This is a genomic window from Curtobacterium sp. MCBD17_008 (assembly GCF_003234475.1).
In the GTDB taxonomy this organism is placed as follows: domain Bacteria; phylum Actinomycetota; class Actinomycetes; order Actinomycetales; family Microbacteriaceae; genus Curtobacterium.
Window position 1 is genome coordinate 1 of record NZ_QKTK01000016.1, and the last position, 56505, is coordinate 56505.

Below are 56505 nucleotides of genomic sequence, written 5' to 3' on the forward strand. Positions count from 1 at the left end.
AGAGGCTGGCTCGTTGCCCGGGGAAGAACCGGAGCCAGACTGCATCTCCCGGAGTCGAACTCCGTCAGCGTCTCGGCCGATCCGTTCTCCGCCTCAGCGGCAACGAGTGATTACTCTACACAGCCTGCGAGGACCTGCCAACCGGGGTCCATCCCGGGCGTGTCGTCCGCGCCACCGCGGATCGCGGCCAGCGCGCACGAGGCCGACCCCGGGACGGACGGAGGCCCGACACCGTGACGGTGTCGGGCCTCCAGGTCGGCGACGTCGCCGGTCAGTGCCGCCGCCGGTCAGTGCCGAGCGATCACCGGGTTGCGGAGCGATCCGATGCCGGAGATCGTGACCTCCACCACCTCGCCGTCGCGGATCGCGCCGACGCCCGCCGGGGTGCCGGTCAGGATGACGTCGCCCGGGAGCAGGGTCCAGATCGACGAGATGAACTCGATGAGCGTCGGGATGTCGTGCACCATCTCGTTCGTGGACGCGGCCTGACGGAGGTCCCCGTCGACGCGCGTCTCGATGCGGATGTCCGACGGGTCGATCTCGGTCTCGATCACCGGACCGAGCGGGCAGAACGTGTCGAAGCCCTTGGCGCGGGCCCACTGGCCGTCGCGCGCCTGCAGGTCACGGGCGGTCACGTCGTTCGCGATCGTGTACCCGAGGATGACGCTCGCGAAGTCCTCCTTCGCGACGTTCTTGGCGAGGGACCCGATCACGATGGCGAGCTCGCCCTCGTGGTCGACGCGGCCGATGTCGGCGGGCAGCCGGATCGGGTCCTCGGGACCGATGACCGACGTGTTCGGCTTGAGGAACACCACCGGGTCGTCGGCGGTGTGCTCTTCCATCTCCGAGACGTGCTCGGCGTAGTTGAGCCCGACGCCGATGACCTTCGACCGCGGGATGACCGGGGCGAGCAGCTTCGCGTCCGCGAGGGGCACCCGCTCCCCCGTCGTCTCGAAGCCCTGGTACATCGGGTCGCCAGCGAGCACCACCAGTGCGCGCTCATCGAGGATGCCGTAACGGGGGTCCTCCCCCTCGGTGCTGAACCGTGCGATCTTCACGCGTCGACCCTACTCAGCACTCGTGGTGGTCGTCGGCTCCGTCAACCGGACCATCCACCCGTGCGGGTCGGGACGGCGTCCGTACTGGATGTCCGTCAGTTCCGTACGCAGCGACATCGTCAGTTCGCCGGCACCGGTGGTCGGCGAACCGATCGTGAAGCCGTCGCCACGGAGTTCCGCGATCGGCGTGACGACCGCCGCGGTGCCACACGCGAAGGCCTCGGTGATGGTGCCGTCCGCGACGCCGTCCCGCCACTCGCTGAGGCTGACCGGACGACGCTCGACCCGGAGGCCGCGGTCCACCGCGAGCTGCAGGATCGAGTCGCGCGTGATGCCCTCGAGGATGGAGTCCGAGTCGGGCGTGATCAGCGTGCCGTCGGCGCGGACGAGGACCACGTTCATGCCGCCGAGCTCCTCGAGGTACTCGCCCTTCTCGGAGTCGAGGAACATCACCTGCTGGCAGCCGTGCTCGTACGCCTCCTGCTGCGGGAGCAGGGACGCCGCGTAGTTGCCGCCGGTCTTGGCCGCACCGGTGCCGCCCCGGGCTGCGCGGGCGTACCGGGTCGACAGCCAGATCGACACCGGCTCCGGCCCCGAGGTGAAGTACGCCCCAGCTGGGCTCGCGATGCAGTGGTACTGGACCGCGTGGGCGGCGCGGACGCCGAGGAAGGCCTCGGTCGCGATCATGAACGGGCGGAGGTACAGGCTCGTCTCCGGGGCCGACGGCACCCAGGCCTCGTCCGCGCGGACCAGCTGCCGGACGGACTCGACGAAGACCGACTCGGGCAGTTCCGGGAGCGCGAGCCGTCGCGCCGAACGGGCGAACCGTCGCGCGTTCGCGTCCGGACGGAACGACCACACCGACCCGTCGGCGTGCCGGTACGCCTTCATGCCCTCGAAGATCTCCTGCGCGTAGTGCAGGACGCTCGCGCTCGGGTCGAGGGAGAGCGGTCCGTACGCGTGGACCGAGGCGCCGTGCCAGCCGTGGTCGATCGTCCACGAGACGGACGCCATGTGGTCGGTGAAGTGCTTGCCGAAGCCGGGGTCGGCGAGGATCTCCTCGCGTTCCGCCGCGGCACGACGCTCCGGGGACGGAGTGGTCGCGAAGTCCAGTGCGAAGTCGGCGCCGCTGCTGTCGCTGCCGTCGTTGGTGTCGTTGCTCATGGGATGGCTCCTGTCAGGCCGTGGTGGTGCGTGCGGTGACCGCGGCGACGATGGCGTCACCGATCTCGGCCGTCGACCGCTGTGTGGTGCCCCGGTCGGCGAGGTCGGCCTCGACCGCCTGCGTCACCGCCGCCGCGAGGTCCGGTCGGCCGATGTGGTCGAGCAGGAGGGCGACGGACAGGACGGCGGCGGTCGGGTCGGCCAGCTGCTGGCCGGCGATGTCGGGCGCCGATCCGTGGACCGGCTCGAACATGCTCGGGAAGGTGCCGTCCGGGTTGATGTTCCCGGAGGCGGCGAGACCGATGCCGCCGCTGATCGCCCCGGCGAGGTCGGTGATGATGTCGCCGAAGAGGTTGTCCGTCACGATGACGTCGAACCGCGACGGCTCCCGCACCATGTGGATCATGACGGCGTCGACGTGCTGGTAGTCGACCGTGACGTCCGGGTGTTCCTGCCCCACCGCGGCGACGGTCCGCTGCCAGAGCGACCCGGCGTGCACGAGGACGTTGCTCTTGTGCACGAGGGTGAGGTGCTGCCGGGGTCGCCGCGAGGCCAGGTCGAACGCGTACCGCACCACGCGCTCCACGCCGTGCGCCGTGTTGAGCGAGACCTCGGTGGCGATCTCGTGCGGCGTCCCCACGCGGATCGCGCCGCCGTTGCCGACGTACGGACCCTCGGTGCCTTCGCGGACGACGACGAAGTCCACGTCCCCGGGTGCGGCGAGCGGTGACGCGACGGCGTCGTGCACGGTCGTCGGCCGGAGGTTGACGTAGTGGTCGAACGCGAACCGCAGCTTCAGGAGCAGCCCGCGCTCGATGATCCCGCCGGCGAGCCGTGGGTCCCGCGGGTCACCGCCGACGGCTCCGAGGAGGATCGCGTCGTGCTCGGCGATCGCCGCCATGTCGTCCTCGGTGAGGACGTCCCCGGTCTCGAGGAAGCGACTCGCACCCAGCGAGAAGGCGGTCTCCTGCACGTCGAGCTCCGCACCGACCACCGCGTGCAGGACCTTGAGGGCCTCGTCGACGACCTCGGGGCCGATGCCGTCCCCGCGGATGACCGCCAGCTTGAGCGTCTGCGACATGGGTCTCCTAGAGCGTGATGTCGATCTCGCGGAGCGACGCCGCGTCGATCGTGGAACGGACGTGCTCGAGCACCTCGTCCGGGACCGGCGAGTCGACGGTCAGCACGCTGAGCGCTTCCCCACCGGCCGACTGGCGGGCGATCTGCATGGCGGCGATGTTGATGCCCGCGTCGCCGAACTCCTTGCCGTACACCGCTACGATGCCCGGCCGGTCCGTGTAGGCCATGACCACGTGGTGCTTGTCGAGCGCGACCTCGACGTCGTAGCCGTTGATCTCGACGAGCTTCTCGACCTGCTTCGAGCCGGTGAGCGTGCCGGAGACGCTGATCGCCGGACCGTCGGACTGCGCGCCGCGGATCGTGAGGAGGTTGCGGTACTCGGGGCTGTCGCCGTCGGTGATGAGCCGGACGGTGACGCCGCGCTGCTCCGCGATGAGCGGCGCGTTGACGTAGGAGACCTGGTCGCTGACGACGTCGGTGAACACGCCCTTGAGCGCGGCGAGCTTCAGCACACTGACGTCGTACTCGGCGAGCTCGCCGTGCACCTCGACGTCGATGCTCGTGACCGGCGAGGTCGCCATCGCGGTGAAGACCTGGCCGAGCTTCTCGACGAGCGGGATGCCGGGCCGCACGTACGGGTCGATGACCCCGCCGGCGACGTTGACCGCGTCGGGCACGAGCTCGCCCCCGAGTGCCAGGCGGACCGACTTGGCGACGGCGACACCGGCCTTCTCCTGCGCCTCGTCGGTCGAGGCACCGAGGTGCGGCGTCACGACGACGTTCGGCAGGGAGACGAGCGGCGAGTCCTTCGGCGGTTCGGACACGAAGACGTCGAGCCCGGCACCGGCGATCGTGTTCGACGTCAGGGCGCGGTACAGCGCGTCCTCGTCGATGAGGCCGCCGCGGGCGACGTTGACGACGAACGCGGTCGGCTTCATGAGCGCGAACTGGTCGTCGGAGATCATGCCGACCGTCTCCGGGGTCTTCGGCATGTGGATCGTGGTGAAGTCGGCACGGCGGAGCAGGTCCTCGAGGGACACGAGCTCCACCCCGAGCTGCTGTGCACGAGCCGTCGTGACGTAGGGGTCGTACGCGATGACCGAGACGCCGAAGGCCTGGAGGCGCTGCGTGATGAGCGCGCCGATCCGACCGAGGCCGATGATGCCGACGGTCTTCTCGTACAGCTCGACGCCCGTGTAGGACGACCGCTTCCACGCGCCGGCGGCCAGCGACGCGTGCGCCGCCGGGATGTGGCGCGCGAGCGACAGGATGTGCCCGACGGTCAGCTCGGCAGCCGAGATGATGTTCGACGTCGGCGCGTTCACCACCATGACGCCGGCGGTCGTGGCCGCCTTGATGTCCACGTTGTCGAGCCCGACGCCGGCGCGGGCGATGACCTGCAGCTGCGGTGCCGCGGCGATCGCCTCGGCGTCGACCTTCGTCGCGGACCGGACGAGGATCGCGTGCGCGTCGGACAGCGCGGAGAGCAGGGCCGGACGGTCGGTGCCGTCGACGTTCCTGATCTCGAAGTCGGGCCCGAGGGCGTCGACGGTGGCGGGCGAGAGTTCTTCGGCGATCAGGACGACCGGCTTCGACACGACTGCTGTTCCTCACACGAGACGGGTGGTGTACCACCACCCTACCGACGCGGCGGGGTCGTTACGACGCCGTCAGCGTCGCCGACCCGGACGGTCCGCCCGGCTCAGAAGTCGAGCAGGCGCGGGACGAAGAGCTGCAGGTCGAGCCAGAGCGCCCCGGCCGCCGCGAACGCGAGCAGGAACACCGCTGCCGTCACCGCGAGCGTCGACCGGCGGGTGACCCACAGCGCGACGACGAAGGCCAGCGGCGCGATCACGATGTCCAGGACGAGCCAGACCCACGGCACGGCGCGTCGGAGCGAGTCGCCTCCGGACGAGCTCGCGATGAACGCGTTGAACTCCTGCACCGAGCGCGACACGGTGACGAGGTTCCCGACGCTCTGCACGGTCATGTACGCCAGCAACACGGCGAACACGGCCCAGATCGCGATCCGGCCGAGGAGTCCGGTGCGGGACCGTGCCGCCCGGCCCGCACGGCCGTCGACCGCCGTCACCCGAAGCTCCGCGTCATGAGGAACGGCCAGGGGAAGAGGACGACCGCGCCGAGGAGCATCCACAGCAGGCGGGTGCGGGTGCTCCGACCGCGGGCCGCCCAGAGCACCACCGTGAACCACAGCGCCGGGGCGACGATCGACAGGAAGCGCAGGACCTCGACGTAGCCGCTCAGCACCCGGTCGACGCCGGACACGTAGGTCGTCGAGGCGGTGAGCAGCCACGCCACGGTGTACAGCAGGTACAGCCCGCCGAACACGCCGAACCCGATGAGCGCCCCGGAGGTCTCGGGCGCGTCGGGGTCACGCTCGTCGCGCTCCCGGACGGCGATCGGGTTGTGCGCGGCGTCCACGTGCGTGGCGTCGTCCGCGTCACCCCACGACAGGGCGTCGTCGTCGTCGGGTTCGCGTGCCTCCGTCATGCCGTCGAGTCTACGAGGGTCGCCGCTCATGCCTGGGCTGGCTGGGTCTCGAGCACACCGGCCACGACGTCGCGGACGGCGGGGAACAGCGGGTGGCCCTCCATCAGTCCGGTGAGGATCTCGGTGAGGGCGTGCGCCGTCGCACCGGAGCGGAGCAGCGCGTGGAGTTCGTACGACTCCGGGTCGTCCTGGTCGTCGAACTCGAGCGCGACGCGGACGGCGCCGAGGAGGTGGTCCACGGGGAGGCCCCGCTCCGCGAGCTGCGCGGCCGGGCCGATGAACCGCTCGCGGCGACCGAGCTTGCGCAGCGGGTTCCGGCCGACGCGCAGCGTCGTGTCCGGCAGGAGCGGGTTCGCGATGCGCGTCAGGTTCGCCGCGACGTACCGCGCGTGTTCCTCCGGGTCGAAGCCGTGCTTCGCGACGAGCAGTGCGGTCGTCTCCGCGAGCACCCCGTCGACCTCGGCGCGCACGGCGGGGTCCTGGAGGGCCTCCCGGATCAGCCGGATGCCGCGCACCCAGCCGTGGTAGGCGGCGGTCGCGTGCGCGGTGTTGACGGTGTAGAGCTTGCGCTCGACGAACGGCTGCAGGTCGTCCACCCAGGTCACGCCGTCGATGACGGGGTGCTCGGCGGCGGTCCCGGCGAAGGGCGTGCGCTCGATGACCCACTCGTAGAAGGGCTCGAGCACGACGTCGAGACCGCCGGACTGGCCGAGGACGCCGGACTGGTCCGGGACGATGCGGTCGATCGCACAGTTCGCGAAGACCGCGGCGATGTCGCGGTCCTCGAGGATCGGGGCACGGCGGATGCTCGCGTGCAGGGAGTCGGTGGCGTTGAACGCGTTCTCGCACGCGACGATCGTCACCTCGCCGCGGTCGAGCGGACGGGCCGCGAGGCCCTCCGCGATGAGCGGCGCCACGAGAGGCAGGGTGCGGGCCCCGACGGCGGTGGTGACGACGTCGGCCTCGGCGATCGCCCGGACCACGCGGTCGCGGTCCGTCTTGCTGTTCAGCGCGCGGAACCCGGCGACGGTGTGCTCGACCGGCATCTCGCCGACCTCGTGCACGACGAACCGGCCGGCCTCGTTCAGGGCGGCGACCACACGCTCGTCGACGTCGACGAAGGTCAGGTCGTAGCCGCTCGCCACGAGGAACTGGCCCACGAACCCGCGCCCGATCTTGCCGGCGCCGATGTGGACCGCTCGTCTCGTCACCGCCATCCGACGATCATCCCATGTCCGGCGGCGGGCCCGCGCCACGCCGTGGGCGCGACGACCGGCACGACGTCGGGCGTCGTCGCGCTGTGTCGACGTCCGGAGACGTCGGGGTTCTGGAGGAGCTGCTGCATCGTGTCCGGGTCACATCGAGAGGCGGCGGTGCACTGCACCGCCGCCTCGCGGGTCGAGCTTGTCTCAGGCAGACTACCGCGCGGCCGAACCGTCGACGTAGTCGGAGTCCGCCTGCTTCCACGCGAAGAGCTTGCGGAGCTCGCGGCCGGTCGCCTCGACCGGGTGCCCCTCGCCCTTCTCGCGGAGGGCCTGGAACTCCGGGGCACCGGCGTCCTGGTCCTCGATGAAGCGCTTCGCGAAGGTGCCGTCCTGGATGTCGGCGAGGACCGCCTTCATGTTCTCCTTGACCTCGGGGGAGATCACGCGCGGGCCGGAGACGTAGTCGCCGAACTCGGCGGTGTCGGAGATCGACCAGCGCTGCTTGGTGAGGCCGCCCTCCCAGATGAGGTCGACGATGAGCTTGAGCTCGTGCAGGACCTCGAAGTAGGCGATCTGCGGCTGGTAGCCCGCCTCGACCAGGGTCTCGAAGCCGTACTGGATGAGCTGCGACGTGCCACCGCAGAGGACGGCCTGCTCACCGAACAGGTCGGTCTCGGTCTCCTCGGTGAACGTGGTCTTGATGCCGCCGGAGCGCAGACCGCCGATGGCCTTGGAGTAGGACCAGGCGAGGTCCCAGGCGCTGCCGGACGCGTCGACCTCGACCGCGACGATGACCGGGACACCACGGCCGGCCTCGTACTCGCGGCGGACGGTGTGCCCCGGGCCCTTCGGCGCGACGAGCGAGACGTCCACGCCCTCCGGCGCCTCGATGTAGCCGTAGCGGATGTTGAAGCCGTGACCGAAGACGAGCGTCGCACCCTGCTTGAGGTTCGGGGCGATGTCGTCCTTGTAGACGATCCGCTGCACCTGGTCGGGGGTGAGGATGACGACGACGTCGGCCCACGCGGTGGCGTCGGCCGGGGTCAGCACCTCGAAGCCGGCCTCTTCGGCCTTCTGGCGGCTCTTCGAACCCTCCTTGAGGCCGATCTTGACCTCGACGCCGGAGTCGCGGAGGTTGAGGGCGTGGGCGTGGCCCTGCGACCCGTAGCCGATGACCGCGACCTTCTTGCCCTGGATGAGGCTGAGGTCGGCGTCGGCGTCGTACACGATGTCAGTCACGGTGCGTGATCTCCTTGGTTCGGTGGTCTCTGGCTGACCGGTGCTCAGCGCACCCGGTCGGTGATGCTCTTCGGTCCGCGGCCCATGCCGAGGAGGCCGGCGCGGGCCAGCTCCTTGATGCCGTAGGGCTCGAGGACGCGCAGGATCGCCTGGATCTTCCCGGGGTCACCGGTCACCTCGACGACGAGCGAGTCGGTGGCGACGTCGACGACCTGCGCCCGGAACAGCGTCACGGCGTCGAGCACCGCGGACCGGGTCTGGTTGTCGACACGCACCTTCACGAGCATGTGTTCGCGCTGCACCGACTGGGGGAAGTCGAGCTCCACGATCTTGATGACGTTGACGAGCTTGTTGAGCTGCTTCGTCACCTGCTCGAGCGGCAGGTCCTCGACGTCGACCACCACGGTGATGCGGCTCAGGCCGTCCACCTCGGTGCTGCCGACGGCGAGCGACTCGATGTTGAAGCCGCGTCGGGCGAACAGCCCGGCGACACGGGTCAGCAGACCCGGCTTGTCCTCCACGAGGAGGGACAGGACGTGGCTCATGCGGGCTCCCCCGTCATGTCGGCGTCCTCGTCGTCCCAGGTGGGCGCGAGTTCGCGGGCGTACTGGATGGAGGAGTTGCCGACACCCTGCGGGACCATCGGCCAGACCATCGAGTCGCGGCTGACCACGAAGTCGATGACGACCGGGCGGTCGTTGGTGTCGAGCGCGAGCTGGATCGCGGCGTCGATGTCCTCGGGACGCTCGACCCGGATGCCGAGGGCTCCGTAGGCGTCCGCGAGCTTGACGAAGTCCGGCACGCGGCGGGTGCCGTGCCCGGTCTGCAGATCGGTGAACGAGTGCCGGCCGTCGTAGAACAACGTCTGCCACTGCCGCACCATGCCGAGCGACGAGTTGTTGATCACCGCGACCTTGATCGGGATGTCGTTGATGACGCAGGTCGCGAGCTCCTGGTTGGTCATCTGGAAGCAGCCGTCACCGTCGATCGCCCAGACCACTCGGTCCGGCTGGGCGACCTTGGCACCCATCGCTGCCGGGACGGAGTAGCCCATCGTGCCGGCGCCGCCGGAGTTGAGCCACGCGTTCGGGCGCTCGTACTGGATGAACTGTGCCGACCACATCTGGTGCTGCCCGACACCGGAGGCGAACACGCCCTCCGGTCCGGTCATCTCGCCGATGCGGCGGATGACGTGCTGCGGTGCGATGAGGCCGTCCTGCGGCTCGACGTACCCGAGCGGGAAGTCGGCACGGATCTTGTCGAGGTGCGCCCACCAGTCGGCCGTGGAGGCGCGCTCGGACTGGTCGACGGCGGCCCACGCCTCGAGCAGGTCCGCCAGCACGACCTTCGCGTCCCCGACGATCGGCACGTCGGCGAAGCGGATCTTCGAGATCTCGGCCGGGTCGATGTCGACGTGCACGACCTTGGCGTCCGGGGCGAACTCGTCGGCCTTCCCGGTCACGCGGTCGTCGAAGCGGGCGCCGAGCGCGATGATGAGGTCGCTCTCCTGGAGCCCGAGGACCGCGGGCACGGTGCCGTGCATGCCCGGCATGCCGAGGTGCTGCGGGTGCGAGTCCGGGAACGCTCCGCGCGCCATGAGCGTCGTGACCACCGGCGCGCCCGTCGCCTCGGCGAAGCGCAGGAGTTCCGGGGAGGCACCGGCACGGATGACGCCGCCGCCGACGTACAGGACCGGGCGGCTCGACTCGGCGAGCAGCTGCGCGGCGGCGGTGATCTGCTTGCCGTGTGCCTTCGTGACCGGACGGTAGCCCGGCAGGTCGATCTTCGGCGGCCAGATGTACGGCGCCGACATCTGCTGCGCGTCCTTCGTGATGTCCACGAGCACCGGGCCGGGCCTGCCGGTCGTCGCGATCTGGTGCGCGGCGGCGATCGTGGCGGGGATGTCCTCGGGCTTCGTGACGAGGAACGAGTGCTTCGTGATCGGCATCGTGATCCCGACGATGTCGGCCTCCTGGAAGGCGTCCGTCCCCATCAGGGTCGAGAAGACCTGCCCGGTGATCGCGATGAACGGCACGGAGTCCATGTAGGCGTCGGCGATCGCGGTGACGAGGTTCGTCGCACCGGGGCCGGACGTCGCGATCGCGACGCCGACCTTGCCGGACGAGGACGCGTAGCCCTCGGCGGCGTGGCCGGCGCCCTGCTCGTGCCGGACCAGGATGTGGCGGATGGTCGTGGACGCCATGAGCTCGTCGTAGAACGGGATGATGGCGCCGCCGGGCAGGCCGAAGACGTCGGTGATCCCGAGGTGCTCGAGCGTCCGGAGGACGGCTCCCGAGCCGGTCAGGACCTCTGGTGAGCGACGTGCTCCGGCAGCGGACAGCGGTGTGGCTTCCGTGGGCATGAACGGTTCCTTGCCTGGAGGGATGGCGATGTGTCGGGTGTCGACGTCAGCCCGTGACCGCGCCGAGGGCGGCGGACTGGACGAGCTTGGCGTACTTCGCGAGGACTCCGCGGGTGTAGCGCGGGGGCAACGGTTCCCAGCCTGCTCGGCGGGATTCCAGCTCGGCGTCGTCGACCAGTAGGTCGAGCGAGCGAGCCGCGATGTCGACACGGATGCGGTCGCCATCGCGCACGAATGCCACTGGACCTGCGTCCACGGCTTCCGGTGCGATGTGGCCGATGCAGAGGCCGGTTGTGCCGCCTGAGAATCGACCGTCCGTCAACAGTAGTACATCCTTGCCGAGGCCTGCGCCCTTGATGGCCGCTGTGATGGCCAGCATCTCGCGCATGCCCGGTCCGCCCTTGGGTCCCTCGTAGCGGATGACCACGACGTCGCCCTTCTGGATGCGGCCCTCGGTGAGGGCGTCCATCGCGGCACGCTCGCGGTCGAACACCCGCGCGGGCCCCTCGAACACGGAGGCGTCGAAGCCGGCCGTCTTGACGACGGCACCCTCCGGCGCGAACGAGCCCTGCAGGATCGTCAGGCCACCGGTCGCGTGGATCGGGTTGTCGATCTTCCGGAAGACCTCGCCATCGAGCTCGGGCGGGTCGATCGCCGCCAGGTTCTCGGCGACCGTCTTGCCCGTGACGGTCATGCAGTCGCCGTGCAGCAGGCCGGCCTCGAGCAGGGCCTTCATGATCACCGGGATGCCGCCGTTGCGGTCGACGTCGACCATGACGTACTTGCCGAAGGGCTTCATGTCGGCGAGGTGCGGGACCTTCGAGCCGATGCGGTTGAAGTCGTCGAGGGTGAGCTCGACCTCGGCCTCGTGGGCGATCGCGAGGAGGTGCAGCACGGCGTTCGTCGACCCACCGAGGGCCATGAGCACGGTGATGGCGTTCTCGAAGGCCTCGCGCGTCAGGATCTGCCGGGCGGTCAGTCCCAGGCGGAGCATGTTCACGACGGCTTCGCCCGAGCGGTGCGCGTAGTAGTCGCGGCGGCGGTCGGCACTCGGCGGCGCGGCGGAGCCGGGGAGCGACATGCCGAGCGCCTCGGCCAGGCTCGCCATCGTGTTCGCGGTGTACATGCCACCGCAGGCGCCCTCACCGGGGACGATCGCGCACTCGATCTTCTTGAGCTCTTCCTCGGTCATGGTGCCGGCCTTGCACGCACCGACACCCTCGAAGGAGTCGATGATCGTGACTTCCTTCATCGACCCGTCGGCCTGCTTGACGTAGCCCGGCATGACCGACCCGGCGTAGAGGAACACGCTCGCCAGGTCGAGGCGCGCGGCGGCCATGAGCATGCCCGGCAGGGACTTGTCGCAGCCGGCGAGCAGGACGGTGCCGTCCAGGCGCTCCGCGCTGACGACCGTCTCGACGCTGTCGGCGATGACCTCACGCGACACGAGCGAGAAGTGCATGCCCTCGTGGCCCATCGAGATGCCGTCCGACACGGAGATGGTGCCGAACTGCAGCGGGTACCCACCGCCGCCGTGGACGCCTTCCTTGGCGCCCTGGGCGAGGCGGTCGAGGGAGAGGTTGCAGGGGGTGATCTCGTTCCAGGACGAGGCGATGCCGATCTGCGGCTTCTCCCAGTCCTCGTCGCCCATCCCGACGGCCCGCAGCATGCCACGCGAAGTGGTTGCTTCGATCCCGTCGGTGACGACCCTGCTGCGCGGCTTCACGTCGATGTCAGGCATGTCCAGAGTCTAGGACCGTTTGGGATACCAGTGGCGCAACACCATGCGTCTGCATCGTGTTGCGCCCTCGGTCAGCGCGTGGCCCGGAGTCGTCCGAGCTGCTTGAGCACGTCGGTCAGGGCTGCCGGATCGGCGACACGGTGGGCGGCCAGGGTGTCCCCCTCCCCCACTTTCACGCCGACGTCGCCGTCGCGGAGCACCCGGAAGCCGTCCTCGTCGGTCACGTCGTCGCCGGCGAAGAACACCGCGTCCGCTCCTCGGAGCTCCCGGAGGCGGTCGATCGCGTCGCCCTTCGTGACGTGGCGGACCGCGAACTCGAGGATGTCCTTGCCCCCGCGCTCGAGCACGCCGGGGTCGGCGTCGTGCGCGGCACGGCTCGCCTCGGCGTTCGTCGCGGCGGCCTCCTCCGCGCTCACCCGCCGGGTGTGCACACCGTGGCCCGCCGGCTTGTGCTCGATGACGACGCCGGGGTGGCGGGCACCGACCGCGTCGAGTGCAGCGCCGATCCGGGCGACCCTGGCGGTCTCTTCTTCGGTCAGCGCGGCTTCGTCGTGGCCGTCGACACGCCACTCGACGCCGTGCGAGCCGATCAGCGCCATGGTCTCCGGCGCGTGGGACACCGCTGCCAGGCTGCCGAGCGGCCGTCCGGACACGAGCACGACCTCCGTGTCCCGCGCGCGCTGCAGGGTGAGGACGGCGGCCCAACTGCCGGGCAGCGCACCCACCCGTGCGGGGTCGTCGGCGAAGGGCGCGAGCGTGCCGTCGAAGTCGAGCGCCACGAGCAGTCGCGGCGCAGCCGCGAGCGTCTCGAGCGCCTGGACGAGACCGGTCTCCGTCGTCCGGTCAGGCATCGCGGTCCTCCCGGGTGTCCTCGGCGGCGCGCGCGGTCTGGGCGTCCTGGTCGAAGATCGACGTGCCGTCGGTCGGTGCCTCGCGGTGCGGCTCCCCCTGGTCGGCTGCGTCCGGGTCGATCTGGGCACTCTTCGGCGCATGGCGGTCGAGCGCTTCGAGGAACGAGCGGGACCAGCGCGCCACGTCGTTGTCCCGCACGCGCTTGCGGAGGGCCCGCATGCGCGTCGAGCGCTCCCGTCGGGGCATCTCGATCGCGCGCTGGATGGAGTCCTTCAGCGCCCCGATGTCGTGCGGGTTGACGATGACGGCCTGCTTGAGCTCGTCGGCGGCACCGGCGAACTCGGAGAGGATGAGCACGCCGTCGTTGTCGAAGCGACTCGCGACGTACTCCTTCGCGACGAGGTTCATGCCGTCGCGGAGCGCCGTGACGAGCATGATGTCGGCGGCGAGGTAGAGCGCCACCATCTCCTCGCGGGGGTAGCCGTGGTGCAGGTACGAGATCGGCTGGTGGCCGATGACGCCGAGGTCGCCGTTGATGCGTCCCACGGTGAGCTCGATCTCGTCGCGGAGCATCCGGTAGGTGTCGACGCGTTCCCGGCTCGGGCTGGCGACCTGGATGAGCGCGGCGTCCTCCACCGCGAGGCGGCCGTCCTCGACGAGCTCGCCGAACGCCTTGATGCGGTGGCGGATGCCCTTCGTGTAGTCGAGCCGGTCGACGCCGAGCAGGACGGTCGTGGGGTTGCCGAGACCGTCGCGGATCTCCTTCGCGCGCTGCTGCACCTCGGGACGGCGGGCGATCTCCTCGAAGCTCTCGGCGTCGATCGAGATCGGGAAGTGCCGGGCCTCGACGTGCCGGACGGTGACGCCCTTGCGGCTCCGCGGTGCCTGCGGGTCGTCCACCGGGACGTCGACGATCGAGCCCTTCGTCGTGTAGCCCTTGATGTGCCGCACCGCACGGAGGAAGTCGCTCGCGTCGTCCTGCCGCTGGAACCCGATGACGTCCGCACCGAGCAGGCCGTCCAGGATCTGCGCGCGCCAGGGCAGCTGGGCGTAGATGCCGACCGGCGGGAACGGGATGTGGTTGAAGAACCCGATCGTCAGGTCGGGACGCAGGGTGCGCAGGAGCGCCGGCACGAGCTGCAGCTGGTAGTCCTGCACCCAGACGATGCCGTCCTGCTCGGCGATCTCGGCGACCTGCTCCGCGAAGCGCTGGTTCACACGCTTGTACGCGTTCCACCAGTCGCGGTGGTAGCTCGGGTGCTCGATGACGTCGTGGTACAGGGGCCACAGTGTGTCGTTGCTGAAGCCCTCGTAGTACTCCTGCACGTCGTCCGCGCTGAGCGGGACCGGGACGATGTGGATGCCCTCGTTGTCGAACGGCTCGACCGTGACGTCCGGCTGGCCGACCCACCCCACCCAGGCCCCGTCGTTCTGGCGCATCACCGGCTCGAGCGCCGTGACCAGGCCGCCGGGAGAGTGCCGCCAGCCCTCCGAACCGTCCTCCTCGACCACCCGGTCGACGGGCAGTCGGTTCGAGGCGACGATGAATGCGTACCGGGTGCTGTCCGTGCGGTCTGCGGGCATGGGTGGCGGGTGCTCCGTTCCTGCCCGGCGGCCTGCCGGGGCGTCGACCCCGAAACTACCAGCGACCGGTCGACCGGGCTGAGCGGATGTTCACGGACGGGCACCGGAGCGCCCAGACCGTCGGGTGCCACCGGACCGCCTCACTAGGCTCGCCCCATGGTGAGCACGCGCTGCTGGCAGGACGGGTCGCCGGCGGAGCAGGACTTCCCGGTCGGACACGTGTCGGAACTGGTCGCCCGCGACGGCGCCTTCGTCTGGGTCGACTTCACGGATCCGACACCGGCCGACCTCGAGCAGGTCGAGGGCGAGCTCGGCATCCACGCCCTCGCCGTCGAGGACGCCGTGGAGCGCGGGCAACGCCCGAAGCTCGACCGGTACCGGGACAGCCTGTTCCTCGTCGTCTACGACGCGCACGGCCCCGGCGAGGACGGTGGACTCGTCACCCACGAGGTGAAGGCGTTCGTCACCTCCCGCGCGCTCGTGACGATCCACGGCGCCGACTTCGACACCTCCGCGGTCCAGCGCCGGTGGGACGCCAACAGCGACCTCGCCGACCACGGGGTCCCGTGGCTGCTGTGGGGCCTGCTCGACACGGTCGTCGACCACGCCACGAGCGTCCTCGAGACGATCGAGCGGGACATCGACGCGCTCGAGGACGACCTGTTCGAGAACGGGGACCCGCGCGAGCAGCAGATCCAGCGGCGCTCGTTCCGGCTCCGGAAGGCGCTCGGCGTGCTGCGCCGGCTCGTCGTCCCCACCCGGGACAGCGTGGGGTCGCTGCTGCACGGTGACGCCGAGACGATCGTCGACGGGGTCCGCCCGTACTTCCGCGATGTGGAGGACCACCTCGTGTCGATCGCGGACACCGTCGAGCAGCAGCGCGACGCGGTCTCCAGCGTCCTGGAGACGAACCTGAACCTGGCGTCGAACCGGCAGAACACCGTCATGAAGAAGGTGACGAGCTGGGCGGCGATCATCGCCATCCCGACCGGCATCACGAGCTTCTTCGGGCAGAACGTGGAGTTCCCCGGCGAGGGCGAGTGGAGCGGGCTGTGGGCGTCGCTCGCGCTCACCGTGGTGACGTCGCTGGTCCTCTACCGGTCGTTCAAGCACCGCGACTGGCTCTGAGTGCCGGCACCGCGAGCGCGCCGGGCACGACGGATCAGATCTGCAGCGCCAGCACGCCCGCGACGACGGTGAGTGGCGCGACCACGCACCCGAGGGCGATGTAGCGCCCCCACGACAGGTGGATGCCCTCGGCCGTGAGCCGCGCGTGCCACAGCAGCGTCGCGAGCGAGGCCCACGGCGTGATGAGACACCCGGCGTTCACGCCGACGAGCAGCGCCGCGTACCGCAGGGCCTCGTGCCCCGCGGCCGGTTCGAGCACCAGGTAGGCGGGCAGGTTGTCGATCGCGTTCGCCGCGACGGCCCCTGCCCCGCCGAGGAGCAGCAGCGGACCGGTCCCGGTGCCCCCGCCGACCGCCTGGACGATCGGATCGGTGACCCCGGTGGCGTGCAGGGTCTCGACGACGACGAAGAGCCCGGCGGCGAACACGAGCGTGGACCAGGGCACGCGGGACGGCCTGAGCTCCGCGGGTGCCCGCCACGCCGCGACCCCGATGAGCACGAGCGCCGCGAGGACGGCGGCGACCCAGACCTCGACCCCCGCGGTCAGGGCCACGACCAGGGCGACGAGGACGACGGACGCCGCCCAGGAGAAGACCGGATCGGACGCCTTCCGCAGCCCGACCGGCGTGTAGCGCCCGAACAGCGAGCGACGGAACACCACGAGCAGCACCGCGCACGGCACGACGACCCCGGCGAGCGCCGCCCACACCATCAGCCCGGCGAACGGCAGCGGCCCGTCGAGTCCGATGCCGTCCACCGCGAGCAGGTTCGTCAGGTTCGACACCGGCAGCAGCAGCGATGCCGTGTTCGCGAGCCAGACGGTGGTGAGGGCGAAGGGCATCGGCGGCAGCCCGACCCGGCGCGCGAGCGTGATGACGATCGGTGTCAACAGGACCGCGGTGGTGTCGATCGACAGGAACACCGTGCACACCACGGCGAGCACGACGACCGCGGCCCACAGGCCGATCGTCCGTCCGCCGCCGATCCGCGCGGCGAGGTCGGCGAGCCGGTCGAAGACGCCCGCGTCCGCGGCGAGCTCGGAGACGATCGTCAGCCCGAGGACGAAGCCGAGCACCGGCAGGACCCGCTCCGCGAGCGCCGCGAGTTCGGGCAGCGGCAGCAACCCGAGGGCGACGCACACCGCCCCGACGGCGAGCAGGACGGCTCCGATGACGGCTTGGCGCACGATGCGACTCCTTGCTGGGATGGCCGGCGGTCCCTGTGCGCCCGGCGGCGCTCCAATGTACCGCCCGGTAACGTGGGCCGGACGACGACAGGAGGAACCCGTGCGGAAGTTCATGTTCAGCGGTGCGGTGTGGGGCTCGCTCATCAGCGGCTACAGCGTGCTGCAGACGACCAGGCGTGGACCGCGTGACTGGCGGCTCGCCCTGACCTGGGTGGCCTGGCTCTCGACCACGATCGTGGCGGTCGGCACGGTCGTCGAGGACGACCGTGCGGTGAAGGCGAAGCAGCGCGCCGCGCGCTGACGGCACCACACGACGGACGGGAGGCCCGCTACCAGCTGGTAGCGGGCCTCCCGTCCGTCATGGGGCAGCTGGTCAGCGCCGCTCGGGCGGGACGTCCTCGGCGCGGATGCCCGAGGTCTGGATCGGGCCGGTGAACAGGGCGGAGCGTTCGTCGCCCTCACCGAACAGCTGGGAGTCGTTCTCGCTCCGCGGCCGGCGCGGTGCCGCGGGCTCCTGCACCGGGTCGGTGAGCTGGACGCGCTGCAGCGGCAGTGCCTCCGGGTGCTGGCGCTGCAGCCACTCCACCATCTCCTCGCGGACGTAGCACCGGAGGTCGAACAGGCCGCCGGCATCGGGCGCGGTGACGAGGATGCGGACGCGCACCAGTCCCCCGACGGCGTCCGTGACCTGCAGCACCTTGGTGCGGCCGTCCCAGATCGTGCTCGTCTCGAGGATGCGGTCGAGCTCTTCGCGCATCTCCGACGGGCTCACCCGCCAGTCGAGGTCGAACTCGACCGCACCGAGCAGCTCGCTGCCCGTGCGGGTCCAGTTCTCGAACGGGGTGCTCGTGAAGTAGGTCGAGGGCAGCACGAACCGCCGGTCGTCCCACAGGTGCACGACCACGTAGGTGAGGGTGATCTCCTCGATCCGGCCCCACTGCGTCTCCACCACCACGACGTCGTCGACCCGGATCGAGCCGGAGAAGGCGAGCTGCATGCCCGCGAAGACGTTCCCGAGCATCGACTGCGCGGCGAGACCGGCGATCACCGAGAGGAGCCCGGCACTCGCCAGGACGCTCGCGCCGGCGGCCTCCACCCCGGGGAAGGTGAGCAGGATCGCACCGACGGCGATGATGACGAGGACGGCGACGGTGAGTCGCCGGATGATGAGCACCTGCGTTCGCACCCGGCGGGCGACCCGGTTGTCGGGGACGTCCACGCGGTACTTGTGCAGCCCGAGGCTCTCGAGGAAGATCGCGAGCTCGCAGGCCAACCAGCACCCGACACCGATCATCGCGATGAGGAAGACGTGCGACACCTCGTCCCGCCACGGGAACCGCTCGGCGTCGCGCGGGATGCTCGAGCTGAACGCCGTCCAGAGCATGGCGAGGAGCAGGGTGGTGCGGGTCGGGTGCTTCGTGCGCCGGGAGAGCGCGGCCGCCCAGCGTTCCCGCCGACCGAGCGCCCGGAAGACCAGGTGCAGGACGAGTGACGCGACGGCCGTGACGAGCAGGGCGATCCCGATCGCGACGAGGAGTCGGAGGAAGATGTCCATCCGTCCATCGTGGTGGGTCCCGCGTCGCTCGTCGTCCAGGCGGCGGCCAGGGAGCGGGCCCGGGAAGGCCATCGGGCGCGGTGGGACGAGGTGCGGAGGCCGTCGGGCGCCCGGGTCGGACGTCCGGCGGTAGCGTGTCGGCCATGACAGCGAAGAACGACACGGGGGTCGACCGCGCTCCGGCGAACGACTTCTCGCACGAGCAGGAGGGCTACCAGCACGGGCTGAAGCCCCGGCAACTGCAGATGATCGCCATCGGTGGCGCGATCGGGACGGGCCTGTTCCTCGGTGCCGGTGGCCGGCTCCACACCGCCGGTCCCGCCCTCGCGGTGACGTACCTGATCGCGGGCGTGTTCGCCTTCTTCATCCTCCGGGCACTCGGGGAGCTCGTGCTGCACCGGCCCTCCTCCGGGTCGTTCATCTCGTACGCCCGCGAGTTCTACGGCGAGAAGTTCGCCTACGCCGCGGGGTGGATGTACTTCCTCAACTGGGCGATGACCTCGATCGTGGACACGACGGCCGTCGCGGTCTACCTGAAGTACTGGTCGGCGTTCACCGCGGCCCCGCAGTGGCTCCTCGCACTCATCGCCCTGGTCGTCGTCCTGGCCGCGAACATGGTCGCGGTGAAGGTGTTCGGCGAACTCGAGTTCTGGTTCGCGCTCATCAAGGTCGCCGCGCTCGTCGCGTTCCTGGTCGTCGCGATCGTCTGGCTCGTCTTCGCGTTCCCGGTGGAGACCGGCGGCGAGGCGGTCCGGACCGGCTTCTCGATCTGGGGCGACAACGGCGGGCTCCTGCCGAACGGCGTCCTGCCGGCCGTCCTCGTCATCCAGGGCGTCGTGTTCGCCTACGCCGCGATCGAGCTCGTCGGCACCGCGTCCGGCGAGACCCAGGACACCGAGAAGGTCATCCCGCGCGCGATCAACTCCGTCGTCTTCCGCATCGCGGTCTTCTACGTCGGCTCGATCGTCCTCCTGTCGATCCTGCTGCCGTACACGGCGTACAAGGAGGGCGAGAGCCCCTTCGTCACGTTCTTCTCGTCGATCGGGAACCCGCAGGTGGGGGTCGTCGTCGGGTCGATCATGAACTTCGTCGTGCTCACCGCGGCGCTGTCGTCCCTGAACGCCGGGCTGTACTCGACCGGCCGCGCGCTGCACTCGATGGGCATGAACGGCTCGGCACCGAAGTGGACCACGAAGATGTCGAAGGGCGGCGTGCCGTACGCCGGCATCCTGCTCACCGCGGCCTTCACCGTCGCCGGTGTCGTGCTGAACTACTTCGTGCCCGGCCAGGCGTTCGAGATCGCCCTGAACATCGCCAGCCTCGGCATCATCACGGCGTGGGGCACGATCATCCTCTGCCAGATGAAGCTGCGGCAGTGGGCCAAGCAGGGGCTGGCGAAGGAACCGACGTTCCGGCTGCCCGGGGCTCCCGTCACGAGCTGGCTGACGCTGGCGTTCCTCGCGTCGGTGATCGTCCTCATGGCGATCGACTACCCGGTCGGGACGTACACGATCGCCTCGCTGGTCGTCGTCATCCCGCTGCTGGTCGTCGGTTGGTTCCTGCAGCGTGACCGGATCCTCCGCATCGCCTCGCTGCGCCAGGGCGTCACCGGTCCGTACCCGATCACCGGCCGCGACCCGGCCGCGCAGGTGCGGCGGTCCACCGAGCACAGGGACGGCGACGGCCGCAGCTGACCTCCCCGACGTGGCACGGGTCCGGCACCCGCCGGTACGATCAGCGGGTGCCGGACTCTCCTGTTCTCCCGACGCTCGACCTGCAGCACACCTGGCGTGGCGCCACGTGCCGGGTGCGGGTGTTCCGTGACCGGGTCACCGCGGAGACGAGCTACGAGCGCGACGCGCTGCTCCCGGTCCCGATGGACGCCGTGCAGGGGTGGCGGATCGAGGAGTGCGACGACGACGCGGTCTGCGTCGAGTTCGTCACGCCGGACGACGTCTGGCGGGTGTTGCTCTCCCCCGCCGACGAGGCGGTCGCCGACGTCGCGTTGCGCTCGGCGCTCGGTGCGCCACTCCCGCCCGCGTCGTAGCGACGTCGCCGGCAGCGGCGGGCGGGCGTCAGACCAGCAGCAGCACCGCGGCGAGCACGGAGGCCACCGCGATCACCAGCGCGATGAGCAGCAGCACGAAGTGCACGCGCCAGAACGTCGTCGGGCGGCCCGCGGCGTCCCGGGCGCGGGAGTCCTTCGCGACGCGCTGGAAGAAGCGCGGCCACGCGACCACGTTGAAGACGGCGCCGACGATCAGGACCACTGCAGCGAAGACGAGCACCCGACGATCCTACGCCCGGGCCTCGGCCGCCCCCCACGACCGGCCGAGACCCGCGACCACACCGGGTGTAGCACGTGCTACAGAGCGTACACGACCGGGTGGTCGGGCCCGGGGTCAGGTGCCCGCGAGGACCGCTTCCGCCTCTGCGAGCGCTGCCTGGTCGGCCGGGCTGAGCGGTGTGCGGTGTCGACGGGCGCCGTCGTTCACCTCGACGATGAGACGGCTGAGCCGGGTCGCGGGGTCGTCGGAGTCGGGGTACTCGTTGTCGGTGCCGAGTCGGGCGTGGACCGGTTCGAGACGGCGGAGGGCATCCTGCAGCGCCCGGGTCCGTCTGCTCTGCCAGAGCCGGTGGCCGAGGACGAGGAGGAGCATGCCGGACGCGACGAGCAGCACCGCGCCCGGTGTCGTCACGTCGTACGGCAGGGCGAGCGCCCGCGTGACGTCGACCCGGCCGGCGACGTGGGCCAGGTCCATCACCGCGACGACCACCATGCGGACGACGCCGAAGACCCCGCCGGCGACGAGCGCCCACAGGCCGACTCGGTCCGGACCGGTCCGGGCCTCCCGGATGCGCAGCACGCAGATGAGCCCGGTGGCGCCGAGGGCGACGCCCAGGTACGTCGTCTGCACGATCGAGTAGACCGCCGCGAGGGGCTGCGCACCGACGGCGAGCATGAACGTCGTGGTCGTCGGGACCGGGTCGAGCAGCACGAACGCCGTCACGACGGCGACGACCACGACGGAGCACGACGCGACGACCGCCCTGCGCATCCACGGCCGTGCCGCTCCCACGGCCTTCGCGACGCCCCAGAGCAGCGTGCTCGTCCCCGCCGCCATCAGGACGTCGCACACGAGGGTCAAGACGTTCCGTCCGCCGAGCAGCGGGTCGACGGCGCGGTACAGGGGGTCGACGCCGGCGACGACCGTGCCCGAGAACAGCAGGAACGTCAGTGCCAGCGTCCGGTCCTGCCCGCGTTGCACGACGGAGAGGACGACCGCCCCGACGACGAGCAGGACCGCCTGGACGACGGCGAGGATCACCCGAAGACCCCGCGGAACGCACTGGGACGTTCGCGGTGGCCGCGGATCAGCTGCGCGAGCCGGTCGGCGAAGAGCTCGGCCTCGCGTTCGTACTCGTTCTCGAAGAGGCCGCGGGCGAGGGCCCGTTCGACCTTGTACTCGGGCAGGTCCGGGATGAGGCTCCGGATGGCGGCGGCCTGCGGCGCGGTCTCGTGGTGTCCGTGCAGGACGTGGCCGAGCTCGTGTCCGATGACGAACGCGCGGAAGGTCGGGGACGGCGTCGGGGAGATCATCACGAGGTGACGGTGCTCCAGCGTCGCGACGAAGCCGCACACCGGCTCGTCGGCCAGGAACGACTCCTCACGGACGGTGATCGGCTTGCCGACGAGGTCCTCGGCCGCCGCGACGGCGTCGTCGATCCCGGTCCAGCCCGCGTCCTCGCCCAGCTGCCAGAACCGGTCGACCAGCGTCGGCGCGGTCACACCGCACCGCCGCTGCGCGACTCCTGCTCGATGACCTCGGCGATGCGGCGGAGGGCCTCCGGCGAGAGTTCACCGGGGAAGGTCCGCGCTGCGAAACCGCTCACCCGGGCCGAACGGACGGCCCGCACGAGGGCGAGTTGCGCGCCGATGCGCTCGGGCAGTTCGCTGTCCTCGAGCAGGAAACGGTCGTCGACCTCGAAGAAGCCCGCGAGCAGGCGCAGCAGCTGGGTGTCGCTGTTCCGCCGCCCGTCACCGGAAACCATGTAGGTCCACTTCGCGCGCGAGAGCGAACCGCCGCCGTCGGCCACGTACTGCTCGATCTCCGCGAAGGGCACGGGTGCACCACGCTGCGACTCCTCGAAGTCGAGCAGCAGGTTGAGCCGTCGCGCGAGCTCCCCCGCGTCGAGCACGCCGCCCTTCGGCACCGATCCCGTCATCGTCGCCCCCTTCGATCCCGTGCCCGACCACCCTACTGCGCCACTACCCTCGGACGGGTGCCCCGCCGGTACCCCGCTTCCATCGCCGGCCCGGTCGAGCACGAGATCGTCGTGTCGCGCTCCCGGTTCGTCACCCTCGCGCACCCCGCCGCGGACCCGGCGGCGGCGGAGGCCGTCATCGCGGACGTCCGCCGTCGCTCGTGGGACGCCCGGCACCACTGCACCGCGATGGTCACCGGCGTCCTCGGAGACCAGGCCCGGTCCTCCGACGACGGTGAACTCTCGGGCACCGCGGGCGTCCCGATGCTCGAGGTCCTCCGTCGGCGGGACCTCACCGACGTCGTCGTGGTCGTCAGCCGGTGGTTCGGCGGCGTGAAGCTCGGTGCCGGTGGGCTGGTCCGGGCCTACTCGACCTCGGTGTCCGAGACGCTTGACCGGGCGGAGGTCGTCCGCCGCGCCGCCCGGACGCAGGTGACCGTAGCGGTCCCGCACGCCGACGCGGGACGGGTGGACAACGCCCTGCGCGCGTGGGTGCAGCGGCACGACGCCACCTCCGGCGCGACGGTCTACGGCGCGGAGGCGACGTTCGAGGTGTGGGTGCCGACCGACGGGATCGCAGAACTCCGGGCGGAGTTGGCGGCGGTGTCGTCGGGCGGGCTCGATGCGGTGGTCGGCGAGGAGCGAGTGGTGGAGCTGTCCGACGGGTGACGCAGCGCCGGCGGCTGGGCCGTCCGGTCGAGATGGTGACCGGAACCGGGTCGGGCGTGTCGGGCACGACGGTCTCGCGAGGCACGGTGCGTGGAACGCCGGTACGACGACGAAGACCCCGACCGGATCGGTCGGGGTCTTCGGTTGGTGCACCCCCTCGGACTTGAACCGAGAACCCACTGATTAAGAGTCAGTTGCTCTGCCAATTGAGCTAGAGGTGCGTGGTGTGAAGTTGTCCTGCCGCTTCGGCGTGCGCCCCGCGACGGGAATCAACAATAGCATGACTTCTGCGTGCCGTTGACCACTCGCGGCACGGACGAACAGGAGCCCCACTTGAGCGACCGTCTCGCCGCCGGCGACACCGCCCCCGACTTCACCCTCCCCGACCAGGACGGCACCGAGCACGCGCTCGCGGACCTCCGCGGACGGAAGGTGATCGTGTACTTCTACCCCGCGGCGTCCACCCCGGGCTGCACCACCGAGGCCTGCGACTTCCGCGACAACATGTCGTCGCTCCAGGCCGCCGGCTACGAGGTCCTCGGCGTCTCGAAGGACGAGCTGCCCGCCCTGCAGCGCTTCCACTCCGAGCAGGCCCTGAGCTTCCCGCTGCTGAGCGACCCCGATCTCGCCGTACACCGCGCGTACGGGGCATGGGGTGAGAAGAACAACTACGGCAAGATCGTCACCGGCACCATCCGGTCGACGATCGTCGTCGACGAGGAGGGCCGCGTCCAGCTGCCGCTCTACAACGTCAAGGCCACCGGCCATGTGGCGAGCCTGCGGAAGAAGCTCGGCCTGGTCTGACGGCCCGCCTCCCGGTGCTGCTCGGGCCCGGTGCTGCTCGGGCCCGTCGCCGCTCAGTCCCGGCGCACGAGTGCCGCGGTCACCGGCCGGCTGAGCACGAGCGTGATGCCGAGCAGCGCCGGGATGAGCAGCGCCCACCCGACGGACGCCACCCGCGACTCGCCCTGGAACGCCCCGATCGCAAGGGCACCCTGCAGGACCTGCCAGACGACCACACCGCTGCGCACCCAGGCGCGTCCGCGGCGGAGCCCGGCCACCATCGCGCCGAGCCAGACGGTCGCGAGGACCGCGAGCACGAGCAGGGCGATCCCGGACGCGATGCCCGCTGCCGGGGTCGTGAGGAGTTCCACGAGCAGGTAGACCGTCACGGCGGCCATCGCGAGGAACTCGAGCCCGACGACGGCGACGAGCACGAGGAGTGCAGCGGGCCGCCTCCGGGGGACGAGTTCGTCGTCCGTGGTGGTGTCAGGCACAGCGATCCTCCAGCAGTGAAACCCTTGATTTGGCCATACCAGTATGGAACGATGTCCGAGGTCGTTTGGACGGCACGATGTGGTGTACGTCTCCCGTGGTTCGACGCTCCTCCCCCGAGCGTTCCGCGGGCGTCGAACTCTCCCCGCGCGGGCTCCTCCCCCACAGGAAGCCTCCCGTACGTCACATGAGCATGTGCAGAGTCCCGATCCCCCGAGCCACGGCCGCGGCCTGCCGTTCGAGCATCTACCGCAAGGAGCACCACACATGGACTGGCGTGACCAGGCTGCCTGCCTCACCGCAGACCCCGAGCTCTTCTTCCCCGTCGGGAACACCGGCCCGGCCGTCGACCAGATCGAGAAGGCCAAGTCGGTCTGCGCTCGGTGCACCGTGACCGAGATGTGCCTGCAGTACGCCCTCGAGAACAACCAGGACTCCGGTGTCTGGGGCGGCCTCAGCGAGGACGAGCGTCGCGCGCTCAAGCGCCGCGCAGCCCGCGCCCGCCGCGCCTCCTGACCGCGCACACCTGACGGGAGAGCCCGCCATCCCTCCGGGTGGCGGGCTCTCCTGCGTCCGGCCCGTGACACTGTGCCGCAGGGACACCGCGGAACGCCTGGAGGCCCGCACCTCGTTGTCGGCTGCCGACCAGTCTGTCCCGACCTGCGCTGCGCCCGCCACAACGCCGATGTCCGGCACCGCTGCCAGATCACTTGTCCTGACGGAGCAGCGTCCCGGTAGAGCGGTCGACCGAGCGATCTGCAAAGCTCGGGTCATGTCATGGCCACAGGCTGATCCCTTGGACTCGGATCGTCTCGCCCTGGAACCGCTTGCCGTCGAACACGCAAGCGAGATGGTCACCACCCTGGCTCCACCAGAGCTTTACCTCTTCACCGGCGGCGAGCCACCGACCCTGGACGAACTGGGCGCACGGTACGGCCGCCAGTCCATCCACCGTCGTGACTTGGTTGCGCTCGGTCGACGTGCGGCACATCAGGGCTTCCATCCATCCCGACCACACAGCTTCCGAGCACGTCGCGCGCCGGACCGGGCTTGCACCCACGACCGCTGTCATCGACGGCGAAGTTCTCTGGGAGGTCTTCTTGCCTCCGGCCGCTGAGCACTGTCCCGTCCGATGGACGATCGGCGAGTGAGCCGCCTCACCGTCGGCGTAGCCCTCGGATGAGCAGCGCGGTGGACACCAGCATCACTCCCGAAAGCAGCAGAGTGCCGCCGAGGATGGCTACCGGTGTACTCCCGGCGCTGACAAGCACGAACACACCGATGATGGCGAGTGGGGCACCGATGAGCAGGCCCACGAGGTCGGCGGCTCCCTGCTGTTGCGGGTTGTTCACAGGGTCAGGCTATCGGCGGGCGACAAGGGGCATGCAATCCCAGAGTTCCGTCCCGATGGCCGTTGGACCACCGAACGCTGGCTCGGTCGCTCTTGATCGTTCCGGTGGGGAATCGGCTGACGGGACGGTGTACTACTCGGACCTCAGACCACACGGAAGCCGGATTCGACGGCGACAGGTGCAGGTGAATGTGCGGCCGCTGGTTGAGCGTGCAGTCATGCCTCCGACTAGGGCTTCGCCCCGTTCCCGAACGACCCGTGCAGCGTCGTCCCGGCGAACACGGTTCCGTCAACAACACCGTGTACCCGCGCGAGCGTGGCGTCGTCCGCCGGGGAGACCCCGATCGTCAGCGAGCCGTAGTCGATGCGCATCGTCTGCGGAATGCTCGCCTCGACTCCGGTCACGCCTGGAGTGGCCGCGAGCGTGGCCGATCCGGACGCGACACCGAGGGCGGTTTCGTCAGGGATCCGCTGGTCGAACGTGCCCGAGTAGGTGACGGTGGAGAGAACGTGTCCCGGCCCCTCCGGCACCTGCAGCGTGAGGGTGACACCGGTCCAGGCAATCCGCTCCGCCATCGCGACCGGAACCGCGGACGCTTCCGACGGGGTTGCGTCCGGGTCCATCGTGACCACGAAGGCGCTCGAGAACGAGTGCGTCTCGGTCGCACCGACTGGGGGTGTGGGACGAGCCGAGGGCGTGGGTACCGGCGGGAGCGTGAGATCGTCCGGGGAGACACCGCCCATCGGCGGCGGTGCGGCCGGGCCGGCATCGCGGTTTTACCATGCGTCGAGGCCAGGGGGCGTGACGTCTGTTCCGTCGGCGGCGGTGTAGCGCTGGTGCAGCTCGATCCGGTTCGTCGCGCTCGCGACGCCGGGGCTCGCCCGCACGGTGCGGAGCGCGTCGTCGAGCGTGGACGCGACCTGCGGGTCCAGCTGCGGGACCGCCGCCGCCGCCGTCGCGGAGGAGGCTGTGCCTCCCGGCCCGGCTGCGCACCCCGTGACCGAGACGAGCGTGATCACGAGGGCTGCGGTGACGGCGGCGGTTCGCTGGAGCATCTTCCGACGGTACGGGCACAGACGACCCGACGCATCGACCATTCGGCGTAGGTCGTGTGGAACGATCGGCTATCGCGACGCCAGTCCTAGTCGGGATGCCGCTTGGGCGACGACTGGTCCTCGTCGGAGTCGAGCGTCTGCAACGGCGCGCTGAACCTGAGCCGGATCGGCCTCCGGACGCGTTGGTGATCCAGCGTCGAACGGAGGGTGAGGGTCGTACTCCATGGTCAGTTGAACGGCACGGGCTGTGGCTTCGTCGTACACCTCAGCGGCGACAGTGAGGGCGAAGTCGATGCCGCTGGTCACCCCGCCCCCCGTGATGACTCGACCATCACGGACCACCCGCGCATGCTCGGGCACAGCTCCGATGGTCTCGAGCAGCGAGTGGGACGCCCAGTGCGTCGTCGCCCTCTTGCCGATCAGCAGCCCTGCGGCACCGAGCACGAAGTCTCCGGTACACACGCTGGTGACGTAGCGTGCGTGCTCAGCCTGCCGCGTGACGAAGTCGATGGCTCGCTCGTCGTCGAGCAAGTCGAACGCACCCTGCCCTCCCGGGATCAAGAGCACGTCCGCCTGTGGTGCTTCGTCGAACGTCGCGGTCGGCACGATCGCGAATCCCGCGTCGGTGTCGATCGGTTCGCGGTCGTGCCAGGCCAGGTCGATGGTCGCACCGGGCAGCCGTGAGAAGAGCTGCACCGGACCGGTCAAGTCGAGCTGTGTCACGTTCGGGAACAGCAGCGCGACGAATCTGACGTGGGTGCTCATGTATACATCCTCGCTAGACCGCGGAGATCCCGGATGCCGATCCCCTACCGGAACGCCCGCGCGCCCTGGTGTCGAAGCATGTTCGGTGCCCTTCCGCCCTCTGCCGCCGTCCTCACAGACACCGAACTGACACACGTGGTCGCCGTGGGCGACCACGGCCGGGGCGTCAAGAGGCCGTGTGGTCGCGACCGCCAGGTCCTCGCTGACTACCACCCTCACGTGCGCGTCATCCTGCCCGGGCCTGACGGGAGCGTGACCGCGAGCGACCTGCTGCCGCTTGCCTTCGATCACAGCGCCGAACAGGTCTGACGAAGCGTCCGTAGGGGGATCGTCTACCGGACTGCATCCCACCCGGCTGGCAGCTGCGGGGCGACCCAGCTCGGTTGCGGCGGCCACTCGGACCAATCCGCATCGAACGGGAACGAGCCGGCGTGCACGGCAGCGGTGGCCTTCTCGCCTGTGCGTTCGATCATCAGGCGGTCTGCTTCGGAGACCAGGCCCTGGTCGGCGTAGAAGGCGAGTTCGTCTTCGTCCTTGTACCGAACCGACCAGCGACCCTCAGGGTGCCGACGTGCGACGACATCGAGAGTCCAGTCCTGACTGTCGAAGCCCATCGAGGTTCGCACCCACGGCAGCTCGAGGTTGATGTACCAGTCCGGGAGCCACTGCTTCCCGTCGTGCCAGCGCCACACCGACCACGCTGCCCCCTTCGGATGCACGCGAACCACCGGCGCTCCGAACCAGCTGTCCTCGACGTAGGAACCATCCCAGTCGGCGGGGAGGACGAGCCTTGCGTTCGGCCCGCTCCCGACACCAGCTCGACGGCGAACTGCGGCACCGACCGAACTCGTGACCACAGAGACGTCGTCGTCATCGACGAGCACTCGACCCGCGACCGCGAACGAAACCGCCCGGCCCCGGGAGCCGAAGGTGTGCAGACTACGGAGGGCTACGGATTCACCAACACGGAACGGTTCGCTCCGCACGTCTCTTGCAACGTCGTCGTGCATCCGGTGATGCTCTCACAGCAACGATGGCGCCTCACCCGTCCCGGTAGCCGATCCCCTACCGGGCGTCCGAGTGAGCGTCGTCTTCTGCGTCCAGCGAGGCCAGGTAGTCGGCGTTGCCGCGCAAGGCCGGCTTGTACCGGTCGAGTTCCGGGGCGTGCACGTGCTCCGCGAGGAGCACGAGCAGGCTCGCGAGTGCGGTGTTCGGCCGGCCAGCGGCGAAGAACGTCAAGGCCTCGAAGGCCCCGAGGGCGACGGACTCAGGGAACTCAGCCCGCGCCCGCGCGAAGGCCCGTAGCGAGTCGTCGATCCGGCCGAGGTTCCGGAGGGTGCTCCCGTACTGGAGGTAGCAGCGGCGACGAACGTCTCCGGCGAGCCCTCTTTCCATCGCTCGCTGGTAGAAGCTGAGCGCCGTCGCCTCGTCCCCCGCCGTGTCGTACGCGCCACCGAGCTCGTAGAGGACCCGAGGGTTCTCCGGGTGCTCGTCGTAGATGGGAAGCAACGCGTCGATGGTCGGTCGCATGTCCTCGCGGTTCCGGGCGGCGAAGATCGCGTCGAGCTGCGTCTCCATTGCATCAGACATGGTCAGCAGCTCTCCCTGATTCGAGCAGTCGGGCGACCGCGACGACACAGTACCGGTCGTCTCAACGGCTGGTCGTCCAGCGGGAACCAGGACCCGCCCTACGGGACGAGAGGTCGGGCGACCCCGATCCCCGAGACACGAGGTAGATGGGGTCGGGTTCGGCTAGGTTCCACTCGTGGGGATGAGGCAGCGAACGCGCATCGTGCTGGTTGCATCGATCGCGCTGCTGACGATCGTCGGAGCCGCTGTAGGGGTGCGTGTCTGGTACGACACGAATCAGCGTGAGAAGACAGACGCGGCCCTCACCGCGATGCGCGTCGTTGATCAGCGCATCGATCTTCGGAGCGTCATTCCGGATGCGAGACGCACCGAGACCGGTGTCGCGGTCAGGCCCCTGGGCGCGGGGCCGGGTCCATCCATCAACTACGCGTTCGACGCAGCGGCGACGCCAGACTGGAAGGCGCGGGTCGGCAAGCGGATGGAAGCCGCCGGATTCGGCGAGAACGGGGAGCCCTGGTTCACTCAGGTGGGCGACGAGCCCGTGTCCGTGACGATGTCCGGTGCGACCGCCGGAGGCGGCGGGCCAGTTTACTTGGTGATATCCACGTCGTGAGATGGAGCGCTGACCTTCACCGTGTTCGGGCCCACGTAGGCGCGTAGCGGATGCGTCGCCGGAGAGCTTGAAAAGCCCCGCCGAGATGTCGCACACCGATTCGCGGAGCGATTCCGCAGGGTCTCTGGCAGCACGCCATCGTCCTACCTGACGCACTGGCGATGGTCCTCGCTCAGCGCGCACTCCGCGACCCTGACGTCCGCGTGATGGCTCTCGCCACCGACCTCGGCTCCGGCTCGGAAAGCGCATTCAGCAATGCCTTCGAACGCCAAGTCGGCCGATCGCCTCTCCACTACCGCCGCCAGACAACGGCGTCTCCGTAGCCGATCTTGCTGCCGGACTCACGCCGGTGCCGTACCGCTTTCAGCCGAGCAGTAGTCCGAAACCGAGAAGGAAGGCGAACGGCGACAAGACGAAGAGGAAGACGACGAGGGCGATGGTCGCGGCCGTCACCGTGGCGACGCTCCCAGTGACGAGGGACAGGAGGCTGGCGAGGCCGACCGCTCGCCTCACGTCGCCGCCGGTTGCGACGGTGGTGGTCGCCTCCTCGAGGAGGTCGCGCATCGGGTCGTCGGTCATGGTGCAAGAGTACGGAGAGGATGACGTACGGTCGACCGGGTGCGGGCCTCCAGGCCGTCGCGGACGACCGCGAGCGGTCAGGCGGTCGCTGCCGGTGCCGCCGTGAGCCAGCGGAACGGGATCGAGATGGTCACCTCGGTGCCGCTGCCCGTGAGGGTGTGCCAGTCGATCGTGCCGCCGAGTTCGCCCTGGATGAGGGTGCGGACGATCTGCGTCCCGAGCCCCGACCCGACCTTGCCCTCCGGCAGGCCGACGCCGTTGTCGCGGACCTGGATCTCGATGTGGTCGTCGTGCCGGTTCGCCACGATCTCGACCTCGCCGTCGCGCCCGTCGAGCCCGTGCTCCACGGCGTTGGTGACGAGTTCGGTGAGACCGAGCGCGAGCGGGGTCGCGGCCTCGGACGGCAGCACACCGAACTCCCCCGTCTTCTTCGGGTGCACGGTCGTGTTGTGCGACGCCGCGACCTCGGTCACGAGCTTGAGGACCGAGTCGAACACCTCGTCGAAGTCGACGGTCTGGCTGAGCCCCGTCGACAGGGTGTCGTGCACGACGGCGATGGCGGCCACGCGCCGCATCGCGTTCTGCAGGGAGGTCCGCGCCTCGTCCGAGTGCGTGCGCCGGGCCTGGATCCGCAGGAGGGACGCCACCGTCTGCAGATTGTTCTTGACGCGGTGGTGGATCTCACGGATCGTCGCGTCCTTGGTGATGAGCTCGCGCTCCTGGTGCCGCATCTCGGTGACGTCGCGGCAGAGGACGACGGCGCCGATGCGGGCACCCTGGTCGCGGAGCGGGATCGACCGGAGGGTCACGGTGACGCCCTTCGCCTCGATGTCGGCCCGCCACGGAGCGCGGCCGGTGACCACGAGCGGCAGGGACTCGTCGACGTCGAGCTGCGCACCGAGCAGCTCCGTCGTGACCTCAGCCAGGGACTTGCGCTCGAGTTCGCCCTCGAAGCCCATCCGGTTGAACGCGCTGAGACCGTTCGGGCTCGCGAACGTGACCACGCCGTCGGTGTCGAGGCGGAGGAGACCGTCACTGGCTCGCGGCGCACCACGGCGGGGGCCAGCGGGTGCGCCGAGGTCCGGGAAGTCGCCGGTGGCGATCATGCCGAAGAGGTCGTTCGCGCTCGCGGTGAAGTTGAGCTCCTGACGGCTCGGCGTGCGCGACTCGTCCTGGTTGGAGTGGCGGGTCACGACGGCGATCGGCCGCTCGGTGGTCTCGGCGCTCTTCGCGGTCAGGCGGCGGAGCACCGGGATGGCGCGGACGCGGGTCGGGGTGTCCTCGTACCAGTCGGGCTCGGCCGAGTCGACGACGCGGCTCCCGGTGAAGCTCTGGGTGACCTGGTCGCGCCACTCCTCGCGGATCTCCTGCCCGACGATGTCGCGGTAGAACAGCGTCGCCGCCGAGGACGGCCGGGCGTGGGCGACGGCCACGAAGGACGACCCGTCGGCGGTCGGTACCCAGAGGACCATGTCGGCGAAGGACAGGTCGGCCAGCAGCTGCCAGTCGCCGACGAGCAGGTGCAGCCATTCCACGTCGGCTTCGGAGGAACGGCCTTGTGCGAGGACGAGGTCACTGAGGGTCGACACCCGCCAAGTCTAGGTCCGCCGCTGTGTGGAGACGGCGCACTCTCCACAGGCAACACCGCTCGGCGAAATGTGATGTTGCACGGCCCATACGCTCAGCCCTGGAGAAAGGGGGCCGGGGTGACGGACACGGCGCAACGGATCGACGAGGAGCCGGTCGGGAGGTACGACCAGACCGAGGAGGACCGGAGGGACCGCCATCGCGCCGAGGACGACGGGACGGGCGGCACCCACGCCGTGCCCTCATCCTCCTCGAGCGTCGTCCGAACGGTCGACCCCGGGGTGGACGTCGGCACGGACGGGACCGGCGCGGCCGTCGGCACGGACGGGACCGGCGCGGCCGTCGGCACGGCCGGGACCGGGGCGGTCCTGAGTCCGTCCGTGACCGGAGCGGCCCTGGATCCGTCCGGACCCGCGGCGGTCCTGGATCCGTCCGGGACCGGGGCTGCGCCGGGCCCGGACGAGACGCAGTCGGCTGTCGGTGCGGGTGGCGGCGGCGCGGGCACGGACCTCCCGGACGCCGGCGAGACCGCGCGGTCCCTCGCCCTGTGCGTCGCCGAGATCCTCACCGGCGCCCGTGAGGTCGACACCATCTCGCGGTGGATCACCGACGAGGTGCACCGACACCTGCAGCACCGGGCGGCGGTCGCGGCGCGTGCCCGGTCGGTGTCCCGCCACGCACGGCAGCGTGCGGTCATCCGGGTCGGCGGCGTCGTGCTCGACGGGCCCCGGGACGGCGTCGCCGAGGCGGCCGTGGTCGTCCACACCCGGAGTCGCGCCCGGGCGGTCGCCATCCGGCTCGAGGTCCGCAACGGTCGCTGGCGGGCGACCGCGATCGGGGTGCTCTGAGTGCGCGGAGCCGGGCCCGTCGAGCAGGGTCGACGTCGATCTTCCTGCCGGGCCCGACGCCGCTGCAGGTCCCCGACGACGACCCCGCTCCCGCTCCCCGCTCCCGGTCCCGGTGCCGGTCCAACGCCCGGCACCGGTCCGGGTGTCGGCCGCCCTGCCGGTGCCGGTGCGGGCGCTGGCACCGGCACCGGCACCGGCACCGGCACCGTCACCGGCACCGGGATGACGGACGGGAGGCCCGGTACCAGCTGGTACCGGGCCTCCCGTCGTGTCGTGCGGAGCGTCAGCCCTTCTTGGCGGCCGCCCGGCGCTCGGCGCGGTTGTTCGCGTCAGCCTGCCCGGTGGCGGTCGCGGCGGAGCCGAAGGCCGAACCCCGCTCGGGGCCCGCCGCTTCCTGCTCGGCCTGCTCACGCTGCGCGCGCGCCGTCGCTGCCTGCTCGAGGCGCCCGGCCTCGTCGCGGACCTCGACCTCGCCGTCGATGGACGGCGCCGAGTACTCGAGTCCGGCGTTCTCACCCTCCTCGCCGAGGCCCTTCGCCTCGATGACGGCGTTGTCGCCGTCCGACTGGACCTGCACCTCGAGGTTGAAGAGGAACCCGACCGACTCCTCGCGGATCTGGCCCATCATCGTCTGGAACAGCGCGTAGCCCTCGCGCTGGTACTCGACGAGCGGGTCACGCTGCGCCATTGCGCGGAGGCCGATGCCGTCCTTGAGGTAGTCCATCTCGTACAGGTGGTCGCGCCAGCGGCGGTCGATCACCGAGAGGACGACGCGACGCTCGAGCTCACGCATCGCCTCTTCGCCGAGGGTCTCCTCGCGCTTCTGGTAGGCGAGCTGGGCGTCGGACAGGATCTCCCGCGCGAGGAAGTCCCGCGTGGCCTTGCCCTTCGAACCGGCCTCGGTGATGACCTCGTCGATGGTGATCGAGATCGGGAACAGCGTGCCGAGCTCGGTCCACATGGCGTCGAGGTCCCAGTCGTCCGGGGAACCCTCGCCGGTGTGGGTGTCGATGACGTCGTCCACGACGCTCTTCAGGAACGACTGCGCGCGCTCGTGCAGGTCGTCGCCCTCGAGGATGTGGCGGCGGTCGCTGTAGATGGCCTCGCGCTGGCGGTTCAGGACGTCGTCGTACTTCAGGACGTTCTTGCGGATCTCGGCGTTCCGGCCCTCGACCTGCGCCTGTGCGGAGCGGATCGCGCGCCCGACGAGCTTGTTCTCGATCGCCAGGTCGTCCGGCACGTTGCCGCGGCCCATGAGGCTCTCGGCGGCACCGGAGTTGAACAGCCGCATGAGGTCGTCGGTCAGCGACAGGTAGAAGCGGCTCTCGCCGGGGTCGCCCTGACGACCGGAACGACCACGCAGCTGGTTGTCGATGCGGCGGGACTCGTGCCGCTCGGTCCCGAGGACGTAGAGACCGCCGGCTTCCCGGACCTTCTCGCTCTCCTCCTCGACGGTGGCCTTCATCGCCGAGAAGACCTTGTCCCACTCGGCTTCGTACTCCTCCGGCGTCTCCGTCGGCGACAGGCCCTTCGCGTGCATCTCCTGCACCGCGAGGAACTCGGCGTTGCCACCGAGCATGATGTCGGTTCCACGACCGGCCATGTTCGTCGCGACCGTGACGGCGCCGGCGCGACCGGCCTGGGCGACGATCGCGGCTTCGCGCGCGTGGTTCTTCGCGTTGAGGACCTCGTGCTTCACGCCCTTCTTGGCGAGGAGCTTCGACAGGTACTCGGACTTCTCGACGCTCGTGGTACCGACCAGGACCGGCTGGCCCTTCTGGTGACGCTCCTCGATGTCGTTCGCGACCTGCTCGAACTTGGCCTGCTCGTTCTTGTACACGAGGTCGGTCTGGTCGATGCGCTGCATCGGGCGGTTCGTCGGGATCGGGACCACGCCGAGCTTGTACGTGGACATGAACTCCGCCGCCTCGGTCTCGGCGGTACCGGTCATGCCGGAGAGCTTCTGGTACAGGCGGAAGTAGTTCTGCAGGGTGATCGTGGCGAGCGTCTGATTCTCGGCCTTGACCTCGACGCCCTCCTTGGCCTCGATCGCCTGGTGGATGCCCTCGTTGTAGCGGCGGCCCATCAGGATGCGGCCGGTGTGCTCGTCGACGATGAGGACTTCGCCGTTCATCACGACGTAGTCCTTGTCGCGCTTGAACAGGGCGACGGCCTTGATGGAGTTGTTCAGGAAGGAGATCAGCGGGGTGTTCGCCGACTCGTACAGGTTGTCGATGCCGAGGTAGTCCTCGACCTTCTCGATGCCGGGCTCGAGCACACCGACGGTGCGCTTCTTCTCGTCGACCTCGTAGTCCTCGCCCGGGGTGAGCCGCGTGGCGATGGAGGCGAACTCGGTGAACCAGCGGTTCGCCTCGCCCGACGACGGGCCGGAGATGATGAGCGGCGTCCGGGCCTCGTCGATGAGGATCGAGTCGACCTCGTCCACGATGGCGAAGAAGTGGCCGCGCTGGACCATGTCCGACGCCTGCCACGCCATGTTGTCGCGCAGGTAGTCGAAGCCGAACTCGTTGTTCGTGCCGTAGGTGATGTCGGCGGCGTACTGCTCGCGGCGCTCGGCCGGCGACTGGCCCGCGACGATGCAGCCCGTGGTCATGCCGAGGGCGCGGAAGACGCGGCCCATGAGCTCCGACTGGTACGACGCGAGGAAGTCGTTGACCGTGATGACGTGCACGCCGCGCGACGGGATGGCGTTCAGGTACGCCGCGGTCGTCGCGACGAGGGTCTTGCCCTCGCCGGTCTTCATCTCGGCGATGTTACCGAGGTGGAGCGCCGCGCCGCCCATCAGCTGCACGTCGAAGTGCCGCATGCCCAGGGTCCGCTTGGAGGCCTCGCGCACGGCGGCGAACGCCTCGGGCAGGAGGTCGTCGAGGGTCTCGCCGTTGGCGTACCGCTCGCGGAGCTCGGTCGTCTCCTCGAGGAGTTCCTCGTCCGTCAGACTCGCGAAGTCGTCCTCGAGGTCGTTGATCGCCGAGGCGTACGCCTTCAGCCGACGGAGGGTCCGCCCTTCACCGATGCGGAGGACCTTCTCCAGCACGTTTGCCACGTGAGCTCCTTACGAAGTCGTCGTGCGCGGTCCGCGCGCCCGATCAGCCAGTCATGCTAGCAACCCGCCGCAGCCCGGCGCTGGGAGCAGGACGAGTGCACGCCGGACAGCACGAGTGCGCACGGTCCGACCGGACCGTGCGCACTCGGGATCGGTGTCACGCGTTCGCGGAGGTCGTCTCCTCGACCAGGACGTGCTCGCTCCCCCGGGCGTCGGCGCCCGGGTTCTCGTCGATGCCGATGACGCCGTAGTCCCAGCCCTTGCGGCGGTAGACCACGCTCGGCCGGTGGGTCTCGGAGTCGACGAACAGGTAGAAGTCGTGTCCGACGAGCTCCATGTGGTACAGCGCGTCGTCGACCGTCATCGGGGCGGCCTCGAACACCTTTTGACGGATGACGACGGGCGAGTACGCCTGGTCGTCGTCCTCGTGGTCCGCTGCCTGGTCGACGTCGACCACGGGAACGGCGCCCGTGGCGACCTCCTCGATGAGCTTGCCGTCGGCGGGCTCGACCCCCATGCCCTCGAAGCCGGCACCGGCGGCCTCGGCGACGGACGTCGGGCGGTGGCGCCCGCGGTGCACCTTCTTGCGGTCTCGAGCCCGGCGCAGGCGCTCGGCGATGCGCGCGAAGGCCAGGTCGAATGCCGCGTACTTGTCCGACGCGGCGGACTCGGCCCGGACGAGCGGTCCGGGTCCGATGATGGTCAGCTCGACGCGGTCCTCGCCCTGCGCCCCGCTGCTCTTCTCGTGGTGCCGACTCAACCGCACCTCGAACGCGAGGGCCCGGTCGGCGAGGGCGTCGATCTTCTCGGACTTCTGCTCCACGTAGGTCCGGAATCGGTCGGTCACTCCGACGTTCCGGCCCGTGATCGTCACGTCCATGGCGGCTCCCATCCACTTTCGGCGGTTCGCCTCCGTCCGGCGAACACCAACGCCTTGCCGCGAGGCTAGACCCTGCCGCCCGAGCGGGTGCTCGCGTCGGGCGGTCGGGCGGGGACACCCACCGGATGCCCAGGGGACACTCGGCGTTCACACCTCGACGCTCGCAACCGCGACGCACCGGACCACACGTCCGCCCGCGGCCCGCACTGCTCGGACCGCCTCGGCCATGGTCACCCCGGTCGTCACGACGTCGTCCACCACGACGACGTCCCGCCCGGCGACGAGCGCGGGGGCGCTGAGGGTGCCGACCGTGGCGGCGACGCGCTCGATGCCGGTGCGCTCCTTCTGTCCGCCACCGCCCCCGTGCGGGTCGGCGCCCCCGCGAACGGTCCCCGCCGCCCGGTCCGCACCCGGCAGCGCCGCCGGGACGGCGACCCGTCGGAGGGCGGGGGCTCGCCGCACGCCCGCGCGGCGGAGCACCGTCACCACGGGGTCGAACCCACGACGGCGGTGCCCGCGCGCCGACGGGGGCACCCGCAGGACGACCGCGCCCGGCGCCGCGGCGAGCGCCGACCGCACCAGGTCGGCCGTCCGGTCCGTCAGGGGTGCGACGACGTCCACCCGGCCGCGCAGCTTCCACTCGAGCACGAGCGTCCGTACGAGTCCCTCGTACTCGTACGCCGCGTCGAGTCGGACCCCCGCGACGAGCCGGGTCCGTCCGGGGAGGGCCGCGAGCGTCCCCCGGCAGGTGTGGCACAGCGCCCGGTCGGGCGCACCGCACCCGACGCAGTCGACGGGCAGGAGCACGGCGAGCACCGCGCCGACGGCGTCACGCCATGGATGGTCCGCGCCGGGGACACGACCGGGGACACGACCGGCGACCGGACCGGGCTCGGCCGGATCCGGGGCGGAGGCACGGCCGACGTCAGGAGCAGGCGCGGGCCCGGGCACGGGCACGGGCCCAGGTCCAGGTCCAGGTCCAGGTCCAGGTCCAGGTCCAGGTCCAGGTCCAGGTCCAGGTCCAGGTCCAGGTCCAGGTCCAGGTCCAGGTCCAGGTCCAGGAGCGTGCGGTACCACGGACGGCAGCTGTGGGGACGACATGACCCGATGCTCGCCCGGCGGAGTGCCGTCGGGGTGCGCCGCCCGGCGGACTGTGGACGGGCCTCCCGGCCGGCCCCGCCGTGACGGGGAGGCGCTCAGCGCTGGATGCCGAGGACCTCGGCGTCGACGCCGGTGGTGTCCCACCCTCCGCCGGTCGACTGCAGCACCGACCCGTCGGTCATCCGGAGCAGCAGCGCACCACCGCTCCCCCCGGCGATGGTCGTCGCCGTGCCGCCGGGCTTCGCGAGCGTCTCCGGCTGGCCGCCGACCGTCGTCCGGACGACGCTCGCCCCCGTGCTCGTCCGACCGACGGACGCGACGTCGAGTTCGTCCACCCAGGTCGCGCTCACCGGGTCGCCAGCCGCGGCCTGGACGCGCACCGGCGGACCGAGGGACGTCGGGGCGCGGTCCGAACCCCTCGTGATCGCGACCACGTACAGGGCAGCACCGTCGTCGGTGTCGAGGAGCGCGAGCGCACGGGTGGAGTCACGGGAGACCTGGAAGGACACGAGCTCCCCCTCCGGCAGGGTCGAGGTGACCTGGTGCGGGTCGCCGCCGGTGCCGTACGCCGTGATCGACCGGGCGTCGGAGCGCTCCGCCACCCACACGAACCCCTGGTCGTCGATCGACGGGGGCACGAGGTCGTCCCGGGTGTCGACCCGGAGCGGGTCCTTGCCGCTGCGCACGACGAACACGCCGTCGCGGTTGCCGACCGCGGCGAGCGTGCCCGAGGCGGACAGCGCGAGCGACCGCGGGTCGAGCGCGGCGATCCGGCCGCTCATCCCGCCGCCGAGGCCGGTGACGTCCCCCGTGCTCGGCGTCGCGAAGCCGGCGGCGCCGTCCTGCACGACCAGGGGCCTCGCGTCGACGTCGGGGTTCCGCTGGGCACTCGTGCCGCTCGAGTCCGGTAGGGGCACGGGCACGCTCTCGACGGTGAGGTCGACGGAGGAGACGGTCGCGATGGAGGACAGCGAGTCGGTGAGCTGCTCCCGCATCCGGACCTTGTCGACGGTGGTCGCGCGCAGCGCCTCGCTCGACAGGTCGACCTGGGCGCTGCCGCTCTCGATCGTCACCGCGTTGAGCGAGAGCTGAGTGCCCTCGGGGAAGGACGAGACCACGGTGCCCTCGAGCCACTCGGCGGGGCCGGCGAGGAGCGCGCTGACGATCCGCGTGCTCGTCGAGGACCGGGCGAGGAACCACCGCTCGTCCGGCACGAGGTACCGGTACGTCGGGTCGTAGAAGTAGAGCGCGTGCGGCTGGAACACCGAGACGAAGTTGATCGGGGACAGGATGATGCCGTCGGGGGCGTAGGCGATCCGCCACTCACCGTCCTCCCGCGTGAACTGGAACGTCAACGTCGACGAGGTCGGGCGGACCGCCTGGGTGTACTCGCCGTCCGCGTCGACCGAGGCGCTCGCGCTGAGCGTGTAGGTGAGCTCACGCGTCCCGACCCGCTCGACCTGCCCGTCACCCTGCCGGATCGTCACGCCCTGGCGCGGGTTCCACTTCTGCGAGAAGCCGGCGCTGAGGAACTCCCGGGCGACGGCGTAGTCGTTCTGGGCGCCGGTCGCGGCGTCGATGAACTGGGTGAGCAGCTCGGTCTGGTCGGATCCGGCCTCGGGGCCGGAGGGGCGGTAGTCCACGCCGCCGGACTGCGACTCGTCCGTGATCGACCGCCCCGCGCGGACCGGCCCCTCCTCGGGGATCGCAGCGCAGGCTGTGACGCCGAGGAGCGTCACGGCGGCGAGCGCCGTCGCGAGCAGGCGTCGGAGTCGCCGGGCTCCGGGTCGAGCGGTCCTGGTCATGGTCGGTCCTCCGGTGCGGTGGGTCCGTCGTACGACTCGTCGAGTGCGGGCAGCGGGATGGCCGAGGTCGCCGGAGCCTCGTCGGTACGGCGCGGCAGGACGAGCACGAACGCCGATCCCTCCCCCGGTCGGGACCAGACGTCGATGCGGCCGCCGTGCAGCTGCGCGTCGCCCAGGCTGATGGCGAGGCCCAGCCCCGTGCCGCCGATGGTGCGTTTGCGGCTGGGGTCGGCCCGCCAGAACCGGTCGAACACCCGGGCGGTGTCCTCGGGCGGCATCCCGACGCCGCGGTCCCGGACCGCGATCGCGACGGAGCGCGAGTCGCTGTCGACCACGACGTCGACCGGGCGGCCGTCACCGTGCTCGACCGCGTTGCCGACGAGGTTGCGGAGCACCCGACGGATCCGGCGGCCGTCGAGCTGCATCGGCGTGTGCCCGCCGGGGCTGGCGAAGCGGAGTTCGATGCCGACCCGTTCGGCGAGCGGACGGAACTCGTCGACGATGTCGGCCGTGAGCGCGGCCGGGACGACCGGCTCGGTCTCGAGCTCGACGGCCTGGGCGTCGTACCGCGAGATCTCGAGGAGGTCGGCGAGCAACAGCTCGAACCGGTCGACCTGGGCGTGCAGCAGCTCCGCGGAGCGGGCGGCGGCGGGTTCGAAGGCGTGCCGGGCGTCGTACAGCAGGTCCCCGGCGAGGCGGATGGTGGTGAGCGGGGTGCGCAGCTCGTGGGAGACGTCGGACACGAAGCGCTGCTGCACGCGGGAGAGTTCGGCGAGCTGGGTGATCTGCCGGCTCACCGCGTCCGCCATGTCGTTGAAGCTCCGGGCGAGGGTGGCGATGTCGTCCTCGCCCCGGACCGGGATGCGTTCGTCGAGGCGCCCCGCGGCGATCTTCCGACTCGTCTCGGCGGCACCGCGGATCGGCAGGACGACGAGCCGCACCACGAGGGACGTGACGAGGGCGATGAGGACGATGAGCGCGACACCGCCGATGGACAGCGTCTGCGACACGAAGTCCAGGGTCTGCTGCGCGTCGGACAGGTCGTAGACCAGGTACAGCTCGTACTGGCCGGCGCTCGGGATCTGCAGCGTGGACCCGACGGCGAGACCGGGGCCGCGTCCGTCCGGCCCGTCGAGCCGCACCGGTTGCAGACTGAGTTCGCCGGTGTCCGCGGCGACCCGCTTCCGGAGTTCGTCCGTGATGACGGCGTCGGGGAACCGGGTGCTCGCGACGTTCTGCAGGATCTGCGGGGTCGGTTCGCCGGGTGTCCGCTCGATCGCGATGCTCGTGCCGCCCGGGCTCGTCGTGTTCGAGAGGATCGCGTTCTGCGCTTCGCTCTGCAGGGACTCGAGTTCGGTCTGGTTGTTGTCCTCGGCCGCGGTGGCGGCGTCGAAGATCCCCTGCGCGACGATGGTGGCGCGCGCCGACTCGGCCTCGATCTGGTCGCGACGCTGCGCGTACACGTTGTTCGAGATGCTGACCATGACGGCGGTGCCGATGACCGCGACGGCCAGACCGGTGGTCGCCACGGTGATCGCGACGGACCGGACCATGAGCGAGCGGCGCCACAGGTAGGCGATCCCGCGCCAGACGCGGCGGAGCCAGTACCGGGCCCGCCGGCGCACCCGGCGGAGCGGCACCGGGACCGACGTCGACGGCACGGCCGTCAGCTCTGCGCGCCGGCCCGGTACCCGACGCCGCGGACGGTGGTCACGATGCGCGGGTTGTCCGGGTCGTGCTCGATCTTCGCGCGGAGGCGCTGCACGTGCACGTTCACGAGCCGGGTGTCCGCCTTGTAGTGGTAGCCCCAGACCTGCTCGAGGAGCATCTCGCGGGTGAACACCTGGCTGGGCTTCTCGGCGAGGGCACGGAGCAGGTCGAACTCGAGCGGGGTGAGCGCGATGGGCCGGTCTCCGCGGCGGACCTCGTGTCCGGGGACGTCCACGACGAGGTCGCCGACGTGCAGGACGGTCGCGTCCGACGCGGACGGCCGGAGCCGGGTGCGGATGCGCGCGACGAGCTCCTTCGGGTTGAACGGCTTCACGACGTAGTCGTCGGCGCCGTTCTCGAGTCCCGCGACGACGTCGGCGGTGTCGCCCTTCGCCGTGAGCATGATGATCGGCGTGCCGCTCTCGGCGCGGATCCGGCGGCACACCTCGATGCCGTCGATGCCCGGCAGCATGACGTCGAGCAGCACGAGGTCGGGCTTCGTGGCGTGGAACGCGTCCACGGCGTCGTTGCCGTCGGCGCTGAAGTCGGCCTCGTAGCCCTCCGAGCGGAGGACGATGCCGATCATCTCGGCGAGGGCATGGTCGTCGTCGACGACGAGGATGCGCGGTGTCATGGGATCGGGACTCCGAGGGGCAGGGCGGGGGTGCCCGGGGACGGGCACGCTCCGCTCACGATAGCCGAGCCCTCATCGGCGCACGTTTTCCGACAGGATGGACACGGTCGCCGCGTCCGGCGGCGACCGGACGACGGGGGACGGCGCATGGTCGACGGCGGATGGCACGTTCCGGGGGCGGGGACGCCACCGGAGCACACGGGCGGGCCCGAGCGCGCGTCCGGCGCACCAGGGTGGCCCGCGCAGGGCGGTCACGGCGGCCCGGGAGGCCCGGTGCACTCCCCCGCCTGGCCGGCGTCCGTCGGTGGGCCGGGAGGTCCGGGGCACCAGCCGCCACCGCTCCCGTCCGTCGGAGGGCCGGGTCCGCAGCCCGTCCGCCCGGTCATCCCGCTCCGTCCGCTCGGCCTCGGCGACGTGCTCGCCGGCGCCTTCACGGTCTTCCGCCGCAACGCGCGGGTGCTGCTGCTCTGGGCCGTGCTGCTCTCCGGCGTGCTGGGCCTCGTGTCCACGCTCACCTCGGCCTTCGGGCAGCGCACCCTGCAGTCCCGCATGCTCGCGGCGGTGGACGGCACGGGTGACGCCGACACGATCATCGCGGGCACCGTGACGTTGTACGCCGTGCTGTCGATCGGCCTCCCGTTCCTGGCGTACCTGGCGCGCGGGTTCCTCGTCGCCCCGATCGCGGTCGACACCGGGCAGCGCGTCCTCGGACGGCGCGGCACGTTCCGTGGGCTGTGGGCACTGCTCGCCGGACGTCGGCGATCGGTCCTCGGGTGGATCCTGCTGCAGCTCGCCGGCGGGGTCGTGCTCGGGACGGTCTTCGTCCTGGTCGTGCTCGCGTTCGTGGCCGCCCTGTCCGCCGGTGACGGTGCCGTCGGGTGGTTCGTCCTGACGATCGTCGTGATGGTCCTCGGGTTCGCCGTGCTCGTCGCCTTCTTCACCACGCGGTTCGCCTTCACCGTCCCGACCATCGCGCTCGAGGGCCGCGGGGTCTTCTCGGCCGCCGGGCAGTCGTGGCGCCTCACCCGTGGCGCGTTCTGGCGGACCTTCGGGATCCTGCTGCTCGTGCAGGTGGTGCTGGCCTTCGCGGCGAGCATCGCCAGCATCCCGCTGACCGTCGGGCTCACGCTGTTCTCCGGCGTGTTCGACCCGCTCGGTCAGACCGGATCCTCGACCGCCGGAGGGCCGCCCTCGGTCGGCGCCGTCGTCACGCTCGCCATCGGCAGCCTGCTCGTGATCGCGGTGCAGTGCGTCACGGACGTGCTGACCGCGTCGATCACCACCTTCCTGACGATCGACCGGCGCATCCGGACCGAGGCGCTCGACCAGCGCATCGCCGCGCACCTGGAGACCGGGCAGCCGGCCGACCCCTTCGCGCCGTCGAGCCCCGGCGACCGGCAGTCGTGGTCGCCCCGGCAGGGCTGGCCCCAGCAGCAGGGCTGGCCCGAGCAGCAGGGCTGGCAGCAGCAGGGCTCGCCCGAGCAGCAGGGCTGGCCCCAGCAGCAGGGCTGGCAGCAGCAGGGCTCGCCTGGGCAGCAGGGCTGGCCCGAGCAGCGCTGGCCCGAGCAGCAGGACCCGCCGAGCGGTCGCCCGTGACCGCGGTCGACCCGGACGAGGCCCGCCGCCTGCTCGAGCAGGAGCTCGGCCGCGCCGAGTACCGCGGGGCGCAGGAGACCTGGTGGGACCGCGCCTCCCGGGCCTTCCTCGACTGGCTCGGGTCCCTGCTGCCGGACGGTGGCGGCTCCACCACGTTCGGGCGGACCCTGCTCGTGATCGCGGTCGTCGTGCTCGTCGCCGTCGTGGTGCTCGTCGTGGTCACCCGCGGGCTGCCGCGTCGACGAGCACGGCTGCGCGGCGAGGACCCGGGCGGGGTGTTCGACGACGACGACCTCCGCTCGGCGAGCGCCGTCGCCGCTGCGGCCAGCGCGGCGTTCCGGGCCGGGGACTGGTCGACCGCGGTGCTCGAGGGGTACCGCGCGCTGGCCCGGGGTCTCGCCGAACGGGACCTGGTCACGGTGGTCCCGGGGGCCACCGCCCGCGCCATCGCAGACCGCGCCACGGTGCCGTTCCCCACCCTCGGCACCGTGCTGCGGGACGCGTCGGACGCCTTCGACGCCGTCCGGTACCTCGGGGTCGACGCCGACGAGGAGACCGCCCGCCGCGTGCTCGACGCCTCCGCGGCGGTGCGCGCCGCCCGACCGGTCACGACGGGCGGCCCCGGCGGCCCGGGCGGACACCGCGCCGGCTCGGGGACCGGCACCGACGCCGGCAGCGCTCCCGGCCCGGCGGGTCCCTCTGTCCCGGCACGGCCCGCCGACCGGACGGACGCGGACGAGACGGACGGCGACCGGACGGACGCCGACCCGGGGGTCCACGCATGAGCACCACCGCGCCGCCGGCGGCACCGGCCGGTGCGGCTGCCGCCCCGACCGGGCCGACCCCGCGTGACCGTGCCCTGCGCATCGGTGCCTGGGCCGCGGTGGTCGTCGTCGGGCTGCTCCTGGCGGTCCTGACCGCCGCCGTCGGTCCCGGCCAGCAGCCGTCGGACGTCCCGCTCGACCCGTCGTCGACGACGGGCAGCGGCTCGCGGGCACTGGTGCGGGTCCTCGGCGAGCAGGGCACCGAGGTCACGGTCGTCTCCGACGCCGACCGGATCGGCAGCGGCGAGGGCACCGTCCTGGTGGACGACTCGGCCGGGGTGCTCGCCCCGTCCGTCGCCCGCCGCATCGCGAGGACCGCGGCCGACGTGGTCCTCGTCACCACCGACCCCGCCGTCCTGGAGGCGTTCGGCCTCGACGCGCGTCCGGCCGGCGCGTCCTCGACGGACACCACGGCGTCGACCGCGTCGTGCGCGATCCCGGCCGCCCGCGACGCCGGGTCCGTCAGCACCGCCGGGGTCACCTACGCGACCGACGACCCCGACGTGGTCCGCTGCGTCCCGTCCGGCACCGGAGCGGACCGTCGGTGGGGCCTCCTCCGCACGGCGACCCCGGCCGGGCACGTCACCGTCGTCGGCACGACGGCGGCCTTCCGGAACGACACCGTGACCCGTGCGGGCAACGCGGCCCTGGCGCTCGGACTGCTCGGCAGTCAGGAGGACCTGGTCTGGTACGTGCCGACGGCCGGGAGCGCCGACGCCGCTCCCTCGCTCGGCGACCTCGCTCCGCCGTGGGTCCCGAGCGCGATCGGCGTGCTGGGCGTCGTGGCCGTCGCCGCGGCGGTCTGGCGCGGCCGACGGCTCGGCCCCCTCGTGGTCGAACACCTGCCGGTCGTGGTCCGTGCCGCCGAGACCACCGAGGGACGCGCGCGCCTCGCCGTGCGGGTCCGCGACCGGACGCACACGCTCGACACGCTCCGGATCGCCGCGGTCCGCCGGATCGGGCGGCAGCTCGGCCTGCCCCGCTCCGCACACGTCGACGAGGTGGTGCGCCGGACCGCCGCCGTGACCGGCCGACCGGTCGGGCAGGTCGGAGCAGTGCTCGTCGGCGGGCCCACCGGCGACGACCGTGCGCTCGTCGCCGGCGCGACCGCCCTCGACGACCTCGAGGACGCGGTCGGCCTGGCCGTGTCCGGGGACGTGCGCCGAGCCTCCCGGACGGCTCCGCCGAGGACCACCGACGACGCGAGCCGCACTCCCCCCACAGGTGCGCGCGCGCGGCGCGGTCCCCGGGACGGCGTCGCCGGCCGGGCCGCACCGCCGACACCCCCGTCCACGACACCGACCCCGCCCACACCACCAGGAGGACGACCGTGACCGACCTGCCCACCACACCCGCACCCGGGCCCCGCTCGGGCGGCGACCCCCTGCGCGAGGTCCTCGGTCGCGTCCGCACCGAGGTCGGCAAGGCCGTCGTCGGCCAGGAGGGCGCGGTCTCCGGCATGATCGTGGGTCTGCTCGCGCAGGGACACGTCCTGCTCGAGGGCGTGCCCGGCGTCGCGAAGACCCTGCTCGTGCGGAGCCTCGCGGCGGCGATGTCGCTCGACACGAAGCGCATCCAGTTCACACCGGACCTGATGCCCGGCGACGTCACCGGATCGCTCGTGTACGACGCCTCGACCGGGACCTTCCCGTTCCGCGAGGGACCGGTGTTCACGAACGTGCTGCTCGCGGACGAAGTGAACCGGACGCCCCCGAAGACGCAGTCCGCGCTGCTCGAGGCCATGGAGGAACGCCAGGTCAGCGTCGACGGTGCCGCCCGGCCGCTGCCCGACCCGTTCTTCGTCGCGGCGACGATGAACCCCATCGAGTTCGAGGGGACGTACACGCTCCCGGAGGCGCAGCTCGACCGCTTCCTCATGAAGCTCACGCTCGACCTGCCACCGCGCGACGTCGAGTGGCAGGTCCTCCGCCGGCACGCCGACGGGTTCGTGGCGCGGGACGTCCGGTCCGCCGGCATCGTGCCCGTCGTCGGCGTCGACGAGGTCCGTGCCGCGCAGCGCGCCGTACTGGCCGTCGGTGCCCGGGACGACGTGCTCGCGTACGTGGTCGACCTGGCCCGCGCCACCCGGCAGGCACCGTCCGTCCGCGTCGGGGTGAGCCCGCGCGGGTCGACCGCGCTCCTCGCCGCTGCGAAGGCCTGGGCCTGGCTGACCGGCTACGACGCCATCACACCCGACCACGTGCAGGCGATGCTCCTGCCCGTCTGGCGGCACCGGCTCCGCATCGCGCCCGACGCCGAACTCGAGGGCGTCGGGGCGGACGGCGTGCTGCAGCAGGTGCTCGAGCAGGTCCGGGTGCCGATCTAGTGGCCGTCACCGGTCGGTTCGTCGCGCTCCTCGCCGTCGCGATCGTCCCCACCGTGTTGCTCGGCAGCGGGTGGGGCGGTCTCGCGTGGATCGGCCTCGTGGTGCTCGCCGCCGCCGTCGACCTCGTGCTGGCGGCCGACCTGCGGCTGGTGCGGGTGGAACGCCGGATGCCCCGCCTCGCCCGCCGCGACACCACGGCCGAGGGGACGCTGGTGCTCGCCAACGACGGTCGACGGGTGCTGCGGGCGGTGGTCCGGGACATGTGGGAGCCCTCGGCCGGCCACGGACCGCGTCGGATCCCGATGACCGTGCCCGGAGGCGAGCGCCGTACCGCCCGGATGCGGTTCGCACCCTTCCGTCGCGGCCGACGCACCACCGCCGGGATCGCGCTCCGGGCAGCCGGCCCACTCGGACTCGCCGCGCGGCAACGGGTCGTCGCGGCGCCGGACGCCCTGGTGGTCACCCCGCCGTTCCGGTCGCGGCGACACCTGCCGTCGCGCCTGGCCCGCCTGCGGGAACTCGACGGCGAGACGACCCTGCAGCTGCGCGGGCACGGCACCGAGTTCGACTCCCTCCGCGACTACGTCCGCGGGGACGACGTCCGGTCGATCGACTGGCGTGCCACGGCCCGGCGGCAGGACCTCGTCGTGCGCACCTGGCGGCCTGAGCGCGACCGCCGGGTCGTGGTCGTCGTCGACGCCGGTCGTGCCGGAGCCGGACGGGTCGACGACGAGCCCCGCCTGGACACCGCGATCGAGACGGCGCTGCTCGTCGGGGCGCTCGCCGCCGCTGCCGGGGACCGGGTCGACCTCGTGGTGCTCGACGACACCGTCCGGGGTCGCGTGCACGGCGCCACCCGGGCGGACGTCGTGCAGCGGTTCGGGGAGACCCTGGCCACCGCCGAGCCCGGGCTCCGGGCCACCGACTGGGCGGCCGTCCCGGCGATCGTCGACGCGGTGACGACGCAGCGGGCGCTCGTGGTGCTCGCGACGAGCCTCGACTCCGTGGGCGCGTCCGGCGACCTGCTCGCGGTGCTGCCCGTGCTCGGCCGTCGGCACGCCGTGGTCGTCACGTCGGTCGAGGACCCCGCCGTGGTGCGGATGGCCGCGACCGGTGGGACGACGGACGGGGGCGGGGCGGACGCGGCGGGTCGGCGCGCCGAACGAGACCGGACCGAGCGAGACCGGACCGGGCGCGCTGCCAGGGACCGGGACGGAGACGGAGTCCCGACGGGTCGCCGGACCGGGTCGTCGCGTCGGCTCGGCTCGTCACGGCTGGACGGCCGGTCAGTGCTGGACGGCCGGTCGGTGCGGGACGGCTGGTCGCGGAAGGACGCGGAGCAGGTGTACCGACGCGCCGCCGCGGAACGGACGCTCCTCGACGCCGACGGCGTCGCGGACGTCGCCAGACGCGCGGGTGCCGAGGTGGTGCGGGGGCTGCCCGAGGACGTCCCACCGCGCACCGCGGACGCGTACATCCGGGCGAAGGCGTCCGGGAGGCTCTGACCCGGTCCGGCGGGCGGGTCGCGACGGACGCGGCGCACGGGTCCGGAGCGAGCAGGGCGCGGCGGACGCGGCGCACGGGTCCGGAACGGGCAGGGCGCGGCGCACGCGGCGCACGGGTCCAGAACGGGCAGGGCGCGGCGCACAGCCGCGGAGCGGTCAGTCGCGGCGGACGCTGTGCACCGCCCCGGAGCGGTCAGTCGCGGGCCGCTGACCGCCGGTGGCCGGTGGCCGAGCGCGGGCCGCAGACCGGGTCAGCCCGCGACGATCGCCGCGGCGCCCCGGTCGAACTCGTCGAGGTCCCCGCGCTCCCCCGCCCGGTACGCCCGACCGCCGAGCACCCACTGGTACGCCAGGACCAGGGCGAGCGCGACCGTCCCGATGCCGATCTTCACCGGCCACGGCCACTCCTGCCGGGTCACGGTGCCCTCGACGACGCCGGACAGCAGCAGCGTGAGCACGAGCCCGATCGCGACCGTGATGAGCGCCCGCCCGTCCTCGGCCAGGGCCTGCGCGCGGGTCCGGGCGCCGGGGGCGATCCACGACCAGGCGATCATGAGGCCGGCACCGCCCGCGAGGAAGATCGAGTACAGCTCGAGCTGCCCGTGCGGCGCGATGTAGAGGAAGAAGTCGCCGAGCCGCCCCTGCGAGTGCATGATCGACGCCGAGACACCGAGGCTGACCGCGTTCTGCATGATCGCGTACGGCACGAACAGTCCGGTGATCCCGAACGCGACCATGCTCGCCGCGATGTACGCGTTGTTCGTCCACACCTGCGCGGTGAAGGCACCGAGGCCGTGGTCCGAGTAGTAGTCGACGAAGTCCTGCGTCGCGTACTGCCGGAGCGCGGCGTCCGTGCCGAAGGTGGCGACGGCGCCCGGTGTGGAGGCGATCCAGACCGCCGTGATGCCCGCGACGAGGACGGTGGCGACCGCGACCCAGATGGTCACCCAGCGGATGCGGTACAGCGCTGCGGGCAGCTGCAGTGTGAAGAACCTGGTCAGCACGGTCAGCGGGTCGGCCGGTGTCCCGGTGAACCGGAGCCGCGCACGGTGCAGGGTCAGGGACAGCCGGTCCCCCGTGGCGGACCGGGGCGCGGCGGCCCGGATCCGCGCCAGGTCGGTCGCGGCGGCCTGGTACCTGGCGACCAGGCGGTCGACGTCGGCACCGGAGGACGGGCGGCGCCGGGCGAGCCGGTCGAGCTCCGTCCACCGCTCGCGGTGCACGTCCGCGTACGCGTCCAGGTCCATCCGTCTCCCCCTCGGTCCTCCGCCGCCGACGGCCGTCACGGCGTCGGCCGGGACGTCGCCTCCACCGTCACCGTGACGAGCCCGTCCTGCCGCTCGTGGCACGCTTCCGCCAGAATGATCCCATGCCGAAGCGCAGCACGCCCCGCGACCTGGCGGACGGACGCTTCGTCCGCGCGCTCGACGACACCGACGACGCACTCGTCGTCGGCGAGGCGGTGGCGCTCGACGTCGTCCCGGCGGGCATCGTGCTCCGTCTCGCGGCGGCGCTCCTCGACGCGCTCTGCCTCGGCGCGCTCCTCGTGATGTTGCTCATCGGCCTGTCGCGCGTCTGGCCGGCAGGCGTCGACGACGCGTGGGCGGCCGCGTCGCAGATCGCCGTCGTCGTGACCGTGTTCGTGCTCGTCCCCGCGGCCGTCGAGACGGCGACCCGGGGCAAGAGCGTCGGGCGGTACGCGCTCGGGACGAGGGTGGTCCGGCTCGACGGCGGCGCGGTGTCCTTCCGCCACGCCTTCACCCGGTCGCTGGTCGGTCTGCTCGAGCTCTGGGGCACCGTCGGGTCGCTCGCGCTCGTGGTCGCCCTGTTCGGCTCCCGACCGCGCCGCCTCGGGGACCTGCTCGCCGGCACCGTGGTCCAGCACGAACGACTCCCGCGCTCCGCTGCTCCGTCGGTGTCCCTGCCGCCGTCACTGGCCGGTTGGGCCCGCGTGGCCGACGTCCGAGCGCTGCCCCAGCGGCTCGAGAACCGGCTCGGGGCGTTCTTCCGCGGGGCCGCGTCCGTGCAGCCGGCGCACCGGGAAGCCGCAGCCCGCGCCCTCGCGGCCGAGGTCGCCGAGTACGCGCACCCGGTCCCGCCGGTGCCGCCGGAGGAGTTCCTGGCCGGTGTCGTGGCGCTCCGACGACAACGCGACGCCCGGGCGTTCAGCTCCCGGCTGCGCGCGCTCGACACGGCCACCGGTGTGGCGGGCGCCCGCCCGCCCGGCTTCCCGCGCTGAGCAGCGGGGCCGCGAACCGGCGCCGGTGTCAGTACCGGTAGTGCTCGGGCTTGTACGGGCCCTCGACGGCGACACCGATGTAGGACGCCTGCTCCGGACGGAGTTCGGTGAGCCGCACGCCGAGCGCGTCGAGGTGCAGCCGCGCCACCTTCTCGTCCAGGTGCTTCGGCAGCACGTAGACCCCGGTGGGGTAGGCGTCGAGGCGGGTGTGCAGCTCGATCTGCGCGAGCACCTGGTTGGTGAACGAGTTGCTCATCACGAAGGACGGGTGCCCGGTGGCGTTGCCGAGGTTCATGAGGCGGCCCTCGCTGAGCACGAGGATCGAGCGGCCGTTCGGCAGGCGCCACTCGTGCACCTGCGGCTTGATCTCGACCTTCTCCACCCCCGGCAGGGTCTCGAGCCCGGTCATGTCGATCTCGTTGTCGAAGTGCCCGACGTTCGCCACGATCGCGAGGTGCTTCAGCGCCAGCATGTCCTCGACCCCGACGACGCCGAGGTTGCCCGTGCAGGTGACGACGATGTCGACCTCGCCGGCGACGTCCTGCAACCGGGCGACCTGGTAGCCGTCCATCGCGGCCTGCAGTGCGCAGATCGGGTCGACCTCGCTGACGATGACGCGCGCGCCCTGCCCACGGAGGGCCTCGGCAGCGCCCTTGCCGACGTCGCCGTAGCCGACCACGAAGGCGACCTTGCCGCCGATGAGGACGTCGGTGGCCCGGTTCAGCCCGTCGGGCAGCGAGTGGCGGATGCCGTACTTGTTGTCGAACTTCGACTTCGTGACGGAGTCGTTCACGTTGATCGCCGGGAACTTCAGCTCGCCGTTCCGGGCCAGCTCGTACAGCCGGTGCACGCCCGTCGTGGTCTCCTCCGTGACGCCCTGCACCTCGGCCGCGATGCGGGTCCAGCGGTCCGGGGACTCCTCGAGCGAGGCGGCGACCGTTGCCAGCACGATCTTCCACTCGGCGCTCGCGTCCGCACCGGCCTCGGGCACCCGGCCGGCTGCCTCGGCGTCGGCACCGGTGTGCACGAGCATGGTCGCGTCACCGCCGTCGTCGAGGATGAGGTTCGGCCCGGTCCAGTCGGCCCCGGCCGCCGCGGCCTCGGCGCTCCAGTCGAAGACCTGGGTGGTGCACCACCAGTACTCCTCGAGGGTCTCGCCCTTCCAGGCGAACACGGGGACGCCGGCCGGGGCATCAGGCGTCCCGGTCGGGCCGACGGCGACGGCCGCGGCCGCTTCGTCCTGCGTGGAGAAGATGTTGCAGCTGGCCCAGCGGACCTGGGCGCCGAGCGCGACGAGGGTCTCGATGAGGACGGCCGTCTGCACGGTCATGTGCAGCGAGCCGGCGATGCGCGCGCCCGCGAGGGGCTGTGAGGCGCCGAACTCCTCGCGCAGGGCCATCAGGCCGGGCATCTCGTTCTCGGCGAGGCGGATCTGGTGGCGTCCGGCCTCGGCGAGCGTGAGGTCGGCGACGCGGAACGGGACGGCGGCGCGGGTTTCGATCGGCATGGGGACCAGTCTCCCACGGTCTCCGGACCCGGGTCAGGACGGGGTGCGGTCCGGGGTCCTCGGCGGCGGGTCCCGGCGGACGACCTGCCATCCCCGCGGCACCCGGAGCGTCGCGGCGTGCCGGGCGCAGAGGTCGTAGCCGTGCGGTTCGACGCGCGTGGACAGCGGTCCGACGACCACCATGGAGTCGGCGTAGTCGTACGTCAGGGTCGCCGAGGCGCCCGCGCCACAGGCGACCTTGCTGCAGATCCGTACGTCCATACCGTCTGCGACCCTACCGGCAGCCGCCGTGGGGGCCGCCGCGTACGATGGGCGGATGCGTCGCAAGCCCCCTCCCGTCCCGCGGGTCGACCGTGCTCGCGGGCGTTCCCGGCACGGCCGGGGGTACCGCTCGAGCGTCACCGGTCCCGAGCTCGCACCCGTGACGACCCGCGCCGAGGTCTTCGACCGCGTCGTCGGCGACACCGCGCACTACCTGGTCGGCCTCTGGCCGGAGGAGCTCGCCGGGGTCGTGTTCCAGGTCGCGGACATGCCGCACGACGCGACGCTCCCCGACGCTCTGCCGCGGTGGCGGATCGACCGGGACGGCCGCCGCGTCACGGTGTTCCGGATCCCGGTGGAGCGCGTGACGCACAGCCCGGAGAAGGACGACGTGGACCGGCGCATCGTCGTCGAGACCGCGGTGTTCCGCGCCGTGGCCGAGCTCATCGACAAGGACCCGTGGGACCTGGCGCCGGACCGCTACCGGCACTGGTGACCCGGGCCTCCCGGCCGGCACCGCGCGCAGGCGACGACCGCCGGCCGACCCGGCGGACGCACCAGGGGCAGCCCCGCCAGCGGCAGACCCGCCAGGGGTAGACCCGCAGCGGCAGACCCGCCAGCCGCGGACCCGCCAGCGGCAGACCCGCTAGGGGTAGACCCGCAGGGGGCTGGACACCTCGGTGGACGGCCGGACCGGGAACCCGGCGATGCCGTCGTCGCCCTGGTACGTGACGCCGGCGACCAGTCCCGCCGCGCCGGTGATCCGCAGCTGCTGCGTGCTCGGCACGCTGACCGTCGCGGTCGACCCGGAGGCGACCTCGACCTCCTGGGAGTCCTCACCGGACGCGATCGTGACGGTCGCGTCCTCCCGCGTGGGGTTGACGAGGTTGAGCCTGGCACCGGAACCGGGGGCGACGGCGGTGACCGTCGACGCGCCGAGCGGTTCCGCCGAGGCGAACCAGCCGAGGTCCGTCCGGCCGTCCTCGGTCGGCGTGGTCGTGCGCGCCGCGGCGACGATCGGCACCGTCGAGGTGATCGTGAACGAGTACCGGCCGTCCGGGAAGTCGTCGAGCGGCACGTCGGTGACGATGCCGGGCTCCGCGGTGGCGTCCACGGTGGTGCCACCGCCGTCCGCCGTCGTGATGCCGAGCGTCACGCGCGCCGCCCGGTCCCCCGGCACGTAGAGCCGGAGCGCGGGTGCCGCGTCCGCGGTGTCCTCGCCACGCTGCGCCCCCTCGGCGTCGTCGAGCACGACACCCGGGATGACCTGCGTGCGCGCGGGAGCGGCTCCGCCCGAGACGATGTCGAACCCACCGGGGGTGAGCGTCCGGACGACGGTCTCCTGCATGTGCGCGACGATCTGGCCCCCGGTCGAGGTGACGTGGACCACCGTCGCGCCCTGGTCGGTGACGAAGCCGGAGAGCGGGACGACCTTCTGGGAGTTCGGGGCGACGACGATGCCGGTCGTGCCGGGCGCGCTGACGGTGCCCTCCGCGTCGGCGATCGCCAGGTCCACGGTCGCGTTGACGTCGGTGGGGTTGGCGAGCGTGACGAGGCTCGTCCGGCCGGTCTCCGTCGAGCCGCCGACCAACCAGGTCGACTGCGACGGGTCGTCGCACGACGCCGCCCCCATGCCGACCAGGTCGCCGTCCGAGACGCTCTGGACGCTGCTGCCGGCGACCTGCGGCGCGGTGTCCCCGGCGGGCGCGGTGAGCAGGGTCGGGTCGCTGCTGCCGGTGCTCGACCCCTCGAGCTGCGTGCGCTCGACGGTCCCACCCGTGGTGGCGCTCGCGATCTCCGGGGAACCGACCGCGCTCGCCCGGGTGGCGTCGTTGCCGGCGTCGTCGGAGAGCCGAAGCGCGCTCCCCGCGCAGACCCGTTCCGCCGCGGCGGGGACGGGCGTGACGGTCCGACCCGCCGGGTGCCCGGGCGTCTCGCTGGTGCCGATGGTGTGCGCGGCGGCGATCGTGCCGGCCGCGACGACGACGGCGACGGCGGTCGCGGTGCCGCGGAGCGCCCAGCGGCGCGCGGTGCTCGTGCTCATTCGTCGCGCTCCTCGTCGAAGGTGGTGGCGGGTTCGTCGGCCTCGATCACGTTCGAGGTGGCACGGCGTCGACGCGGCGCGGTCGGGACGGCGAGCAGTGCGGCGGCACCGAACACGATCCCGATCACCACGAGGTACAGCACGTGCGTGGCCTTCGCGGCGGCGGACCCGGTGCTCGTGCGGTCGACGTCGCCCTCGTAGTGGAAGAGCGCGCCGTTCGTCGTCTCGCCGATGCTCGTGAAGAGCGCGTTCTGGCCGATCGCCCCGGCCGCGCGGTCGTGGACCGCCCGGGCCTCGGGGTCGTCCGGCGCGTCGTCGAGCAGCACGAAGCTGACGCCGAGTTCCCGGAGCGCCGGCTCGGGGTCGTAGCCACTGCGGCTCGCGAGGTTCCCGGCCAGCGTGGCCAACCGCGAACCGGACCGGCTGAGCGACAGCGCGGTCGCGTCGAGCGTGGACTGGTCGTCCAACGTCGAGCCCTGGCCGCGCTCGAGGGAGACCGCGAGGGACCCGTCGGTCTGGGGCTGCACGACGAGGGTGCCGACGTCCGGGTTGGCCTGCGCCTCGGCGTTGACGTACGCGCTCAACACCCGTCCCGAGGTCGGCTGGATCGCCGCGCGGTCGAGGTAGAAGGCCCCGAACGCAGGCGCGACGGCGACGGCCGCGAAGACGCTCGCGACGAGACCGACGACCGGGGCAGCACGTGGCACGGTGTCGATGCCGATGCAGGCGGCGACCACGAGGGCGAGGGCCATGACGGACAGGGCGCTGCCCGGCCAGACGATCGTCGTCGTGGACCCGACACCGGTGACGGCGAGGTGGGTCGCGCCGAACGCGGTCGCGTACCCGAGGAGTGCGGCGACGAGCGCGGTGCCCGCGAGGGTCCACCGGTGTCCGAGCACGGCGCCGAGGGCGCTCGCGGCGACCGGGAGTGCCAGGACCGCCATCGCGACGGGCAGCACCGCGCTGCCGAGGCCGAGGGGCGCGGTGGCGGACAGCCAGCCGTTCCAGTCCGGCAGCGGCTGCCCGATGGCGAGCTGGAGTGCGCTCGGCGCGGGTGTGGCCGTCGGTACGCCCGGGTCGGCGAACACGGCGAGCGGGTTCCCCCTGCCCACCTGCGCGAGGACCAGCGGCAGGAACAGCACGGCTGCCGGGACCGGCACGAAGACGCGTCGGTGCGCGTGCCGGAAGCCGACCACCAGGGCGACCAGCCACCCGACGAGCAGCACCGGCAGGAGCGACGGGGCGCACGCGGCGACGACCGCGAAGAGCAGCGCGGCGCCCGACGCGGACGCCCACGAGCGGTGCGCCTCGACGAGCGTCAGGAACAGCCAGGGCAGCAGCACGTGTGCGATCACGGCGCCGAGGTGACCCGAGGTGACCGCGCCGACGAGCGCGGGGGCGAGCGTGTAGAGCACGGCGCCGATGACCGGGACCCAGGTCCGCGTCGTCACCTTGCGCACGGCCGCCCAGGCGCCGAACGCGGCGAGCGGGAACGAGAGCAGCATCACGACGACGACCGAGGTGGACGGCGACCAGAACGTGATCGACCCGAGGACGGCGAGCACCGCGGCGAACGGGTCCGACGGTCCGGTGGAGCCGGTCCCGAGCGAGTGCCAGCCGTACCCGACGTTCCGCCAGAGGTCGCCGACGTCGGTGCTCAGCGGCAGGAGTCCCCCGCCCGTGAGCGCCGGCGAGCCGAGCAGGGGGAACAGCGTCACGACGCTCAGCACGACCGCGGCGAGCAC

General features: G+C 71.7%; 56 protein-coding genes and 1 tRNA gene (1 of these 57 only partly in view). 17 read left to right on the forward strand and 40 right to left on the reverse strand.

All coding sequences use genetic code 11. The features are described 5' to 3' along the window. Positions 1–287 precede the first annotated feature (287 nt). The 13 genes from DEI95_RS13665 to otsA form a co-directional block, all read right to left on the reverse strand. Positions 288–1058: a fumarylacetoacetate hydrolase family protein gene (locus tag DEI95_RS13665; protein ID WP_110824457.1), complete on the reverse strand. Its 771-nt coding sequence runs from the start codon at positions 1056–1058 to the stop codon at positions 288–290. Between the two features lie 9 nt (positions 1059–1067). After that, positions 1068–2222 carry a branched-chain amino acid aminotransferase gene (locus DEI95_RS13670; RefSeq protein ID WP_110824458.1) on the reverse strand — a complete coding sequence of 385 codons (1155 nt, stop codon included), beginning with the start codon at positions 2220–2222 and terminating at the stop codon, positions 1068–1070. 13 nt (positions 2223–2235) lie between these two features. Next, complete coding sequence (locus tag DEI95_RS13675; RefSeq protein WP_110824459.1) at positions 2236–3303, reverse strand: 3-isopropylmalate dehydrogenase; 1068 nt, start codon at positions 3301–3303, stop codon at positions 2236–2238. A 7-nt stretch (positions 3304–3310) separates the two neighbouring features. Next, the gene (gene serA, locus DEI95_RS13680) at positions 3311–4900 is read right to left on the reverse strand and encodes a phosphoglycerate dehydrogenase (RefSeq protein WP_110824460.1); all 1590 of its coding nucleotides are present in this window, start codon (positions 4898–4900) and stop codon (positions 3311–3313) included. Positions 4901–5004: 104 nt separating this feature from the next. Further along, the gene (locus tag DEI95_RS13685) at positions 5005–5394 is read right to left on the reverse strand and encodes a hypothetical protein (protein ID WP_110889892.1); all 390 of its coding nucleotides are present in this window, start codon (positions 5392–5394) and stop codon (positions 5005–5007) included. Then, positions 5391–5813, reverse strand: coding sequence for a hypothetical protein (locus DEI95_RS13690; protein WP_110824462.1), 423 nt, complete (start codon positions 5811–5813; stop codon positions 5391–5393). The genes DEI95_RS13685 and DEI95_RS13690 overlap by 4 nt, the downstream gene beginning before the upstream one ends. A gap of 26 nt (positions 5814–5839) precedes the next feature. Continuing rightward, the gene (locus DEI95_RS13695) at positions 5840–7030 is read right to left on the reverse strand and encodes a mannitol-1-phosphate 5-dehydrogenase (protein ID WP_110824463.1); all 1191 of its coding nucleotides are present in this window, start codon (positions 7028–7030) and stop codon (positions 5840–5842) included. Between the two features lie 201 nt (positions 7031–7231). Beyond that, entirely contained in the window at positions 7232–8257 is a 1026-nt protein-coding gene (gene ilvC / locus DEI95_RS13700; protein WP_110824464.1) for a ketol-acid reductoisomerase, read from the reverse strand. 44 nt (positions 8258–8301) lie between these two features. Beyond that, positions 8302–8802, reverse strand: a complete 501-nt coding sequence (ilvN, locus tag DEI95_RS13705) for an acetolactate synthase small subunit (RefSeq protein ID WP_110824465.1) — start codon at positions 8800–8802, stop codon at positions 8302–8304. Then, positions 8799–10619: an acetolactate synthase large subunit gene (locus DEI95_RS13710; protein WP_110824466.1), complete on the reverse strand. Its 1821-nt coding sequence runs from the start codon at positions 10617–10619 to the stop codon at positions 8799–8801. Before DEI95_RS13710 ends, ilvN begins: the two co-directional genes overlap by 4 nt. 46 nt (positions 10620–10665) lie before the next feature. Further along, on the reverse strand, positions 10666–12360 hold the full coding sequence (gene ilvD, locus DEI95_RS13715; RefSeq protein WP_110889894.1) for a dihydroxy-acid dehydratase: 1695 nt from the start codon (positions 12358–12360) through the stop codon (positions 10666–10668). A 71-nt stretch (positions 12361–12431) separates the two neighbouring features. Next, a complete protein-coding gene (gene otsB, locus DEI95_RS13720; protein WP_110824468.1) occupies positions 12432–13211 on the reverse strand; it encodes a trehalose-phosphatase in 780 nt (259 codons plus the stop codon). Further along, positions 13204–14796 (reverse strand): alpha,alpha-trehalose-phosphate synthase (UDP-forming), encoded by a 1593-nt coding sequence (otsA, locus tag DEI95_RS13725; protein WP_110889896.1) that lies wholly within the window; start codon positions 14794–14796, stop codon positions 13204–13206. Before otsA ends, otsB begins: the two co-directional genes overlap by 8 nt. 156 nt (positions 14797–14952) lie before the next feature. Between otsA and DEI95_RS13730 the strand changes: the two genes are divergently transcribed. Further along, on the forward strand, positions 14953–15924 hold the full coding sequence (locus tag DEI95_RS13730) for a magnesium transporter CorA family protein (RefSeq protein ID WP_111060599.1): 972 nt from the start codon (positions 14953–14955) through the stop codon (positions 15922–15924). Between the two features lie 34 nt (positions 15925–15958). Here the strand turns inward: DEI95_RS13730 and DEI95_RS13735 are convergent, their stop codons facing one another. Beyond that, positions 15959–17110, reverse strand: a complete 1152-nt coding sequence (locus DEI95_RS13735; RefSeq protein ID WP_111060600.1) for an SLC13 family permease — start codon at positions 17108–17110, stop codon at positions 15959–15961. A 100-nt stretch (positions 17111–17210) separates the two neighbouring features. Here DEI95_RS13735 and DEI95_RS13740 point away from each other — a divergent pair, with 100 nt between their 5' ends. Continuing rightward, positions 17211–17411, forward strand: coding sequence for a hypothetical protein (locus DEI95_RS13740; protein ID WP_110824472.1), 201 nt, complete (start codon positions 17211–17213; stop codon positions 17409–17411). A 72-nt stretch (positions 17412–17483) separates the two neighbouring features. On the opposite strand, the gene DEI95_RS13745 is transcribed toward DEI95_RS13740, so the two are convergent. After that, a complete protein-coding gene (locus DEI95_RS13745; protein ID WP_111060601.1) occupies positions 17484–18665 on the reverse strand; it encodes a mechanosensitive ion channel family protein in 1182 nt (393 codons plus the stop codon). Between the two features lie 143 nt (positions 18666–18808). Between DEI95_RS13745 and DEI95_RS13750 the strand changes: the two genes are divergently transcribed. Then, the gene (locus DEI95_RS13750; RefSeq protein WP_110889898.1) at positions 18809–20359 is read left to right on the forward strand and encodes an amino acid permease; all 1551 of its coding nucleotides are present in this window, start codon (positions 18809–18811) and stop codon (positions 20357–20359) included. Between the two features lie 47 nt (positions 20360–20406). Further along, complete coding sequence (locus DEI95_RS13755; RefSeq protein ID WP_146243678.1) at positions 20407–20712, forward strand: hypothetical protein; 306 nt, start codon at positions 20407–20409, stop codon at positions 20710–20712. A 28-nt stretch (positions 20713–20740) separates the two neighbouring features. Here DEI95_RS13755 and DEI95_RS13760 read toward each other — a convergent pair whose 3' ends face one another. From DEI95_RS13760 to DEI95_RS13775, 4 genes are all read right to left on the reverse strand, one after another. Then, positions 20741–20953, reverse strand: a complete 213-nt coding sequence (locus tag DEI95_RS13760) for an SCO4848 family membrane protein (protein ID WP_110824475.1) — start codon at positions 20951–20953, stop codon at positions 20741–20743. Between the two features lie 114 nt (positions 20954–21067). Next, the gene (locus DEI95_RS13765) at positions 21068–21994 is read right to left on the reverse strand and encodes a hypothetical protein (protein WP_111060603.1); all 927 of its coding nucleotides are present in this window, start codon (positions 21992–21994) and stop codon (positions 21068–21070) included. Continuing rightward, a complete protein-coding gene (locus DEI95_RS13770) occupies positions 21991–22455 on the reverse strand; it encodes an ImmA/IrrE family metallo-endopeptidase (protein ID WP_110824477.1) in 465 nt (154 codons plus the stop codon). The genes DEI95_RS13765 and DEI95_RS13770 overlap by 4 nt, the downstream gene beginning before the upstream one ends. Then, a complete protein-coding gene (locus DEI95_RS13775; protein WP_110824478.1) occupies positions 22452–22892 on the reverse strand; it encodes a hypothetical protein in 441 nt (146 codons plus the stop codon). The genes DEI95_RS13770 and DEI95_RS13775 overlap by 4 nt, the downstream gene beginning before the upstream one ends. A gap of 57 nt (positions 22893–22949) precedes the next feature. Between DEI95_RS13775 and DEI95_RS13780 the strand changes: the two genes are divergently transcribed. Then, entirely contained in the window at positions 22950–23600 is a 651-nt protein-coding gene (locus DEI95_RS13780; protein WP_111060604.1) for a YigZ family protein, read from the forward strand. A 145-nt stretch (positions 23601–23745) separates the two neighbouring features. On the opposite strand, the gene DEI95_RS13785 is transcribed toward DEI95_RS13780, so the two are convergent. Then, positions 23746–23821, reverse strand: a tRNA-Lys gene (locus DEI95_RS13785). Positions 23822–23933: 112 nt separating this feature from the next. On the opposite strand from DEI95_RS13785, the gene bcp reads away from it, so the two are divergent. Then, positions 23934–24404, forward strand: coding sequence for a thioredoxin-dependent thiol peroxidase (gene bcp / locus DEI95_RS13790; protein WP_110824480.1), 471 nt, complete (start codon positions 23934–23936; stop codon positions 24402–24404). Positions 24405–24457: 53 nt separating this feature from the next. On the opposite strand, the gene DEI95_RS13795 is transcribed toward bcp, so the two are convergent. Continuing rightward, positions 24458–24877: a hypothetical protein gene (locus tag DEI95_RS13795; protein ID WP_110824481.1), complete on the reverse strand. Its 420-nt coding sequence runs from the start codon at positions 24875–24877 to the stop codon at positions 24458–24460. 265 nt (positions 24878–25142) lie between these two features. Between DEI95_RS13795 and DEI95_RS13800 the strand changes: the two genes are divergently transcribed. Further along, positions 25143–25391 carry a WhiB family transcriptional regulator gene (locus DEI95_RS13800; RefSeq protein ID WP_022904217.1) on the forward strand — a complete coding sequence of 83 codons (249 nt, stop codon included), beginning with the start codon at positions 25143–25145 and terminating at the stop codon, positions 25389–25391. Positions 25392–26032: 641 nt separating this feature from the next. Here the strand turns inward: DEI95_RS13800 and DEI95_RS13810 are convergent. The 4 genes from DEI95_RS13810 to DEI95_RS13825 all read right to left on the reverse strand — a co-directional run bounded on the left by DEI95_RS13810 (position 26033) and on the right by DEI95_RS13825 (position 28047). Further along, positions 26033–26227, reverse strand: a complete 195-nt coding sequence (locus tag DEI95_RS13810; protein WP_110889903.1) for a hypothetical protein — start codon at positions 26225–26227, stop codon at positions 26033–26035. Positions 26228–26454: 227 nt separating this feature from the next. Beyond that, entirely contained in the window at positions 26455–26850 is a 396-nt protein-coding gene (locus DEI95_RS13815) for a hypothetical protein (RefSeq protein ID WP_146243679.1), read from the reverse strand. 153 nt (positions 26851–27003) lie between these two features. Beyond that, the gene (locus tag DEI95_RS13820) at positions 27004–27282 is read right to left on the reverse strand and encodes a hypothetical protein (protein WP_146243680.1); all 279 of its coding nucleotides are present in this window, start codon (positions 27280–27282) and stop codon (positions 27004–27006) included. 69 nt (positions 27283–27351) lie between these two features. Next, a complete protein-coding gene (locus DEI95_RS13825) occupies positions 27352–28047 on the reverse strand; it encodes a DJ-1/PfpI family protein (RefSeq protein ID WP_110911071.1) in 696 nt (231 codons plus the stop codon). Positions 28048–28080: 33 nt separating this feature from the next. Between DEI95_RS13825 and DEI95_RS13830 the strand changes: the two genes are divergently transcribed. Next, positions 28081–28356: a hypothetical protein gene (locus DEI95_RS13830; protein WP_146243681.1), complete on the forward strand. Its 276-nt coding sequence runs from the start codon at positions 28081–28083 to the stop codon at positions 28354–28356. A 23-nt stretch (positions 28357–28379) separates the two neighbouring features. Here the strand turns inward: DEI95_RS13830 and DEI95_RS13835 are convergent, their stop codons facing one another. Both DEI95_RS13835 and DEI95_RS13840 read right to left on the reverse strand, forming a co-directional pair. Continuing rightward, complete coding sequence (locus DEI95_RS13835; protein WP_111060608.1) at positions 28380–29057, reverse strand: DUF402 domain-containing protein; 678 nt, start codon at positions 29055–29057, stop codon at positions 28380–28382. A 55-nt stretch (positions 29058–29112) separates the two neighbouring features. Continuing rightward, complete coding sequence (locus DEI95_RS13840; protein WP_111060628.1) at positions 29113–29637, reverse strand: tetratricopeptide repeat protein; 525 nt, start codon at positions 29635–29637, stop codon at positions 29113–29115. 175 nt (positions 29638–29812) lie between these two features. On the opposite strand from DEI95_RS13840, the gene DEI95_RS13845 reads away from it, so the two are divergent. Then, the gene (locus DEI95_RS13845) at positions 29813–30250 is read left to right on the forward strand and encodes a hypothetical protein (RefSeq protein WP_111060609.1); all 438 of its coding nucleotides are present in this window, start codon (positions 29813–29815) and stop codon (positions 30248–30250) included. Between the two features lie 363 nt (positions 30251–30613). Here DEI95_RS13845 and DEI95_RS13855 read toward each other — a convergent pair whose 3' ends face one another. Together DEI95_RS13855 and DEI95_RS13860 are read right to left on the reverse strand one after the other, a co-directional pair. Continuing rightward, positions 30614–30829, reverse strand: a complete 216-nt coding sequence (locus tag DEI95_RS13855; protein ID WP_110889908.1) for a hypothetical protein — start codon at positions 30827–30829, stop codon at positions 30614–30616. Between the two features lie 77 nt (positions 30830–30906). Then, positions 30907–32418 carry a sensor histidine kinase gene (locus DEI95_RS13860; RefSeq protein ID WP_110824482.1) on the reverse strand — a complete coding sequence of 504 codons (1512 nt, stop codon included), beginning with the start codon at positions 32416–32418 and terminating at the stop codon, positions 30907–30909. 117 nt (positions 32419–32535) lie between these two features. Between DEI95_RS13860 and DEI95_RS13865 the strand changes: the two genes are divergently transcribed. Next, entirely contained in the window at positions 32536–33264 is a 729-nt protein-coding gene (locus DEI95_RS13865) for an Rv3235 family protein (protein WP_111060610.1), read from the forward strand. A 283-nt stretch (positions 33265–33547) separates the two neighbouring features. On the opposite strand, the gene secA is transcribed toward DEI95_RS13865, so the two are convergent. The 6 genes from secA to mtrA all read right to left on the reverse strand — a co-directional run bounded on the left by secA (position 33548) and on the right by mtrA (position 42458). Continuing rightward, complete coding sequence (gene secA / locus DEI95_RS13870) at positions 33548–36328, reverse strand: preprotein translocase subunit SecA (RefSeq protein WP_111060611.1); 2781 nt, start codon at positions 36326–36328, stop codon at positions 33548–33550. Positions 36329–36485: 157 nt separating this feature from the next. Then, positions 36486–37208 carry a ribosome hibernation-promoting factor, HPF/YfiA family gene (gene hpf, locus DEI95_RS13875; protein WP_258365945.1) on the reverse strand — a complete coding sequence of 241 codons (723 nt, stop codon included), beginning with the start codon at positions 37206–37208 and terminating at the stop codon, positions 36486–36488. Between the two features lie 147 nt (positions 37209–37355). Continuing rightward, positions 37356–38165 carry a phosphoribosyltransferase family protein gene (locus DEI95_RS13880; protein ID WP_146243683.1) on the reverse strand — a complete coding sequence of 270 codons (810 nt, stop codon included), beginning with the start codon at positions 38163–38165 and terminating at the stop codon, positions 37356–37358. 239 nt (positions 38166–38404) lie between these two features. After that, entirely contained in the window at positions 38405–40114 is a 1710-nt protein-coding gene (locus DEI95_RS13885) for a GerMN domain-containing protein (RefSeq protein WP_111060613.1), read from the reverse strand. After that, positions 40111–41775, reverse strand: coding sequence for an MtrAB system histidine kinase MtrB (gene mtrB / locus DEI95_RS13890; RefSeq protein WP_258365944.1), 1665 nt, complete (start codon positions 41773–41775; stop codon positions 40111–40113). Before mtrB ends, DEI95_RS13885 begins: the two co-directional genes overlap by 4 nt. A gap of 5 nt (positions 41776–41780) precedes the next feature. Beyond that, positions 41781–42458: an MtrAB system response regulator MtrA gene (gene mtrA, locus DEI95_RS13895; RefSeq protein WP_110824488.1), complete on the reverse strand. Its 678-nt coding sequence runs from the start codon at positions 42456–42458 to the stop codon at positions 41781–41783. A 273-nt stretch (positions 42459–42731) separates the two neighbouring features. On the opposite strand from mtrA, the gene DEI95_RS13900 reads away from it, so the two are divergent. Genes DEI95_RS13900 through DEI95_RS13920 form a run of 5 tightly spaced genes read left to right on the forward strand, consistent with a single transcriptional unit; the run spans position 42732 to position 48709 of the window. Continuing rightward, positions 42732–44054, forward strand: a complete 1323-nt coding sequence (locus DEI95_RS13900) for a glycerophosphoryl diester phosphodiesterase membrane domain-containing protein (protein ID WP_111060614.1) — start codon at positions 42732–42734, stop codon at positions 44052–44054. Then, positions 44051–44839 (forward strand): DUF4129 domain-containing protein, encoded by a 789-nt coding sequence (locus DEI95_RS13905; RefSeq protein ID WP_181436346.1) that lies wholly within the window; start codon positions 44051–44053, stop codon positions 44837–44839. Before DEI95_RS13900 ends, DEI95_RS13905 begins: the two co-directional genes overlap by 4 nt. Continuing rightward, on the forward strand, positions 44836–46212 hold the full coding sequence (locus tag DEI95_RS13910) for a DUF4350 domain-containing protein (RefSeq protein ID WP_111060616.1): 1377 nt from the start codon (positions 44836–44838) through the stop codon (positions 46210–46212). Before DEI95_RS13905 ends, DEI95_RS13910 begins: the two co-directional genes overlap by 4 nt. Then, positions 46209–47204: an AAA family ATPase gene (locus tag DEI95_RS13915; protein ID WP_375342356.1), complete on the forward strand. Its 996-nt coding sequence runs from the start codon at positions 46209–46211 to the stop codon at positions 47202–47204. The genes DEI95_RS13910 and DEI95_RS13915 overlap by 4 nt, the downstream gene beginning before the upstream one ends. Then, the gene (locus DEI95_RS13920; protein WP_258367616.1) at positions 47204–48709 is read left to right on the forward strand and encodes a DUF58 domain-containing protein; all 1506 of its coding nucleotides are present in this window, start codon (positions 47204–47206) and stop codon (positions 48707–48709) included. Before DEI95_RS13915 ends, DEI95_RS13920 begins: the two co-directional genes overlap by 1 nt. A gap of 251 nt (positions 48710–48960) precedes the next feature. Here the strand turns inward: DEI95_RS13920 and DEI95_RS13930 are convergent, their stop codons facing one another. Then, on the reverse strand, positions 48961–49956 hold the full coding sequence (locus DEI95_RS13930) for a stage II sporulation protein M (protein ID WP_111060617.1): 996 nt from the start codon (positions 49954–49956) through the stop codon (positions 48961–48963). 122 nt (positions 49957–50078) lie between these two features. Here DEI95_RS13930 and DEI95_RS13935 point away from each other — a divergent pair, with 122 nt between their 5' ends. Next, positions 50079–50948 carry an RDD family protein gene (locus DEI95_RS13935; RefSeq protein WP_111060618.1) on the forward strand — a complete coding sequence of 290 codons (870 nt, stop codon included), beginning with the start codon at positions 50079–50081 and terminating at the stop codon, positions 50946–50948. A gap of 28 nt (positions 50949–50976) precedes the next feature. On the opposite strand, the gene ahcY is transcribed toward DEI95_RS13935, so the two are convergent. After that, the gene (ahcY, locus tag DEI95_RS13940) at positions 50977–52455 is read right to left on the reverse strand and encodes an adenosylhomocysteinase (RefSeq protein WP_110824494.1); all 1479 of its coding nucleotides are present in this window, start codon (positions 52453–52455) and stop codon (positions 50977–50979) included. Between the two features lie 33 nt (positions 52456–52488). Further along, the gene (locus DEI95_RS13945; RefSeq protein ID WP_110824495.1) at positions 52489–52716 is read right to left on the reverse strand and encodes a DUF3499 family protein; all 228 of its coding nucleotides are present in this window, start codon (positions 52714–52716) and stop codon (positions 52489–52491) included. Positions 52717–52771: 55 nt separating this feature from the next. Here DEI95_RS13945 and DEI95_RS13950 point away from each other — a divergent pair, with 55 nt between their 5' ends. After that, a complete protein-coding gene (locus DEI95_RS13950; protein ID WP_110824496.1) occupies positions 52772–53212 on the forward strand; it encodes a metallopeptidase family protein in 441 nt (146 codons plus the stop codon). A 150-nt stretch (positions 53213–53362) separates the two neighbouring features. Here the strand turns inward: DEI95_RS13950 and DEI95_RS13955 are convergent, their stop codons facing one another. After that, positions 53363–54760 carry a DUF5719 family protein gene (locus tag DEI95_RS13955; protein ID WP_110824497.1) on the reverse strand — a complete coding sequence of 466 codons (1398 nt, stop codon included), beginning with the start codon at positions 54758–54760 and terminating at the stop codon, positions 53363–53365. Then, positions 54757–56505: the 3' portion of a glycosyltransferase family 2 protein gene (locus tag DEI95_RS13960; RefSeq protein WP_111060619.1), read on the reverse strand. Its footprint extends 1104 nt past the window's final position; only the last 1749 of its 2853 coding nucleotides appear in the window; its start codon lies beyond the right edge, outside the window — the gene reads right to left on this strand; the stop codon is at positions 54757–54759. The genes DEI95_RS13955 and DEI95_RS13960 overlap by 4 nt, the downstream gene beginning before the upstream one ends.

Coding starts and splice junctions, on each gene's coding strand:
- DEI95_RS13910 (WP_111060616.1), top strand. CDS start 44,836: ATGAGCACCACCGCGCCGCCGGCGGCACCGGCCGGTGCGGCTGCCGCC.
- DEI95_RS13935 (WP_111060618.1), top strand. CDS start 50,079: ATGCCGAAGCGCAGCACGCCCCGCGACCTGGCGGACGGACGCTTCGTC.
- ilvN (WP_110824465.1), bottom strand. CDS start 8,802: ATGAGCCACGTCCTGTCCCTCCTCGTGGAGGACAAGCCGGGTCTGCTG.
- otsA (WP_110889896.1), bottom strand. CDS start 14,796: ATGCCCGCAGACCGCACGGACAGCACCCGGTACGCATTCATCGTCGCC.
- DEI95_RS13825 (WP_110911071.1), bottom strand. CDS start 28,047: ATGAGCACCCACGTCAGATTCGTCGCGCTGCTGTTCCCGAACGTGACA.
- DEI95_RS13835 (WP_111060608.1), bottom strand. CDS start 29,057: ATGCACGACGACGTTGCAAGAGACGTGCGGAGCGAACCGTTCCGTGTT.
- mtrA (WP_110824488.1), bottom strand. CDS start 42,458: ATGACACCGCGCATCCTCGTCGTCGACGACGACCATGCCCTCGCCGAG.
- DEI95_RS13815 (WP_146243679.1), bottom strand. CDS start 26,850: ATGGACCCGGACGCAACCCCGTCGGAAGCGTCCGCGGTTCCGGTCGCG.
- ahcY (WP_110824494.1), bottom strand. CDS start 52,455: ATGCCGATCGAAACCCGCGCCGCCGTCCCGTTCCGCGTCGCCGACCTC.
- DEI95_RS13820 (WP_146243680.1), bottom strand. CDS start 27,282: ATGCTCCAGCGAACCGCCGCCGTCACCGCAGCCCTCGTGATCACGCTC.
- DEI95_RS13730 (WP_111060599.1), top strand. CDS start 14,953: ATGGTGAGCACGCGCTGCTGGCAGGACGGGTCGCCGGCGGAGCAGGAC.
- DEI95_RS13955 (WP_110824497.1), bottom strand. CDS start 54,760: ATGAGCACGAGCACCGCGCGCCGCTGGGCGCTCCGCGGCACCGCGACC.
- DEI95_RS13840 (WP_111060628.1), bottom strand. CDS start 29,637: ATGTCTGATGCAATGGAGACGCAGCTCGACGCGATCTTCGCCGCCCGG.
- DEI95_RS13690 (WP_110824462.1), bottom strand. CDS start 5,813: ATGACGGAGGCACGCGAACCCGACGACGACGACGCCCTGTCGTGGGGT.
- DEI95_RS13695 (WP_110824463.1), bottom strand. CDS start 7,030: ATGGCGGTGACGAGACGAGCGGTCCACATCGGCGCCGGCAAGATCGGG.
- ilvD (WP_110889894.1), bottom strand. CDS start 12,360: ATGCCTGACATCGACGTGAAGCCGCGCAGCAGGGTCGTCACCGACGGG.
- DEI95_RS13670 (WP_110824458.1), bottom strand. CDS start 2,222: ATGAGCAACGACACCAACGACGGCAGCGACAGCAGCGGCGCCGACTTC.
- DEI95_RS13710 (WP_110824466.1), bottom strand. CDS start 10,619: ATGCCCACGGAAGCCACACCGCTGTCCGCTGCCGGAGCACGTCGCTCA.
- DEI95_RS13775 (WP_110824478.1), bottom strand. CDS start 22,892: ATGACGGGATCGGTGCCGAAGGGCGGCGTGCTCGACGCGGGGGAGCTC.
- otsB (WP_110824468.1), bottom strand. CDS start 13,211: ATGCCTGACCGGACGACGGAGACCGGTCTCGTCCAGGCGCTCGAGACG.
- DEI95_RS13950 (WP_110824496.1), top strand. CDS start 52,772: ATGCGTCGCAAGCCCCCTCCCGTCCCGCGGGTCGACCGTGCTCGCGGG.
- DEI95_RS13830 (WP_146243681.1), top strand. CDS start 28,081: ATGCCGATCCCCTACCGGAACGCCCGCGCGCCCTGGTGTCGAAGCATG.
- DEI95_RS13945 (WP_110824495.1), bottom strand. CDS start 52,716: ATGGACGTACGGATCTGCAGCAAGGTCGCCTGTGGCGCGGGCGCCTCG.
- DEI95_RS13885 (WP_111060613.1), bottom strand. CDS start 40,114: ATGACCAGGACCGCTCGACCCGGAGCCCGGCGACTCCGACGCCTGCTC.
- DEI95_RS13750 (WP_110889898.1), top strand. CDS start 18,809: ATGACAGCGAAGAACGACACGGGGGTCGACCGCGCTCCGGCGAACGAC.
- DEI95_RS13855 (WP_110889908.1), bottom strand. CDS start 30,829: ATGACCGACGACCCGATGCGCGACCTCCTCGAGGAGGCGACCACCACC.
- DEI95_RS13930 (WP_111060617.1), bottom strand. CDS start 49,956: ATGGACCTGGACGCGTACGCGGACGTGCACCGCGAGCGGTGGACGGAG.
- DEI95_RS13800 (WP_022904217.1), top strand. CDS start 25,143: ATGGACTGGCGTGACCAGGCTGCCTGCCTCACCGCAGACCCCGAGCTC.
- DEI95_RS13745 (WP_111060601.1), bottom strand. CDS start 18,665: ATGGACATCTTCCTCCGACTCCTCGTCGCGATCGGGATCGCCCTGCTC.
- DEI95_RS13675 (WP_110824459.1), bottom strand. CDS start 3,303: ATGTCGCAGACGCTCAAGCTGGCGGTCATCCGCGGGGACGGCATCGGC.
- hpf (WP_258365945.1), bottom strand. CDS start 37,208: ATGGACGTGACGATCACGGGCCGGAACGTCGGAGTGACCGACCGATTC.